Genomic DNA, 57,671 nt, shown 5'->3' with positions numbered 1-57,671 from the left:
AATGGACATTCACATCGCGGTCGAAGGTCATCACGATCTGTCCGGACAGATTTATCGGCAGTTGCGCGCGGGCATTCTCGAAGGGCGTCTCGCCGGCGGCACGCGTCTACCGTCCACGCGCGATCTCGCGACGCAGCTCGGTGTATCGCGCAAGACTACGCTCGATGTTTTCGAGCGGCTGCTGTCCGAAGGCTATCTGAGCGCCCGCGCCGGTTCGGGCACCTTCGTCGCCGACGGGCTCGAGCGGCTGCCCGCCGAGCGCTCCGCGCAGGCGCGCGCGGCGGCTCGTTCGCGCGAGCGCGACGCCGCGCAAGCGAAGGCCGCCGCACGCGCGCAGCCGCTGTGGCAGCAGTTGCCCGACAGTCTGCCGTTGCCGCGGCCGTCGGTGGCGTCGCCGCTCGACTTCATCGGTGGAGCGACCGACAAGACGCTGTTTCCCTTCGACGTCTGGCGCCGCTGCGTGAATCACGCGCTACGCAGCCAGGCGCGCAGCCCCGGCACCTATCGCGAGGCCGCCGGTGAGCAGCAGCTGCGGCTCGCAGTTTCGCGCTACCTCGCCTTCAACCGCGCGGTGTCGAGCAACTGGGACGACGTGATCGTCACGCAGGGCGCGCAGCACGCGCTCGATCTGATCGCGCGCATTACGCTGCGGCCCGGCGAAATCGCGGCCATCGAAGACCCCGGCTACCCACCCGCGCATGCCTGCTTCACGGTGACGGGCGCGCGCGTGGTGCCGATTCCGGTCGATAGCGAAGGCCTGATCGTCGGCAAGCTGCCGGACAAGGCACGGCTTGTCTACGTGACGCCTTCGCATCAGTTTCCGCTCGGCATGCCGATGAGCCTCGAGCGTCGCGTCGAACTGCTCGAATGGGCGCAAAAACGCGGCGCGGTCATCATCGAGGACGACTACGACTGCGAGTACCGTTTCGAAGGCCGGCCGATGGAGCCGCTGAAGAGCCTCGATCGCGCCGGCCTCGTCGCCTATGTCGGCACGTTTTCGAAGACGATCTTTCCCGAGCTGCGCATCGGCTACCTGGTGCCGCCGGCGTCGTTGCACGGCCCGCTGCTGAAGGCGCGGCAGATCGCTGATTGTCACGGCTGCACGCTGACGCAAACGGCGCTCGCGGCGTTCATGCTCAATGGCGACTTCGCGCGCCATCTGCGGCGCATGCACAAGGCTTATGCGGCGCGCCGCGCGATGCTGCTCGAGCATCTGCAAGGCGAGCTCGCGCGCTGGTTCGAACCGATCGTGCCGACTGCCGGCATCCATCTGGCGGCGCGGCTGAAGGGGCCGTTGGCGTCGCTCGGCGAAGAGGCGCTCGTCACCGCCGCGCGTGAAGCGTCGATCGGCCTCTATGGACTCGCGCCATTTCACCATCGCGTGACACCGCAGCCTGGGCTGATGTTCGGCTATGGCAGCATCGCGGCCGAGCATATCGACACGGCGCTGACGAAGCTCGCCGGCATCCTGCCGCGCATCGCTCGCTGAACCGGAACTCGGCGCAAGCGCGGCGTAGGCATCGTCGAAGCGTCGGGGTTGCGTTGCTTGACGTGTCAAACGAAGAAAATCCCCTGATTCAAGGGGCGAAAACACCAGCTCGCCTCGCCGCGACCACCGCGAAACCGCCGCCGAAACGAACTGTAACGAGCGTTACTCCTGCCTGTTAAAGACCTTGCCGCGCACGTTTTAGCCGCTAAAACAGGTACTAAAACGTGTTGGACCGTTGGCGCCACGCAAAAAACTTCATCGCAATACATAAAAGAGTCGCGCAAATCGCTTTAGCGCTTGTAGAATCCGGCGTTGAAGCGTGCACATACGGTGTGCGCTTCGAGCAATTCACTGACCACAACAGGTAGGAGAAACATGCCGACTTCCGCAAAAAAGGTGGCCAAGAAGGCTGCTGCCCCGGTACCGACCAAGAAGGTTGCTGCAAAGAAAGTCCCTGCGAAGAAAGCCGTCGCAGCCAAGAAGGTCGCCGTGAAGGCGTCTGGCGCACCGACGCCGATCAAGGACACCTTCACGAAGGCCTCGTTGGCAGCTCACATCGCTGAGCGTGCTGCAGTGGAACCCAAGACCGCCAAGGCTGTGCTGGCCGCGCTCGAAGACACGATCCTCGGCACGGTGCATAAGAAAGGCGCTGGCGAATTCACGCTGTCGGGTCTGCTGAAGATCGTCGTGCAGGCTGTGCCGGCGAAGAAGAAGCGCTTCGGCAAGGACCCGTTCACGGGTGAAGAGCGCTGGTTCCCGGCCAAGCCGGCAAGCGTGCGCATCAAGGCACGCGCGCTGAAGAAGCTGAAGGACGCAGCGGCTGCCTAAGCGCGTTGTTCTCACGCTCGGGCGTCGGCATGGCGCGGTTGGGTTTAATCATGCCTGACGTTTGAGTGCGTGAAAAAGCGCCTGCATGCAGGTGATCGAAGTCCCCGTGGATGAGAATCCGTGGGGACTTTTTTTATGCGCTCGCTTCGTAGCGCTCATCGCATCCATTGCCGAAACGGCAGGCGCGACTCTCATAGTGTGCTCCCTGATGGCGCGCGCGCACCTGACTGGCGCATCATGATCCACGACAGTACGATCAAGGCAATCCGACGCCCTGCGGATGCGCCGCTACCGTGCACGTCAACGCGTATCGTCACGACATATTCAATGGCATAACGCTTGCTTGATCGAAGGTCGAATACCGAATGCGCAGCGCATTCGCCTTCTATTTGACAACAAGACTGGGGCTGACATGCGATGCTATGACGAGATGCGCTATCACGACGATGGCGTACGGCCGCATTACGCGCGCTTCGAGCGATGGTTGGACAGCCAGGGCAACGAAGCGATCGCACGCAAGCGCGCGGAAGCGGACCTGCTGTTCAGGCGCGTCGGCATCACGTTCGCGGTGAACGGCGACCTGTCCGGCACCGAGCGGCTGATCCCCTTCGATCTGATTCCGCGCATCATCCCGCGCGGCGAATGGCAGACGCTCGAAGCGGGTTTGCGACAGCGCGTGCAGGCTCTCAATCTGTTTATCCACGACGTCTATCACGATCGCAACATCGTGCGCGCGGGCATCGTGCCGGCCGAGCAGGTCTATACCAACGCGCAGTATCGTCCGGAGATGCAGGGCGTCGACGTGCCGCTCGGTGTTTACGCGCATATCGCGGGCGTCGACGTGGTGCGCGCCGGCGACGAAGGCGAGTTCTACGTGCTCGAAGACAATCTGCGTGTGCCGTCGGGCGTGTCGTACATGCTCGAAAACCGCAAGATGATGATGCGGCTCTTCCCCGAGCTGTTCGTGCAGAACCGCATCGCCCCAGTCGCGCATTACCCCGATCTGCTGCTCGATACGCTGCGCTCGGTCGCGCCGGAAGGCGTCGACGATCCGGTCGTCGTCGTGCTGACGCCGGGCATGTACAACTCCGCGTACTTCGAGCATACGTTCCTCGCGCAGCAGATGGGCGTCGAGTTGGTCGAAGGCAAGGATCTGTTCGTCGACGACAACTACGTGTTCATGCGCACCACCCAGGGACCGAAGCGCGTCGATGTGATCTACCGGCGCGTCGACGACGACTTTCTCGATCCGCTCGCGTTTCGCCCCGACTCCGCGCTTGGCGTGCCGGGTCTGCTGACCGCGTATCGCGCCGGCCGCGTCGCGCTCGCGAATGCGATGGGGACCGGCATCGCCGACGACAAATCGATCTATCCGTACGTGCCCGACATGATCCAGTTCTACCTCGGCGAAAAGCCGATTCTGAACAACGTGCCGACCTATCAGTGCCGCAAGCCCGAGGACCTCGCCTATACGCTCGCGCATCTGCCGGAGCTGGTGGTCAAGGAAGTGCACGGCGCGGGCGGCTACGGGATGCTGGTCGGCCCAGCCTCGACGAAGGCCGAGGTCGAGGCCTTCCGCGAGCGGCTGATCGCGCGTCCGGCCGGCTATATCGCACAGCCCACTCTTGCGCTGTCCGCGTGTCCGACCTTCGTCGAAGCAGGCATCGCGCCGCGCCATATCGATCTGCGGCCGTTCGTGCTGTCGGGCAAGACCACCACGATGGTGGCCGGCGGCCTCACCCGCGTCGCGCTGCAGCAGGGCTCGCTCGTCGTCAATTCATCGCAGGGAGGCGGGACCAAGGATACCTGGATGGTCGACTGATGCGCCGCAAGCGGCACGCAACGCGCGATGCGCCGCCGTCGCTCAACGGATAACCAGCGCGGACTTTCGTCGCTGACGAAGGCCTCGCGCGTTCAGATCACAGACATGGAACGCCGTCATGCTTAGCCGAACCGCCGATCACCTCTTCTGGATGGCCCGCTATATGGAGCGCGCGGAGAATACCGCTCGCATGCTCGACATCAACCTGAAGGCGCAACTGCTGCCACAGACGCCCGAACAGGAGGCTCGCGCGCAGCGCTCGGTGCTGCGCATTTCCGAGCTCGAAAGCGCCTTCGCGCAGCGTTACGACGAACCGACGCGCGACCACGTGCTCGACTTCATGGTCGCCGACGCGAGCAATCCGTCGAGCATTCATTCGTGCCTGCAAGCCGCGCGCGAAAACGCCCGCGCGGTACGCGGCACGCTGACGACCGAGTGGTGGGAAACCATCAACGACACGTGGCTCGAATTCAACGAGCGGCTCGCGAGCGGGCAGGCCGCGGGCAATCCCGGCTCGTTGTTCGAATGGGTCAAGTTCCGCTCGCATCTGTCGCGCGGCGTGACGATCGGCACTGCGTTGCAGGACGACGCGTTCTTTTTCACGCAGCTCGGCACGTATCTGGAGCGCGCCGACAACACCGCACGGATTCTCGATGTGCGTTTCGCGAACGTCGAGCCGAACTCGCGCGACGCCGCGCGCCAGCTCGAGGACTTCTATTACTGGACCTCGATCCTGAGTTCGGTGTCGGCGCTCGAGATCTATCGGAAGGTGTATCGCGACGTCGTGACGCCCGCGCGCGTCGTCGAGCTGATGATCCTCAATCAGCAGATGCCGCGCTCGCTGCTCGCCTCGCTGGACGGCGTGTGCAGCAATCTCGCGATGCTGCGCACGTCGGGCTCGAACCAGTGCGAGCGCTTCGCCGGCAAGCTGCGCGCCGAGCTGCTGTATGCCGACATCCGGCAGATTTTCGAAAGCGGTTTGCATGGCTATCTGACGCAGTTCCTCGCTCGCGTGTTCGAGCTGGGCAATCTGGTGGCGCGTACTTATCTGATGCTGCCAGTGGCCTGACGGAGTTTTCTCATGTACCTGACGATCCGCCACGACACCTCTTACCGCTACGAAGCGACGGTTCATTATTCGATCCAGCAGTTGCGCCTGACGCCCTCGAGCGGCGCCGGGCAGACCGTGCGGCGCTGGAGCATCGACGCGCCGGGCAAGCTCGACGCCACACTCGACGCCTACGGCAACGTGCTGCATACGCTCGTCATCAACAAGCCGCACGATGAGATTCATCTGCGCGTGTCGGGCGAGGTGGATACGATGCCGCTCGTCGACGGCGTGCTGCGCGATCCGCCCGGTCCGATTCCGCTCGAGCATTTCACCTGCGCGACGCGTCTGACCGAAGCCGATGGCGCGATCCGCGAACTGGCGGAATCGGTGGCGAATCTGGCGAGTCCGGCAAGCCTGATTACGCTTGCCGAGCAGATCGTGCAGCGCGTGCAGTACCGGCCCGGCGTGACCGAGGTCACGAGCACGGCCGCCGAGGCGCTCGCGCTCGGCAACGGCGTGTGCCAAGACCATGCGCATCTGATGCTCGCGTGCTGCCGCGCGCGCGGCGTGCCGGCGCGCTACGTCAGCGGCTATATCGAACCCGGCGACGTGCCGCATGGCGCGAGTCATGCATGGGTCGACGTTTGGCTCGAAGGCAAGGGCTGGATTTCGCTCGACGTCACGCATGCCGGGTTTGCCAGCGAGATCTATTGCCGGCTCGCGGTCGCGCGCGACTATGAGGCGGCGGCACCGGTGCGCGGCCGACGCATCGGCGGGCTCGAAGAGGAGCTTCACGTGGCGGTGGCGGTCAGCGCGCAGATGTCGCAATAGCCGCGTCGCAACGCTAAAGGCTGCGAAAAAGGCCATAAAAAAGGCCGTAAACACCGATAAAAGGCGCCAGTGCGCCGCATTACAATAGCCCGGTTCCCTCGCGTTCTGCGGATTCGTTATGACTTACTGCGTAGCGATGGCCGTCAACGACGGCCTCGTATTCCTGTCCGATACGCGTACCAATGCGGGCGTGGATCACATCAGTACCGCGCGCAAGATGTCGGTGTTCGAGCAGCCCGGCGAACGCGTGCTGGTGCTGCTCGGCGCCGGTAATCTGTCGATCACGCAGGCGGTGCTGCACGAGCTGTCCGAGCCCGCCGATGCCAGCGAGCCGACGCTGTGGAGCGTGCCGACGATGGCCGACGCCGCGCGCGTGGTCGGCAGCGCGGTGCGCCGCGTGCACGAGCGCGAAGCCGCGGCGCTGCAGAAGTTCGGCGTCGACTTCAATTGCAGCTTCATTCTGGGCGGCCAGATCGCGGGCAACCGCATGCGGCTTTTCATGATCTACGCGGCGGGCAATTTCATCGAGGCGTCGGCGGTGAATCCGTACTTTCAGATCGGCGAGGCGAAGTATGGCAAGCCGATCATCGACCGCGTGCTGACGCCGTCCACACCGCTCGACGAGGCCGCGAAGTGCGCGCTGATCTCGATGGACTCGACGCTGCGCTCGAACCTGTCGGTGGGCTTGCCGCTCGATCTGCTGGTGTACGAGAAGGATGCGCTGCGCGTCACGCGATTCGTGTCGATCGATCGCGACAACGCGTACTTCGACATGATTCACCGCACGTGGGGCGAGCGTTTGCGCCAGGTGTTCGCCGAGATTCCCGATCCGGACTGGCAGCAGTCGCCGGATGCGCCGTCGCCGCATCCGGAGCGGGCACTGGTGCTATATCGCGCGCCGGTCGGCGCCGACGGGGTCGAGCATGAGCAGGACGTGTCGCCCGCGCAGATTCTCGCGCAAGCCGACAAGGGCAAGGCGCAGCGGCGCTAGCTGCGTCGGATTCGCAGCGCGTGTCGCGCTCGTCGAATCACACCAAAACCTCGGGACGAAAAAAAACCAGCCATCGGCATCGCCTGTGGCTGGTTTTTTGGCTACGCAGCTCGTCAGCTGCGTAGCAGGTCCGACTTGAAGTTCGATTAGAACTTGTGGCGGATACCCAGGCTGACCATGACCTGGTTGTTGGTGCTCGACTGGTTGCCGTACGAACCGATCGAAGCCGTCGACGGCACGAGGGTACCGGCACCCGTAGTAGCCGTAGACGGAACGCGCTGGTTGCCGCTTGCGTGCTGCCATGCGCCGACCAGGTAGAAGTCCGTGCGCTTCGAGAGGTTGTAATCGCCACCCAGCGAAACCTGGTTGTAGGTCGCGGTTGCGTCGCCCGAGCCGTGCGTGTACGCATAGCCGATACCGAGCAGCGCTGCCGGCGTGAGCTGGTAGCCCACGTATGCGCGGCCGACGTTGTACTTCTGCGTCGTCGCGAAGCCCGAGTTTGCGTCCGGGCGGTACTGTGCGTTGCTGTACGACAGGTTGCCCGTCCACGGACCCGTCACGTACTGAACCGCTACCGAAGCGATGCCGATCGACTTCGAGAACGCATATGCCTGGTTGATGCCGGCGTTGTTCGGGAAGTTGGTGTCAAACGTGGCGCCCGGCGCTGCCGTACCTGCCCAGCCGCCTGCAGTCGCACGCGTAGCCGGCGAATTCGCATTGCTTGCATGCAGGTAGCCTGCAGCGACGCTGAACGGACCCGTTGCATACGTTGCCGCGCCCGACCACGTCTGGCCCGAACCCGTCGCGCCTGCGACGCCGCCCAGAGCATACAGACCTTCGATCTGGAAGCCCGACCAGACCGGCGACACGTACTTCAACGAGTTGATGACGCGGAAGCTGTTGTCGTTGTTGTCGACGTCGCCCGGCGTAGCGAACGTGCTACCGAAGTAGTTGTCGCCCGTCAGCGGCTGGATCATGTCGACCAGCGGGTCGTACTGACGACCGGCCGTGAACGTGCCCCATGCGTCGCCCGTCAAACCGACGTAAGCCTGACGACCGAACATCGAGCCGCCTTGCTGCAGCTTGCCGGTGTTGATGTCAAAACCGTTTTCCAACTGGAAAATTGCCTTCAGGCCGCCGCCGAGGTCTTCCGTGCCCTTCAGGCCGAAACGGTTACCTTGAAGGTTGCCGCCAAACAATTGAACGAGGCTGCCGCCGTGCGGCGTAGCGTTGTTCACGTACTGGATCGACTCATCCAGCACGCCGTACAGGGTCACGCTGCTTTGCGCGTGTGCGATACCGGCGACGCCCAGGAGCGCCAGCGAGAGGGTAGACAGTGCGATTCGTTTCATCCATTTCTCCACGCAGATGATTGTTCGTTGTTGCGGAAAGCAGAATAGCTCAGCGCATCCGCCGGGTAGAAACGGAAAAAAAAGAGTGTCGCCAAAAACTGACAATCGATGCAAACCCTTGTATTTAAAGCCCTCAACGATTATTTCCAATTGCGCAACATTTATTGGTCTGATGCGCATTATTGTTGATTTGTTGATAGTGATGGGGCGATTTAACGCACTTTTGGCGTCGATTTGCATGCTAAACGTAAACTAGTCGTCTACACGTCTGCTCGACCTTGTAGTGAAAAGATAAAGGAAATAGCTGGAGAAATGACTAGACAGGCTGGACAGAAAAGGTGCGTTGTGTCCAAGCGCGATCGAGCGGTTTCCGGCGCAACACGTTTCAGCGCCTATCGGCGCCACGGCGCGCCACGGCCGCGGCCGTGAGCCCCGCGGCGGCCGCGAGCAGCACCGAGGTCCAGGGGTTGCGTCGCACGTAGCGGTCGGCGGCCGTCGCCTTGCGGCGCGCTTCGACGATGGCCGACGCCGCGAGACGGGTGGCTTGCGCTTCGACGTCGAGCACCTTGCGCGTCACGTCGACCGCCGTTTCATGCGCGGAGCGCTTTTGCACCGCCGCGTCGATCCCCGACGGCGGCAGCGGCGCGGTCCTGTGGCCGGCGACGGGCACAGCCGAGCGAGCCGAAGAAACCGCATTTGCCGCGACGGTCGATGCCGCCAGCACCGACGCGAGCTTCGCGCGGCTGCCCGGCGGCGCTTCCGCCTGCATGCCCCAGCCGCCGCGCGGATCGTGCAGCCTGCCGCGCGCCGCCGAGAACTCCGCGCCGAGCAGCAGCACCAGCGCCGAGAAGTACAGCCACATCAGCAGGACCGCGAGCGAGCCGGCCGCGCCGAACGCGCTGGCCATTCCCGCATGCGCGAGATAGAGCGCGAACAGCTTTCTCCCGGCCGTAAACAACACGGCCGCGACGATGCCGCCCACCAGCGCATCGCGCCATAGCACCCGGGCGTCGGGCAGGAACTTCAGCAGTCCGGCGAACGCGAAGACCAACACGAGCAGACCGACGCCGAGCTGTAGCAGATTGCCGATCACGACATACGGCGAGTCGCCCCACAGCCATTCGCCGATAAAGGCGATGACCGTATCGAGCACCAGCGACACGATCAGCAGGAACGCGACGCCGAGCACGAGCCCGAACGAAATCAGCCGCACCCGCACCAGCGCGAGCCAGCTGGCCGTGCGCGGCCCGCTGTACGGCCACACTATATTGAGCGCGCTGTTCAGCGACGAGAACGTCGCCGACGCGCCGATCGCCAGCAGTGAAAAGGAAATGATCGTCGCGATGCCGCCTTTGGCGCCCGCGTGGTGCGCGTTTTCGACGATCGTCTGCACGCCGGCCGCGGCCTGGTCGCCGATCAGGCCGTTGATGTGGCCAAACAGCTCGCCGCGCGCGGCCGCCGGTCCGAAGAACCAGCCGGCCACCGCGATCACCATCACGAGCGTCGGCGCGAGCGAGAACGCCGCATAGAACGCGATGCTCGCCGCCATCTCCAGACAGCGGTTCTCCGTGAACTGCCGAAGTGCGCCCATCGCCCAATTGGCCTGGTGACGCGCGGCCTGCTGGAGGTTCTCGCGAGAAAGGGTGTCGATGTCCATGATCGTGTCTGAATCGTGACGGCGCTTTCACGGTGTTTGCTTCGTCGCAAACCTCGTGCCCATCACTATACAAGTTAAGCGGTGGGCTTCATGGCCTGCTTGCATGGCCCGTTCAGCGGCCGCCCGCGCGTGCCGCTAGAATGCAGCGGGTTAATGTCACCTTTCCGCTCATCATGCATTCGCACGAACTCGTACGGCAACTGGACGTCATCGAGCGCGACCAGTGGAGCGCGCATCTGCCCGCGCATGTCATCGAACAATTGCCGGCGCACGGAATCACGGTGTTCGCGGTTACCGACGACGCCTCCGACACCGCCGCATTCAGCGCGCGCTATGGCTTCGGCCTCGAAGACTGCGCGAACACGATCGTGATCCGCTACAAGAAAGACGGTGGCGAGCACTATGCGGCGCTGGTTTCGCTGGGCTCCCAGCGGCTCGACATCAACGGCGCGGTGAAGGCCGCGCTCGGCGCGCAGCGGCTGTCATTCGCGAAGCGCGAGGCGGCGGTCGAGCATAGCCAGATGGAGTTCGGCGGCATCACCGCCTTTGGTCTGCCGGCCGAATGGCGCGTGCTGGTCGACGCCGCGGTGATGGACCGTGCGCAGATCGTGATGGGCGCCGGCGTGCGCGCGGCCAAGCTGCTGATGTCGCCCGACGTGCTGCGGCAATGGCCGCGCTGCGAAGTGGCGGCGCTGACGCTGCCGGCGGACTGAAACACCCAACCTTGAAGTAGCACTGAAGTTTTCCGCCGTCGCGCCGTTAATCCCGACAACGACATGAAACGTTTGCGGCGTCCGCTTGCGCGGACAGCCGCAAACCACGACAAGGGATACGGAAGATGGAACGGTTTCGCCTGAAAGTGCGGCTGTGGCTCGCGCTCGCGATGATGTGCATGGGCATTCTGGCGATCGGCCTGTGGGGAGCGTACAAAACGCGCGACACGATGATCGCCGATCGCGAGGACGAGCTTAAAAACGTCGTCAGCATCGCGTACAGCGTGCTCGATCGCTACAACGCGCTCGCCGCGGCCGGCACGATGCCGCTCGCCGACGCGCAGCGCGCCGCGATGGACGACCTGCGCGCGATGCGCTATGACGGCGCCGGCGGCTACCTGGTGCTCGAAGACAGCCACGCGCACGTGCTGATGCATGCCACGCGCGCCGACCTCGTCGGCAAGGACATGACCACCGTCAGCGATCCGGACGGCCGTCATGTGTTCAAGGAGGGTTCCGAGCAAACCCAGCGCGAAGGCGAGGCATTCGTCCATCTGATGTTCCCGAAGCCCGGCACCGACCAGCTCGCGCCGAAGAGCAACTACATGCGGCTTTACAAGCCGTGGGACTGGACCATCGTCACCGGCGTGTTCACGGACGACATCGAGGCGATGTTCTACCGCACCCTCGTGCAATACGTGATCGCGGCGCTAGTGCTTTGCGCGCTCGTGTCGCTGGTGATCGGCGTGATTCTGCGCAGCATTCTGCGTCAGCTTGGCGGCGAACCGGCGTACGCGGTGCAGATCGCGTCGCGAATCGCGGACGGCGACCTCGACGTGATCGTCGATACGAAGACCGGCGACAGTACCAGCCTGCTCGCCGCGATGAAACGGATGCAGCAGCGTCTCGCGCAGGCGATCGAGCAGATTCGCGGCGGCGCGACGCTGATTTCGTCGGTATCGAACGAGATCGCCGCGGGCAATTCGGATCTATCGCGCCGCACCGAGCAGCAGGCGGCCGCGCTCGGCGAGACCGCATCGAGCATGGAGCAGATCACCGCGACCGTGCGTCAGAACGCCGACAACGCGAAGCAGGCGAGCCAGCTCGCGCACAACGCTTCGGAGACCGCGGCGCGCGGCGGCGCGGTGGTCGGCCAGGTGATCGACACGATGCGCGGGATTTCACAGTCGTCGCACCGGATCGGCGACATCATCGGCGTGATCGAAGGGATTGCGTTTCAGACCAACATCCTCGCGTTGAACGCGGCCGTCGAGGCGGCACGCGCGGGCGAGGAGGGCCGCGGTTTCGCGGTGGTCGCGGGCGAAGTGCGTACGCTCGCGCAACGCAGCGCGGCGGCCGCGAAGGAGATCAAGGCGCTGATCGAGGAATCGGCCGCGCAGATCGCGGGCGGTTCGGAGCACGTCGGACGCGCGGGCGACACGATGCAGGAAGTCGTGCAGGCGGTACGTCGCGTCAACGACATCATGGGCGAGATCAGCGCGGCGTCGGTCGAGCAGACCTCGGGCATCGAGCAGGTCAACATCGCGGTCGCGAGCATGGATCAGACGACGCAGCAGAATGCGGCGCTCGTCGAGGAAGCGAGCGCGGCGGCCGATGTGCTGAAGACGCAGACCGGGCAATTGTCGGCGGCGATCTCGGTGTTCAAGTTGCCGGAGCAGCGCTAAACCGCCAGGCCGCGTTGCCGGTGCTCATGTCGACGGTCACGCTCGCCGGGTCGCGCGTGGGATCGAACAGCTCGTGAAAGCGCGTCGCGCGAGTCCGTTGACGAAGACGAGCATCACCGGAAGCGGGACCAGCGGTGATCATGTTTTACGAGGTCGCGCGCGAGCGCAATGCTGAGGCCTGCATGGGCGGCGCTGAACGGGCTTGGCAACGCGCGCGGCTGCGCGAGGGATGCGTCCGCTGGGCGCTCCGCTCAGATACTCAAATAATCAGCCGGGACACCTTCGTGCCTTCGAGCGACACGCCGGCCATCAAACCGCCGTTAGTCAACACGAAAGCTTGCACCGGACTGGTTGCGGTCGAGGAATCGACCGCGCCGTTCGCGCCGACCTTCAGCACGGCGACGGTCGCATTCGCGCCGACCGCCCAGCCCTGGCTGTGCATGAATTCGTCGAGCGCTTCCTGCGTCATGAACAGAAACACGAGCGCCTTCGACTGCGCGCCGATCTGCAACCCGAACGAGCCCGCGACCGTGCTGAAGTAGCCGACCGTGCGGCCGCCGATGCGCATCGCCCCTTCACCATACTGTGCGCCGACCCAGAAGCCGGCCGAGATCACCGACGGAAACACCAGCACGCCGCGCGCTTTCGCAACGAGCTCGCGCGAACCGTCGACGTTTTCGTAGAGACGCGCGAGCGTCGAGTCGACGCCGGCGTTGATCGTGTCGCGCTTGCCGGCATTGGCCGACGGCGATGCGTTCGAGGACGGCGAAGTCGTCGTGCAACCGGTGAGGCTCAGGCCTGCGACGGCCAATGCAGCGCTGCCGGTCATGATGAATTGTCGTCTGCGCATGACTGTTTTCCTTTGCGTTTCTCACGCATGTTGTACGTTATGGAAGAGTGCGGCGAATTGCCCGCCTTGCTTTGCTTTGTTCTCATTTGCGCACGAGAGGTTCCGTGCGCGCGATGATTGTCGTTGAGCGGGCGTGCCGCGACGCGCGAAGCACGCATCGCGGGCATCCACAGCCGACATTAGCAGGGAGCGTGCCCAAGCGCCGCGCCGCCTTGCGCAAAGGCGGCGCGGCCATTTGCAGTTCGCGGTTTCGCGCTGCTTGCCGTTGCGCGTCGCCGCTACAGCGTTGGGCGAATGTTCTGGTTATGGCGGAACAGGTTGTGCGGATCGTAGCGGTTCTTCACGGCGACGAGCCGCTCATAGTTGGGCCCATAGGCATCCGCGATACGGCCGCCTTCTTCCTCGGTCATGAAGTTGACGTACACGCTGCCTAGCGCAAACGGGCGCGCCGCGTCGAAAAAGTCGCGCGCCCATGCGACGCAGCGCTCGTCGTCGCGCGCATCGTCCCAGCGGCCGTGCACGTTCATCGCGTATAGCGTCTCGCGAGCCGGGTAAGCGGTTGCGTCGACCGCCACGCGCTGCGTTTGCGCACCGATCAGCCCGAAGAAGATTTCGCATTGCGTGGACGGCAGCGTGTCGATCGCGCGGATCAGTGCGTCGATCAGACCATCGTCGATGGTGGCGAGGTTGTGCGACTTCCAGTAGTTGCGCGCGCCCGGTGTGAGCAGCGGATCGAAGGCCTGTTGCCAGACTTCGAGGGGCATCGGACCAAGATGTTCGCCGAGCGGCTTGCCGAAGCTGCGCGCGGCTTCCACCGCGTCCGGGCCTTTGTCGACCGGGCCGTTGTAGCACATCGCGAACACCAGCACGGGTTTGCCGTGCACGTCGGGCGGCAGGAACGGCAGCGGCGGCGCGAGCCGCGCGACCGCCCAGACGGCCAGCTCGTCGGGCATTGCCGGCGCGGCATCGCGGTATTTGATCAGTGCTTCCTTCGCGTCGGCGAGCGGCAACACGACGAGGCCGCCATACACGAGCGGGCCGACCTCATGAAGCGCGAACTCGAATAGCGTAACGACGCCGAAATTGCCGCCGCCGCCGCGAATCGCCCAGAACAGATCGTCGTGCGAAGTGGCGCTCACGTGGCGGTACTCACCGTCGGCGGTGACGATGTCGGCCGCGACGAGGTTGTCGATCGTCATGCCGTAGCGGCGGCTCAGCCAGCCGAAGCCGCCGCCGAGCGTCAGACCTGCGACGCCGGTCGTCGAGTTGATGCCGAGTGGTGTCGCGAGTCCGAATGCCTGCGCTTCGTGATCGAAATCATGCAGCGTCGCGCCGGGTTCGACATACGCGCGCCGCGCTTGCGGGTCGATACGCACCGATTTCATCGTGGACAGATCGAGCACGAGGCCATCGTCGCACACAGCGCTGCCGCCGATATTATGGCCGCCGCCGCGAATGGCGAGCGGCAGGCCGTTGTCGCGCGCGAAGGCGACGCCGCTGCGCACGTCGGCCACACCCGCGCAGCGCAGGATCATCGCGGGAGTACGGTCGATCATCGCGTTCCAGATGCTGCGCGCCGTGTCGAAGCCCGGCGTGTCGGGCAGCAGAAGCTGGCCGCGCAGTGTGGATTTGAATTCGTCGACGGCGCTGCTGGAGATAGTAACCATGTTGTACCTCGTCGGAGAGGGGAGGGCGCTCGCAGAACACTGCTCAGCAGACCAAACAAAATGCGGGCGGTGAATGAAAGCGGATTGAGAGGTTCGGCTGCGTGCAGTAAACGGGGCGGCGCGACGAAGTCAAACAAAGGTTTACCCGCGTATGGGGACGATCCCGCGCAGTAGCTCGCGGGGACGGGCGTTTGCGGGCAGCGCAACGACGATACGCGACGGTAGCGCGGAAGATGGTGGGAATGCTCCGGAAAAAGCGTGCGTGCCGATGTGTTGGTTATCTGACGCGCTGGTGGTTGTGCCACGACACTTTGCAGATGGAGTGGGTCGCGATCGCGTACGGCTGAGCCGCACGTTCGGCGACTGTGCGCGGCAGCGCACATCGCGACATCGCTCTTTGCGACGCACAGGCGTTATGCAACGACGCGTAATGTTTCGCGCGCGCATTTCGGTGATTTTCATGGTGTTGTCTATTGGATTTCTCTCATTCGTCTTTTCCAATTTTCATGTTTATGTGCGAATGGCCACATGAATAAAACGGATGATGTGTAAATGATCTGAATTCATCCGATAAAACCAAATGTTAATTTTCTTTATGTCGCTCAAATTGCATCGAGCGTGATAGTTTTAACTTCCCGTATGAAGAATCTGGATTAGCGGATTTGGTGGACGCATCGTCGTTTTCCCCTGCCTGGCACGCCGCATCGGCAATATCGCATTGCGTGGTCTAGCGCACGGTCGCGCGATTGCACTGCGAATAACTTCAACGTCCATCAAGCCTCGCTGTGCGGCTCTCACGATAATGTGCGCGCACGGCCAGCCCATTCTCTCGAAGCACGCCAAATCGGACCGGGGATTTTCCGTGAGAGAAGTATTTAGTGCGAGCGCATTTTAATTCGCATAAAGCGAAGCTGCGCAAAGGCTTTGACTTTCGTTTTTTTCACGAGCGGACATTCACTCGTTAATTGGACCGGTCGCTCAGGGGAAATAATTAGGAGGATGAAATGAAAAAGCAAAACGGGGACGCGTGGCTACTTGGCACGCGGCGGGCGGCTTTGGCGGTCGCGGTCAGTCTTTATGCGGCGATGGCGGGTGCGCAGACGAATTCGGGGAGCACCGCCGCGCCAGCAACCAATCTTGGAGTGATGGTGCTCGCCGAGGCGAGCGTGTACGGCGGATGTCCGTCGGGCGGCGGGCCGGGCTGCACCTCGGGGGGATTCGGGCAACTCGGGGCGGGTGCCCTCGGCATCGCGGCGGCGGGGCTCGGTCCGACGTCGTCCACCGGCTCGTCGCCGGGCAGCGGGACGTCGTCGCCGGGCGCGGGCAGCAGTGGCGGAAATAGTTCGGCTAATTCCGGCACCGGCGGGGTGGGCTCGGGAAATACCGGCGGCAACAATGGTAATGGCGGTTCCGGCGACAACGGTAATGGCGGCGCTGGAAGCGGTGGCGATGGCTCGGGGAATGGCGGCACGGGCGGCGATGGCGGCAACAACGGTGGCGGTGATAACGGCGGGGATGGTGGGGACGGTGGTGGGGGGCATGGGCATGGCCATGGCCACGGTGGTGATGGTGATGGCGACGGCGGTCATGGACATGGCCACGGTGGCGATGGCGGTCATGGCCACGGCCACGGCGGCGATGGTGACGGCGATGGCGGTCATGGCCACGGTGACGGTGATGGCGGTCATGGCCATGGCCACGGTGGCGATGGAGATGCCGGTCATGGTCACGGTGACAGCGGCCACGGCGATGGCGGCCATGGCGAAAGCGGCCACGGCGATGGCGGCCATGGCGAAAGCGGTCACGGTGACGGCGGCCATGGCGAGGGCGGTCACGGCGAGGGCGGCCATGGCGACGGCGGTCACGGCGACGGCGGCCACGGCGGCAGCGGTCATGGTGACAGCGGGCACGGTAGCAGCGGTGGCGAAGGCAAGGGCGGTTCTGCCGACGGTGGCCGTGGCGGTGAAGGTGGCGGCCAAGGCAACGGCGGTTCCGGACACGGTGGCCATGGCGGTGAAGGTAGTGGCGGCCAGGGCAACGGCGGTTCTGGACACGGTGGCCATGGTGGTGAAGGCGGTGGCAGTCAGGGCGGCGGCGGTTCCGGACACGGTGGCCATGGTGGTGAAGGCAGTGGCGGCCAAGGCAACGGCGGCTCGGGCAACGGTGGTCATGGCGGTGAAGGCGGTGGCCAGGGCAACGGCGGTTCTGGACACGGCGGCCATGGTGGTGAAGGCGGCGGCCAAGGCAACGGCGGCTCGGGCAACGGTGGTCATGGCGGTGAAGGCGGTGGCGGCCAGGGGAACGGAGGCTCCGGACACGGGGGCCATGGCGGCGAAGGCGGCGGCGAGGGCGGAAACGGCGGCAACGGTGGTGGCCAAGGCAGCGGTGGTTCCGGCAACGGAGGACACGGTGGCCATGGCGGCAACGGCGGCAACGGCGGCGGCCAAGGCAACGGCGGCAACGGTGGCGGCTTCGGCAACGGCGGCTTCGGCAACGGTGGCCACGGAGGCCATGGCGGCTACGGCGGCTACGGCGGCGGTGGCTCCGGCAGTGGCGGCCACGGCGGCAGCAACCATTAAGCAGTGGCAAGGGCCCCGCGAACCTTGCGGGGCTCCCTCCAGGAAGGGAGGCCGGCGCCACCCGGTCTCCAAACCGACCGCGCTCGAGCACCGCGGGGAATTTGCAGCGAAAAAGCCAGCAAAAAACCACGCTAGCGAATCAGCAAACCAACCCGCAAACAAAAACGCAATCAGGCAACAAAGTGGACGGCCCCCGCCGTCCGCTCAACCCCTCAACTCGATCACCCTCTCCTGCACGACCAGAAAAACCCTCTCCCCCAAAACGCGCGCCGTCCCACGCGCGCCTCCAGTAAAACTCCCGAACGCCGGCAGCACCCCCCGATCGATCCCGAAGCGAAAGCACGGCACGCGCACTGAATCGGTCCGCGTCGCGATTCGATAGACCGGATGCACATGCCCCGCGAGCACATACGCGTGATCGACCGCATGCGGGTGATGACACAGCGCCCACGCCCCGAAATGCCACGGCTCGCGCACCGACTCGACATCCAACGAAGGCGGCAACGCACCGGCACGCCGATCGTGATTGCCTTCGACTAGCACCACGCGCATCGACGCATGCCGCGCGCGCCACACATGCAACGCATCGAGCGTGGGTGTCGACAGCGACTCGCGCGCATGCAGCAGATCGCCGAGAAACACCAGCGTCGCCGGCTCGAACTCGGTGATCAGCCGATCGATTCGCAGCAGATTCTCCGCGGTCGAACCAGTCGGCACCGGAATGCCACGCGCGCGAAACACCGCATCCTTGCCGAAATGCGCATCGGCGATAAAAAGCGCGCGCAGCACCGGATCGAAACACGCGCGCAAACTCGATAGCACGAGAGGCCGTCCGCCGACGTCGATCGCAAGCGAGGTCGCCGTCATCGTTGCGCCGCCCTTTCGAGTTCGGCCAGCATTCGCTCGACGCGATCGGCGAGCTTCTCGGTGCTGACTTTTTCGCGCAGGCGTCCGACGATCAACGGAAACGCGAACGGCGTCGCCTTCCTGGGCCGCGTGAGCACGACGCGGCTCGCGTTCATTCGTTCGAGCGCAATACGAATGCGCCGCACGTCGAGTTCCTGTAGCAGTACTTCGGTATCGGCCTGGCCCAGCAGCAGATTGCCGCGATCGTGCTGACGAAAGATCTCGTAGAAAAGCCCGCTCGAGGCCTGTAATTGCCGCGCGCTTTTCTGCTGTCCAGGATGCGCCTGAAACACGAGGCCCGACACCCGCGCAATCTCGCGAAAACGTCGCAAAGAGAGTTCGGACGAATTGAGGCTTGCAAGAATGTCGTGATCGAGTTCGTCAGGTGAAAGCAGGCCATTGCGCAAGTGCGCGTCCCAATCGAATGCCTGCGCGCACAGCAATTCGAAACCGTAATCGTTCATCGAAATGGAAAACGTGCCGGGCTCGTCGCGCGCGACCCGCCACGCGAGCAGAGCGCCAAGCCCGATATGCGCGGTGCGCCCGGCGAACGGATAGCAGAAAAAGTGGTAACCCTCGCGCGATTTCAGCAGCTCGACGACCAGCACGCCCGGCTCGGGCAATGCCGACCACTTCTGCTGCAATTCGAGCAGCGGCCGTACCGCGCGCATTTCCGGCTCGTCGTAGATGCCGTCGGCGGCGCGCGCGAGCATCGTCAGTGTCGCGTCGGCGAGCTCGGACGATAGCGGCATGCGGCTGCCGGCCCATTGCGGCATTGCCCCACGTGATGAGCTCGCACGCCGCACCCACGCCGTCATATCCTGCACGCGGATCAATTCCAGCGCGCGGCCGCCGAACGTGAATACATCGCCGGGTCTGAGCCGTGAGATGAACGATTCCTCGATTGCGCCAATGCGACCGCCCGATAGATACGCCACGTTCAACGTCCCATTCGCGACGATCGTGCCGATGTTGTTGCGATGCCGGCGCGCGAGATCGTCGCGCGGCACGCGGTACAGACCGTCGCTATCGCGCGCGACGCGATGGTAGTCGGGATACGCGCGCAGCGTCGCGCCGCCGCCTTCGACGAAACCCAGCGCCCAGTCGAACTCCTGCTGCGTCAGATCGCGATATGCATAGGTATGCAGAAGTTCATCGTACAACTCGCGCGCGTCGAAACCACCGCCGATCGCGACGGTGACGAGATGTTGCACCAGCACGTCGAACGGCTTTTGCGGCGTATCGCGACTTTCGATCTGCCGTTTGTCGACGGCTTCACGCGCGGCCGCCGCTTCTATCAATTCGAGCGCATGCGTCGGCACGATCGTCACCCGCGACGGCAAACCGGGCGCGTGTCCCGAGCGGCCCGCGCGCTGCATCAAACGCGCGACGCCTTTTGGCGAGCCGATCTGGAACACGCGCTCCACCGGCAGAAAATCGACGCCGAGATCGAGACTCGACGTACACACCACGGCCTTTAGCAAGCCGTCCTTCAATCCGTGTTCGACCCACTCGCGTACGTGTTGATCGAGCGAGCCGTGATGCAGCGCGATCACGCCGGCCCATTCGGGGCGCGCGTCGAGCAGCGCCTGATACCACACCTCGCATTGCGAGCGCGTGTTCGTGAATACGAGCGACGTGCGCGCTTCGTCGATCGCCCGCGCGACCGCATCGACCTGACGCATAGCCATGTGACCGCCCCACGGAAAGCGCTCGATCGTGTCGGGAATGATCGTGTCGACGATCAGTGCCTTCGGCAGCGCGCCGTGCACACTGACGCGCGGCGTCGCGACCGGCGCGAGCAGGACCTCGGTCGCGAACGACAGATTGCCGAGCGTCGCCGACAGCCCCCATACCTGCAAGCCGGGCCGCCAATGCGTGAGACGCGCGAGCGCGAGTTGCGTCTGTGTGCCGCGTTTGTTGCCGAGCAGTTCGTGCCATTCATCGACGATCACGAGCCGCACCTGAGACAGTACTTCGCGCGCATCGGCGCGCGTCAGGATCAGCGTCAGACTCTCGGGCGTCGTGACGAGCGCGGACGGCATGCGCCGGTTCTGGCGCTCGCGTTCGGCGGCCGACGTATCGCCGGTGCGCAGACCGACGCTCCAGGGTGCCGCGAGTTCGGCCGCGGAGCTTTGCAACGCGCGCGCGGTATTGGCCGCGAGCGCGCGCATTGGTGTAATCCAGAGCACCGTCAGCGGTTCGGGATGCTTGCGCGGCGTCGACGCCGCACTCGCGAACGTGGCGAGCGCGCCGAACCGCACGGCCCAGGTTTTGCCCGCCCCGGTGCTTGCGTGCAGTACGCCGCTCGCGCCACCGGCGATGTTGCGCCAAACCTCGCGCTGAAAATCGAACGGCTGCCAACGGCGCGCGGCGAACCATGCGTCGAGTTTGTCCGCGAACGGGCGACGCGCGTCGTCGGGTGAATACGAGGGGAACGGCAGCGGCTCGAAAGCGGCTTCGCGCGCATCGAGCCGCGCCTGTTGGGCACGGCTGCGCGGAATCCGGCGCGCCCTTGGCGCGCGAACGCGCTCGTCGGCGGGCGCTGGCGCAGCGGTCGGGTCGTCAGCGGGGTTGTCGGAAGGGGCCGGCTCGGTCATCGGAAGCGCTCTCAACGGGTGCGGCGGATTCGCGTGCCGGCGACTCGCGCCGGATGTTCATGTGGACCGCGGGCTCGCGCGGCGGTTCACCGAAGTTCGTGACAGGCGCGCAACGACCCGCGGCATCCGGCAGTATTTGGGAGCCTCGGCCGACACCCGATCCGTTACAATCAAACGGACTACCCCACTGGAGATTTGCTTTGAAATCACTCGTTGCTTTGCTGGCCGCAGCCGTGCTGTCCTCGACCGCGATGGCTGCCGCGCCGACCACGGAGAAGCTGCCGTCCGGCGTCATCGTCGAACATCTGACGCAAGGCACGGGCCCGCAGCCGTCCGCGACCGACGTGGTAAAAGTCAACTACCGCGGCACGCTGCCCAACGGCACCGAATTCGATAGCTCGGCCAAGCATGGCGGCCCGGCCACGTTCCCGCTCAATCGCGTGATTCCGTGCTGGACGCAAGGCGTGCAGAAGATGAAAGTCGGCGGCAAGGCGCGACTCACTTGCCCGGCGGCGACCGCATATGGCGATCGCGGCGTCGGCCCGATTCCGCCGAATACCGATCTGACCTTCGAAGTCGAACTGGTCGACATCGTCAAGTAAAGCGCGCAAGCGGCGCTAAAGATGCACTGCCACCGAGCCTCGCTGCGCCAATCGCAGCGAGGCTTTTTTATGGGCGCCGAATGGCCCGCCAAAGGGATTCACGATGAAACGTGACAAAGGTACCGTACAGGTGGCGAGCATTGGTTTTACCGGCAAGAGCGCCCAGAAGTTCTTCGATTTGTTGAAAGAGGCCCAAGTGCGCACGGTGCTCGACATTCGCCTCAACAACACGTCGCAGCTGGCGGCCTTTGCGAAAAAGCAGGATCTGCCTTTCTTTCTCGAGCAGTTGTGCAATGCGGCGTACGTGGAAATTCCAGAGTTGGCTCCCGAGCCGGAACTGCTCAAACGCTACCAGGGCAAGCAGCTGAGCTGGGAGAACTTTCGCGAGCAATATCTCGACCTCATCGCGCGCCGCCGTGTGGAAAGCAATCTGGATATCGCGCTATTTGAATCGGGCTGCCTGCTTTGCAGTGAACATTTACCACATCATTGTCACCGGATGTTCGCGCTCGAGTATCTGAACCAGCACTGGAACAATCGTCTTTCCGTTACACATTTGACCTGACCGGCGCCGGTCGGGCCGGGTTACGCTTTCCGTCTCGTTGCCCGGTGGCTTGCTGTGCCGGCGGGTTGCATCTCGCTGGCGCCGCCGGCGTTTTCCTTCAGTAGCCCGAATAGTAGCGTGGCGCGAAACGTGGAACACGCCCAATCTTATTTCAAGGCGAGTGCCGCTCGCTCGTCTACTATCTACTCGCGCGCAGCTCCCTGTATTCGTCTCGCCCTATCGCCGGCCACAGACCGGCCGTGACTATGCGCGCCAGGAGCGCCTGCCATGAACATCGACTTCCATTACGGCGTGGTCTACATTGCCGCGCGCGTCGGCGGCATGACGGCCGGCGATGCGCAAACCGTCGCGCATGCCTGCCAATACGTCGACGACGCAACGACGAACGGAATACTGCGGTTCAAAGGCGGCGAGACATTCGAGCGATTCGCGACCGCGCACAAGTTATTCGATTACGCCAATACCGAGAACGACCAGAATCGGCTCGTGTGGGCGCCGTTCCATTTTCTGCCGGCTGGGGAGGGTGACAGTCTCGAGGAAAAGGCGGTTTGCCGGCCCGACAGTGAAGTCGCGCGCGAAGTCGTGCGGCGCGCGATCCGGCAGCGCGATTCGGAGACCGCATTGCACCGGCTCGGCGTGACGCTCCATACGTATGTCGATACCTGGGCGCACCAGGGATTCGCGGGCATCGAAAGTCCGTGGAATCGCGTGCATCTTCTCGAAGCGCAGGATTGCACGCGCAAAGGCTGGCTCGCGAGCCTGGAACTGGCGGTTGCGCATCTGATCGAGCGCGCCGAGACGGACGTTCTGACGATCGCGTTGCCGGTCGGCCACGGCGCCGCGTTGCATTATCCCGACCAGCCGTGGGCACGCTGGCATTACATCGACGGCTGCAATCACTTCATCTCACGACACAATTTGCCGGATTTCGTGCAGGCGGCGGACATGAGTTGTCGTGTCGTGCGAGCTTATCTGGCCGGACGCGAAGATTTCGAAAACCAGCCCGGCATCCCGGACGACGTCAAAGACGCACTGACCCGACTGCTCGATACGAACCGCGAACCCGACGACAACCTGCGTCTGAGAACCGTTTGCGAATGGGTGAATGCCGGCCGTATTCCGGGTTTGAAAGAACCCGTGCCCGGCTATATCGCGAAAGGACACGGTTCGTGGAAGTACCAGGCCACCGGTTTGTTGTGCGATGACGACACCGGGGACAGACCGGAGTGGACGACCGCCTTCGAGAAGAGCGACTACCGCCTCTTTCACGACGCGGTCAAACAGCATCGTTTCGTGACTACCCAGGAAATCTTGCCCGCGCGCGGATTACGCATTGCCTGAGTGAATGGAGCAGGGCGCCAGTTACTGCATTTTGGCTTGCTGATGTGGCGCGGCCTGAGTCGCCGCCTGCTGTTCTTCGGCGTGCTTTTTGGCCACATGCCGTCCGACGATACAGCCGCCGACCGCGCCGACCACCGCATGATGTCCCGCATAATGTCCGGCGACGCCGCCCACTACCGCTCCTTTCAGGCAACCGGCCGCGTTCGCGGTGCTTGCCATTACCAACGAGACTGTCAGTGCCCCGAGGGCGGTCCGAATAAAGTCAGCTTTCATTGTAAGTACCATCGTGTTTGAGTGGATCGAAGTTAGGGTGGCCCGGCGTCTTTTTCAATAGCCGCCGCGAGCATGGCGGCTGACAAAGGACTCTCTATTGGCTCGGCATCCGCCGCTGGGCACCGATACGAAGTGTAAATGGATCTGCGCAGAGCAGGAGCAACAAGTGCTGCAAGATCGGTAACGGCAAGTTACCGGAGCCGGGGGCTTTGCAGGCATCGTCACTGATGTTTCGCACACGCTTGAATCGGTTCGCTATAGCGGTTCACCAAAAAAAGACCGTTTTCAAATAAAAAGTGGGCTACTCTCCTTTGAATATCCAAATGCCGGGCTATAGTAGAAGCGACTAAAGCCAGAAAGCATGACGGCGCGCTTTTGCCGTCGATGCCGATGACGGGGAAACACAAATGACGCCCTCGAATGCAGCGATCTATCAGACCAGGACTTGCACACCGGAGTCGTTGCGTACGCTCGCGAGCTTTCTCGAATTAGCGCTCGACGAGGGAAAAAGCGTGGTCGTCATGCGGATCGGCAAGCAGGCGCGCAGCGTTTATGTCGGAAATCCATCCGGTGCATTGGAGGATTTAACGGATTCCGGTGTCGTCGATGCTTTCCAGGCAGATGAAATGCTGCTACTGACCCGCGTGGGCCTGAACCGGATAACGGCGGACGGTCAACACTACCGCTTTATACGGAGTGTGAGGTACATTGCCGATCGCCAGGTCGTCGTATTTACACCTACCTGAGCGGTGGAACCGAAACGAAAAAGAAGAATCCCGAGGGAAGGAAAAGGAAGAAAGCTTCGATGACCCGCTAGAAAACCTGAAAGCTTTGTTATTTGAAAGCTGCATCGGCGCTGGTATCGATGTATTGAAGCTCAGGATAGGTCAATAGACTGCCTTTCTTCCGTCATTCATGGCATAGTTCGACGATTACCACATAAGGAGCAATCAAATGCCTTCGTTAGAGCAAATCCAAGCAAAGCTTAAGAAGCTCCAGGCGCAAGCTGACGTTCTCATTGCCAGAAAAGCACAGGCCGCGGTCGATCAGATTCGCGAGTTGATGCTCAAGCACGGTCTGACGACTGCCGATATCGAAGCACAGGCAAAGGCACGACGCTCCGCGCGAGGTCTGAATGGCAATACGGGTATGGGCCGGGGAAGACCTGCTGGCGTGAGCAAAGCCGCCAGGTCGGCAACGCCGGCGAAGTACCGCGACCCTAAAACCGGCGCGACTTGGACGGGGCACGGCCGCGCGCCTGGCTGGATCGCCGGCGCGAAGGACCGCACGGTGTTCCTGATCGACGCTGCGAGCGCAAGCAAAGCCGCGGCTACTCCCGCCGCTAAGCGCGGCAAAGGTCAGCCGAAAGGCGCCCAGCCGCCGAAGTACCTGGATCCGAAAACCGGCGCGACGTGGAGCGGACGCGGCCCGGCGCCGGCATGGCTTGCTTCCGTTAAGGATCGCAGCAAATTCCTGATCGATGGCGCGAGCGCGGCTGCCGCTCCGAAAGCGGTGAAAACGGCGGCAAAGAGCGGCCAGGAGAAAGCGACCGCAAGCGCGGTAGGCAAGAAGACCACGGCGAAAAAAGCAGTGGCGAAAAAAGCAACGCGCACGACGGCCGTGAAAAAGACCGCAGCCAGAAAGGCAACGCCGGCAAGCCGGAAAGCCGCGGTGAAGAAAACCGCTGGCCGCAAAAGCGCTGTGAAGATGGCAAGAAAAGCACCGGCCCGCAAGGCTGCCGCAAAGAGCACGGCCGCGCCCGTCGCGGCGGCTCCGCAAACGCCCGAGACGCAAGCAGGCGCGTAATAGCCGCGGAGTCGTGAAGTAGATGGTTAGCACGTTCGATGCATCCGGGCAGGAAGATCAGGTCTTCCTGCTGGACTCCGTTCCTCATCCGGCAGCCGATGCCGCCGAACCATTCATCGTCGCCAGCGATCGCCGTGTAATCCTCACTTATCCGATCGCGGAGTCGGACTTTGAACGGTTCGGGCCATTCGATCCCGACGACGATCCTTTTTGCGCGGTATTGTTCGCCGACGCCGTGTTTCATCGTCTCGGGCCGCCGGGCGATGACGCTCTCGCCATTCATCCGCTCGCGGCGCATGGTCTCACTGGCTACGCGGTGCATGAAATCTTCAATTCGTCGTTGTGCGCGGAGATTGCCGCCGTGACGACTGACCCGATCGCCATTGCTGCCGAGTCACCGGCGCGGCGGCATTTCGTCATTACGTTTCAGGCATCGACGTTCGAATGCGTGGCTTCGGACTATACGGTCATCGGCGTATTCGGCGCGGGCGAAATAGCCAGTCGCGAGGCATTTGCTTTGGTCAGATAACGCGTTGGAACCGGAAAGCAAGGCGCGGTCCCGATGCGGGCACGCGCCGTGCATGACCCGAGGATCGTGAGAGCCGGGCACGAGTCCGGCTCTTTCCCGGCGGAGGAGGGATGCGCATGCCGTATCCCGCCGCCTGCCATCGAGGCCATGCATGCTGACCATTGCTATTACCGCGTTCGTCACGCTGGTGATCGTTCTCGTGATCGCCAATCTGTCGAGCGGCGAGAAGAAAATAGAACATAAGATCGAGCGGCTCTATAAGAGCGAAGATCCGCAATTCCTCCGCTCGATGGGTCTATTGCTCGGTCCGCCCGTGGTGCCGGGTAATCGCTTCGAGATGCTGCTCAACGGCGACCAGATCTTTCCGTCGATGCTCGAAGGCATTCGGTCGGCGCGCGAAACCATCACGTTTGAAACGTTCATTTACTGGTCTGGCGAGATCGGCGAGCAGATTGCGCGTGCGCTTGCCGATAAGGCGCGTGAAGGCATCGCCGTGCATGTCCTGCTCGACTGGGTCGGTTGTTCGAAAATGGATCGGCGCTATCTGCAACTGCTGCGCGAGGCCGGCGCCGAAGTGGTCAAGTTTCACAAACCGCATTGGACCGGACTCGGTCGCATGAACGATCGTACGCACCGGAAACTATTGGTGATCGACGGCCGGATCGGTTTTACGGGTGGGGTCGGCATTGCACCGGAGTGGACCGGCCACGCGCAGGACGAAAAGCATTGGCGCGATACGCATTTCCGCTTGACCGGTCCGGCGGTCGCCCATATGCAGGCCGTCTTCATGGATAACTGGATCAAGGCGACCGGCAACGTCTTGCACGGTCCCAGGTATTTCCCGCACATCGACGCCGAGCCGAAAGGAGAGGGCGAGGGTTTTGCGCATATGTTCAGCAGTTCGCCGTCGGGCGGCAGCGACGACATGCAGCTGATGTATCTGATGGCCATCACTGCCGCGACGCGCAGTTTGCAGCTTGCGAGCGCGTACTTCGTGCCCGACAAGCTCACTATCAACGCGATCATCGAAGCCGCGAAACGCGGCGTCAAAGTCCAGATCGTCACGCCGGGCAAACGCATCGATACGCACACGGTGCGCGAAGCGTCGCGGGCATGCTGGGGCGATCTATTGAAAGCGGGCGTCGAGATCTACGAGTACCAGCCGACCATGTTCCATTGCAAGTTGCTGGTGGTCGACGAGTACCTGGTGTCGGTCGGCTCGACGAACTTCGATAACCGCTCGTTCAAGCTGAACGACGAAGCAAACCTGAACATCTACGACCGCGCTTTCGCCAGACAGCAGACCGCCGCGTTCAACGACGACATCGCGAAGTCGAAGCGCATCACACTCGAAGCATGGACGCGACGTTCGTTTACCGAGAAGGTCGTCGAAAAGTTCGTACGGCTGCTGGATACACAGCTTTGAATAACTGAATAGAAAGTGTCGACGCGCCGACGGATCAGTGAACGGCGCCGCTCAGATACGCTTCGATGTCGGGGCGCAAAGCCTGCGTGCCATCGTGTTGCTCGATGGCGGCCGCGTCGACGAGGCGCGCTTTCGCATGTCGATACGCATTGGCAAAGCCGCGCAGTTGCTGCGTGACCGGACGATCGTCGAGCCGGCGTCGTGTGAGCGCTTGCACGATGCTGCGTTCGATCAACGCCAACTGGCTGTCGATGTAGTCGATGCACAGTTCGCGGCAGCGCGACGATGCCGCCGCGACGCTTAGCAGTGCCGGCACGAGCGAGATCGTCAGAAAACCGCCCGCGGGAATGCGTGCGAGCGCGGCGGGTGAATCGAACAGGTCGGCGCGCAATGCTTCGAATACGGCTTGCGTCCAGATTGCGCGCTCCTGTTCTAACGCGCGACGCCGCCGCGCGAGCGCATCTTTAGCGTGCGGATCGGCAATGCGGCCTTCGTCGACCAGCAACGCCGCATTGTCGCGTTTGCCTTCCTGTATGCATGCGCTGCCGACATAGATGGCGCTGGAGCCGCGTTCGGCCAGCACCAGATGTTGCAGGCTGTCCGGCATGAGCGGGTCGAGCGGCACCACTTCGCAGGTCAGCGGCTTGCCTTGCAGATGAATCGCGCAGCGTCCGTCGTCCGCGAGAGCAGGGCAGCGCGCGAGCGACGGATAGTCGAGGCCCTGCGCGACGATGCTGAAGGTATCGCCCGCGCGGTACAGCAGCGTATCGGCGAGCACTTCGAACGCCGCGCAGTCGGCTTCGTCGAGCACGGCTTCATGGCGGCCGGCCTGCAGCCGTTGGCCGGGCCACCTGCGCGCCACGCGTCCAATCGCGATGCAGCCGATAAACCGGTCGGGATGGCGAAACAACTCCGCCAGCGTCATCGACGGTGGACTGTTGCAGCATCGACCGCACGCGGAGCAGGAAAACGAAAACGTGTTCACCACGGCCGACGCACCGAGTCCTGATAACGCGTGAGGATGAAATGCGCGACGTCGTTCGAATGATAGGCGGCGACCAGTTGCGCGACCCATGGGTGCTGGCGATCGCTGTCGCGCACGGTCAGCACGTTTGCATACGGCGAGCGCGCGTCTTCGAGACTCAGGCCGTCGCGAGCGGGGCGAAGACCCGAGCGCGCCGCTGTGTCGCTGTCGATCACGGCGAACGCGACGCTGTCCAACGAGTCGTACAGACGCGCGCGCGGCACCTGGCGAATCTTCAGATGGAGGCGGTTGCTCGTGATGTCGGCGAGCGTCGCGTGCAGGCCCGCGCTGTCGCGGAACGTCAGCAGCGTTTCGTTTTGCAGAAGGATCAGCGCGCGTGCGGTGCCGGCGGGATCGTCGGGTATCGCAATCGTCGCGCCGCGCTGCAATTGCACGAGATTCGTCAGCTTGCGCGAGTAGAGCGCGACCGGGAACGTGACGGTCGTGGCCACGCTCGTCAGTGCGTAGCCATGCTGTTTGCGCCGTGCGTCAAGCGCGGGTTCGTCTTCGAAGCTCGCGACGTCGATCTGTTTCGCGACGAGCGCCGCGTCGATCCGCGACGGCTTATCGAACACCACGATGTCGAGCGCCAGGCCCTCGGTCGCGGCGACGCGGCGCACTTCGTTCATGATCTCCGCTTGCGCTCCCGAACTCACCCCGACCCTAATGGTCTGCGCGGCGGCGTGCGCGGGTTCGGGCAGCCAGGCAGTCAACACCGCGAACGCAAGCGCGGCAATCGCATATCGCTTCATGACCGATCCCTCGACACCGTGCGAAAGCCGATATGCGAAGCCGGCAAATCGGCTTCCTGCTGCTCGCGCGACGCCGCGCGATACCTGACGCAATAGTCGCGCGAGCACAGGAACGAGCCGCCCTTGATGACCATCGGCGTATCGTGTCGGCGACTGAGCGGCGCCACGGCCGCGGTATCGCCGTTCGTATGCGGTTGGTGCGGACCGCTGTACACGTCCTTGGTCCACTCCCACGCATTGCCGATCATGTCGTAAAGCCTGAAGTCGTTCGCCGCATAGCAGCCGACCGGTGACAGGCCGGCATGACCATCCTCACTGGTGTTGAGCACCGGAAACACGCCTTGCCAGTAGTTTGCGCTCGGCTTGCCGTGCGCGTCGCGCGGCGCGGTGTCGAGATCCGCGCCTTCATGGCCGGCTTTGCCCGCGTATTCCCATTCGGCTTCGGTCGGCAGATCGCGGCCGAGCCAGTGTGCGTAGGCGAGCGCATCGGCCTGCGTGACCATCGTCACCGGTTGATTCATGAGGCCGTCGAGATTGCTGCCGGGGCCACTCGGATGATTCCACGCGGCCCCTTTGACCCAGCTCCACCACGCGAGATCGCGCGCGTTCATTTCCTCGCGTGTCGGCGTGTGAAAAACGACCGCACCGCCCTGGCGCTCCGCATCGCTGACGTAGCCGGTCGCGCGCACGAACGCGGCGAACTGCGCATTCGTGACGTCAGTCTGGTCGATCCAGAAGCCGCCAACGTGGGTCTTGCCGTTGCCGGCCGGGCGCTCGTCTTCGTAACCGAGCTTGCTGCCGAACACGAAGTCGCCACCAGGCAGATGCACCATGCCGGCTTGCGGGTCGTCGCGCCAGCGCGCAGGCAGGCCAGAGTATCGCTCGCATTGCTGCTCGGAGCCGAGCGCGGCGAGCGGGCGCGAGCGGTTGAGGCTGTCGAATGCGCTGGACGGGCCGCCGCCGAATACCGCCGCGCTCGCCACACCGATGGACGGCGCGGCAAACGCGGCGGCGAATGCGGCCGCCGCGATCGCGGCGTATGCGCCATACAGCGCCACGCCGCCTTTGAGCTTGAATGAAAACGCCATCGTGTGCTCAGTAGTAGCCGCGCGGACGCAACGGCTCGACGCCGCCGACGCTAGTCATATAGTCGTTCCACTGCTGCACGAGACCATCGATGATCGACGGGTTCTGCGCGGACACGTCCTGCGTTTCGCCGCGATCGGCGCTCATGTCGTACAGCTGCCAGTGACCGTCGACGGGGCCGAGCGGCGGTTCGGTCCACAGAGCTTTCCAGCGGCCGTCGGCGCTGCGCAGATAACCGCGGCCGTAGGCCTCGTCGCCGAACGACGCGCTATGCACGGGCGCCGTGCTCTGATCTTCGAGCTGCGGCAGCAGAGATCTTCCGGTGATCGGATACACATAGCGGTTGTTGTAGACCACCTTGCCCTTGTTCTGATCGACGCCGGTCAGCGTGTTGATCAGCGCGGGCGCGGGCGTGGTCGGCGGCGCGATCTGCGCGACCGCGAGGAACGTCGCGGTGTTGTCCGTCACGTGCGTGAATTCGCGCAGCGTCGGCTTTTGCGAAGTCTGGCCTGGCAGATGCACGATCAACGGTGTCGACACGCCGCCTTCACCCGAATAACCCTTGGTCAGGCGGAACGGCGTCGCGCTGACTTCGGCCCAACGCAAGCCGTATTGCAGACGTTGCGCGTTCTGCTTGCCGTTGTCGGTGCCGAGTTGCGAGTAGGTCGGATCGGCCGCGTTCGCGGTGTCGGTGGCGGTCGGGTCCGCGCCGGAATCGATCGGCCAACCCTCCGCGCCGTTATCCGACTGGAACGCGATGAACGTGTTGTCGTATTCGCCGATGTCCTTCAGATGCTGGATCAAGAGGCCGATGTTGTGATCGAGGTTCTCGACCATGCCCGCGTAGATTTCCATGTACCGTGCCTGCGCTTTCTTCTCGGCCGGCGACAGGCTGTCCCACTTCTTGTTCACATAGCCGGGGCCGTAGTCGGTGTAGCCCTGCACGGCGCTGTGCACGGCGCTCACGTATTTCGCGTTCGTGGTGCCGTTGTTCGCGGTGGCCGGGCTCGCGGCCAGCGTCTCCGATGCGCCGCCGTACGGCACGAAGTCCTGCGGAATGATGCCGAGCGCTTTCTGCCGGGCGATCCGTGCATCGCGGATCGCGTCATAACCGGCATCATATTTGCCGACGTAGTTGTGCAGATAAGGATCGGGCACTTGCAGCGGCCAGTGTGGTGACGTATAGGCCGCGTACGCGAAGAACGGCTTGCCGTCGCCCTTGTTCGAATCGATATAGGAGATCAGCCGCTGCGTGTAGAAGTCGGTCGAGTAGAACACGGCTGGGCTGCCGCCCGCGCCGCCCGGTTGCCCAGGCTGGCCCGGCTGCACGTACTTGCCGTCTTCGGTGTAGTTCTGCGAGCCGGCCAGTTCGTGCGCGAAGTGATTGGACGCGGCGCCGCCGAGCAGCGCGTAGCTGTGCTCGAAGCCCCATTGGTCCGGCGTCTGCCCGCTGCCCGTCACGCTGCCGACGATGCCCGAGCCGATGTGCCACTTGCCGGCCATGTACGTGTGATAGCCGCCGTCCTTCAGCAACTGCGCAACCGATAGCGCGCGATCATTCAGATAGCCTTCGTATCCCGGCAGTCCTTTGCGCTCGTCGGTCGGCACGCCCATCGTGCCCTCGCCGACCAGATGGTGATCGGTGCCCGAGATCAGCATCGAACGCGTGATCGCGCAGACGGTGCCCGTGTGGTGATTCGTCAGGATGCGGCCGCTTTGCACCAGCGCATCGAGATTGGGTGTGTTGATTTCGCCGCCGAACGCGTGGATGTCGGAGTAGCCGAGGTCATCGGCCATGATGTACAGGATGTTCGGCCGCTTCTGCGCGACGACCGGCGTGGCATTCGACGCGGCGGACGCGGCCGGCAGGTTGTCTTCGCCGCACGAGGCGAGCGTGACGAGGCTCGCGACAGCGGCGCCGATCACGCCGAGACGCAATGAAGGGCGATAGCTGGTACGGCGAAATCGAGGTGTTGTCATTGTTATTGCGGACCGTAGGGTAGGGCCGCTGATGTTAGCAATGACGTTATAAAGGCCAAACGAACGATTTCTGCGTTGCTATCGACGTTTGCCGATATAGCAGACGACAGATGCCAGAGGCGAAAACATCGCCAGTTGCCGAGTTAATTGCCCGGATTGAGCACGGGCTTATCCGGGTCCGCCTGCGTGCGGTACGGCAACTGAGTGGCGCGAGGATCGGTGATCGTATTGTCGATTACGCGCTCGACGTCCGCCGTTTTGGCCAGTTCGTTCAGGAAGGTCTTTTTGTCGAAGCCCGGCGCGACGCAACCTTCGACGTAGATGAAGCGGCGTTGCAGCGTCAGCCATAGCGTCGATTGCTCGCGCCAGTGCGTCGCGACGTTCAGATTCGCGAGACGCCGTTGCACGCTGTCCGCGATTTCCGCGTCGTACAGATACGCGTTCGGCAAACGGCAACGGCCTTCGATCCAGCAGCTATTGCCGCGTTCGATCCGGTAATGGCTATCGTCGAGCCATTCCTTTTCGGTTTCGAACGGGCCGAGCGGCGTCGGGCAATCGGCGACAGCTTTGGAGATCTGTATGAATGGATCGTGGCCGCGATTGACGCGCGCCGGTTCGCCATAAACGCGAGCCGCGGCCACGCAAAGCATCAGGCTGGCGAGACTCAGTTCGAACGCGCGTTTCATGCTGTGGCTGCTCCAGATGTGGGCCGGCTCATTATCGCGCGCCAGCGAACCTCAACGCTTGTTGCGCCGATTCTCGACCGCGAACTTGATCAACTCCGCCTGCCCTTCGATATCGAGCTTGCGCTTCAGATTCAGCCGGTGCGTCTCCACGGTTCGCACCGACAGATCGTTGCGCTGCGCGATCTGCTTGCTCGACAGTCCCTCGGCAAGCGCATCGAGGATATCGCGCTCGCGCGGCGTCAAACGTTCGACTGGCGATTGCGTCGCCGACGCCTGGATCAGTCGGGCGCTAATCTCCGCGCTGAAGAACGTCTTGCCGTCGAGTACCGCGCCAATTGCCTGAATGATTTCGAGCGCCGGCGAATCCTTCAGCACATAGCCGCTCGCGCCCGCGCGCACCGCCTGGGTCACGTATTCGAGGTTGTCGTGCATCGACAGCATCAGCACGCGAATCGCCGGAAAGCGCTCGTGAAACAGGCCTGCCAACGCAATGCCGTTCATGCCGCTTTTCATGCCGACATCCATCAGCGCCAGATGCGGCGCCTGTCGTTCGGCCAGCGCGAGCGCTTCCTGCGCGTCGCCCGCTTCGCCGACCACTTCGAAGTGGCGCACTGCTTCGAGCCGTGCGCGCAGACCGTCGCGCACGAGAGGATGATCGTCGACGAGCAGCAGACGCGCGATGGAAGGAGAGGTCGTGTCGTTCATGACGAGAATTCCTGCAGGGGCGGCATCGTGGCGTGCGTCGTTGGCAGCGGCACGCGCGCGGTAACGACGGTGTGTCCCGGCTGCGAGTTCAGCGACAGCGTGCCGCCGAGCGCTTCGAGCCGTTCGCGCATGTTGCGCAGACCGACGCCTTCGAGTCCGCCGACGAATGCGTCGGCCACGTCGAAGCCGCGGCCGTTGTCGGAGATCGTCAGCGTGACCGTATCGCGCGACACTTCGAGCGCAAGCGCGGCGCTCGACGCCTGCGCGTGCCGCACGATGTTCGTCAGCGCTTCCTGAGCGATACGAAACAGCACGGTGTTGACCGTATCGGGCAGCGTGGCCGCATGCGTGTGCGCGATCTGCGTGAAGCCGATCGCGATGCCGGACTCGTCGCCGAGTTCGCGCGTCAGTTGTTCGAGCGCGGCGGCGACGCCGAGATCGTCGAGCATCGACGGACGCAGCGCATGAGAAATGCGCCGGACTTCGCGCAGCGTATCGCCGAGCCGCGTGAGTCCGGTGGACAGCGCGGCCTCGGCGGCGGGCACGCGCGCGTCGCCGCGTTCGAGCCGCGCGAGCGCCGATTCGAGCAGCAGCTTCACGGACACCATCATCTGGCTGATGCCGTCGTGCAGTTCGCGCGACAGGCGTGCACGCTCGTTTTCCTGCGACTCGACGACCTGCTGCGCGAGCCGCTTCAGCTTCGCGTCGGCGCTGCGATATTCGGTCACGTTCAGCACGAGGGCGCACAACGCAATGACCGCGAGGCCGGCCACGGCGATCGCGTCGATCCACTTCATCGTGCGATCGATATTGGCCGCGGCCTCCTCGTCGATATGCGCGAGCGCCGTGTCGACGTCGTCGAGATAGATGCCGGTGCCGAGCATCCAGCCCCAGCGTTCGAGCGGCACCACGTAGCCGAGTTTCGACTCCTCCTTGCCGGTCGACGGCCGGTGCCACAGATAGCGCACGTAGCCGCCGCCGCGCGCGGCCGCGGCAAGTAGCTGCTGGATCGTCGGCGCGCCGTGGCTGTCACGCAACGACCACAGATCCCGGCCCACCAGATCCGGCTCGCGCGGATGCATCAGCGTGCGGCCGTGCAGGTCGTACACGAAGAAGTAGCCGTCCTCGCCGAAATTCATCTTCTCGAGCACCGCGAGCGCGCGCGTGCGCAGCAGCGCGTCGTCGCGCGCGTTGGCGCCGCCGGCTTCGTAGAGCGGCGCGATCGCGGTGGTCGCGAGCTCGACATAGTGCTTGAGCTCGACCTCCTTGCTGGCCATGTAGGCGGACTGGGTGGTCGCGTGCTGCCGCTCGGCGAGCGCCGTCGCTTCGCGGCGCACGCCGGTCTCGATGCTCGCGATCGCCGCCAGAAAGGGCACGATCGCAAGCAGCACAATCTTTGCTTTGAGTTTCATCGTTGAAAAAAGCCGGTCAACGGGCTACGTATTATTACGTAGACGGCTTACGTAGTTGCGCGCTTGTAAGGAAAGGCGCGAAGGCGAATACTACATGCCCGTCGCATCCTGCGCTGCGCCAGGCCTGGCGGGCGAGTGTGCGGCGTTCCCGATTTCCCCGCACGAGCCATCGCGCGTGCTGTCGATAATACTCAAGGAGACGTTCGTGGAGACCTCCCCGCCGGCCGGCCGTTCATGGCTCTGGCTCATTTTGCTGATCCCTTATATCGCGCTGCTGTGGCTGCCGTTCTATAACGACACGCATCCGTCGCTCGCGGGCTTTCCGTTCTTCTACTGGTATCAGTTTCTGTGGGTGCCGTTGACCTCGCTGCTGATTTACATCGTGTATCGAGGTCTCAAATGAGCGATCTGAATCCTGTGAACCCGGTTGCGATGACGGTATTCATCGCATTCTTCGTGCTCGTCACGGTGATCGGCTTTTTCGCGGCGCGCTGGAAGCGTGGCGATCTGACGCAGTTGCACGAGTGGGGCCTCGGCGGCCGGCAGTTCGGCACGATCATTTCGTGGTTCCTCGTCGGCGGCGATTTCTACACCGCTTATACGGTGATCGCAGTGCCCGCGCTCGTTTTTTCGGTGGGCGCGTACGGCTTCTTCGCATTGCCGTACACGATCATCGTTTATCCGTTCGTGTTCGCGGTGATGCCGAAGCTGTGGAGGGTTGCGCACGCGAAGAACCACATCACCGCGGCCGACTACGTGCACGGCGAATACGGCGGCAAGTGGTTCCCGGCAGCCATCGCGCTGACCGGCATCGTCGCGACGATGCCGTATATCGCGCTGCAACTGGTCGGCATGCAGGTCGTGATCAAGGGTCTCGGCGTCAGCGGCGAATTGCCGTTGATCGTCGCGTTCGTGATCCTCGCGCTCTATACGTATGCGAGCGGCCTGCGCGCGCCGGCGATGATCGCGTTCGTCAAGGACATCATGATCTATATCGTCGTGATCGCGGCGATATGGCTGATCCCGGTGAAGCTCGGCGGCTATGGGCACGTGTTCGAACTGGCCGATGCGCACTTCCAGGCGAAGGGCGGCGCGACCGGCATCCTGCTGAAGCCGAACCAGTACACGGCGTTCGCATCGCTCGCACTCGGCTCGGCGCTCGCTGCGTTCATGTATCCGCATACGATGACGGCGGTGCTGTCGTCGTCGTCGGCAAAGACGGTTCGCAAGAACGCGATCTTCCTGCCGGCCTACACGGTGCTGCTCGGCCTGATCGCGCTGCTCGGCTATATGGCGATCGCCGCGGGCGTGAACGTGAAGTCGGCGAGCGACGTGGTGCCGGCGCTGTTCGGTACGCTGTTCCCGTCGTGGTTCGTCGGCTTCGCGGCCGCCGCGATTGCGATCAGCGCGCTGGTGCCGGCCGCGATCATGTCGATCGGCGCGGCGAATCTGTTCACGCGTAATCTGTGGCGTCCGCTGGTGTCGCCGAACCTCTCGCCTCAAGCGGAAGCGGCCAACGCGAAGATCGTCTCGCTGGTCGTCAAGTTCGGCGCGCTGCTGTTCATCGTGTTCCTGCCGACGCAGTACGCGATCGATCTGCAACTGCTCGGCGGTGTGTGGATTCTGCAGATTTTCCCGGCCATCGTGTTCACGCTGTACACGCGCCGTCTGAACACGCCGGGTCTGTTCCTCGGCTGGCTGGTAGGTATCCTGCTCGGCACCGGCCTCGCGATTTCGCAAGGGCTCAAGCCGGTGTACGGCCTGCATTTCGGCCACGAGAACTATCCGCTGTATATCGGCCTGATCGCGCTGGTGGTGAACATCGTCGTGAGCTTCGTGGTGTCGGCAGTGTCGCCGCGTCGGGCTGCCGTGACGGCCTGATCGACGTTTGTCCGGCTCGATGAAAAACGCCGCGGGGCAGTTGGCCCGCGGCGTTTTTTATTGCATCGACGGCCGGTGACCTGACGCCGATCAGGCGTCGGCCCAGCGACGTAGCAGATTGTGATAGATGCCCGTGAGGCTCACGACGGTCGCGTCGTTCGAGCCTCGTTCCGCCGCGAGCGTCTGCACGTCGTTGTCGAGCTGGAACAGTGTCGCGCGCTGGCCGTCGTCGCGCACCATGCTCTGAATCCAGAAGAATGACGCGACGCGCACTCCGCGCGTGACCGGGCTCACGTGATGCAGGCTCGAGGCGGGGTAGAGCACCATGTCGCCGGCCGGCAGTTTCGCGCGATGCACGCCGTAGGTGTCCTCGATGCAAAGCTCGCCGCCGTCGTAGGTGTCCGGTTCGGCGAGGAACAGCGTAGCCGACAGGTCGCTGCGGAGGCGGAAGTCAGTGCCGCGCAACTGGCGGATCGCATTGTCGATGTGCGTGCCAAAGCCGTCGCCGCCGGTATAACGATTGAAGAGCGGCGGGAAGACTTTCAGCGGCAACGCGGCGGAAAAGAAGCGCGCGTTGCGGCCGAGCGCGTCCTGAATCGCATCGCCGATCGCACGCGCGGCGGGTGAGCCTTCGGGCAGCTGCTGGTTGCGCTTGGCTTGCGCCGATTGCTGGCCTGAAGTCGCATTACCGTCGATCCATTGCGCCGCGTCGAGCATTTCGCGGCATTGCGCGACCTGCTGTTTGCCGAGTACGGCGGGTAAATGCAGCATCATGTGCGCGGCTCCTGCGTCAGGTTTGGCGTGGCGCTGATTTGCGTGTTCATGTTGAGGCTCGCATTCGCATTGGCATTCGCCTTGGCGTTTGCGCCAAGGCTGCGTTCGAGTGCGCGAAACGCGCTAACGGGAGAAGCGGCCAGCCATGCACACATCTTCGCGACGAAAGCGCCGGTCGCGGTGTGCGGCACACGTTGCAACCATTGCAATGCTTCCGCGATTTCGCCACGCTCGGCGAGCAGCCGCGCGTAATTGAACTGCCCGCGAAAATCGCCGCCTTGCGCGGCGCGTCGATAGTAGTCCAGCGCGATATCCGCATCGGCATCGACGCTCCAGCCGTCCTCGTAAAAACTGCCGACGAAGTTCAACGACTTCGCATGCCCGAGTTCGGCAGCACGCAAGAACCACTGCAATGCCTGCGCGCGATCGCATTCGATGCCATGACCGAGCGCCAACGCCGACGCATAGTTGTACATGCCCCAGTCGAGCCCGGCTTCTGCCGCGAGCCGATACCAGTACACGGCGACCGGCGCGCAGGCGGCCGTGCCCCAGCCATGTTCGTAGCAGCGGCCCAACATGTTCATCGCCATCGGATGATCGCGCCGGGCCGCGTGCCGGAACCAGACGAACGCTTCGTCGACGTCGCGCTCGACGCCGTGACCGTCGAGCAGGTACTGCCCGTACACGGTCTGCGCGTCGACGATGCCGTTGCGCGCGGCCGCCGCGACCCACGCGGCGGCACGCTCGGGCGGCCCCGCGAGGATGGAGGCGAGTTCATCGCGCGACACGCTCGCGAGCGCCCGCACCGAGACCTCGTTCGTCGCGCGCGGCATCAGTAGTGGGCGTTGAGCGTCAGGAACGCGGAGCGTCCCGGTGCGATCGACGCGTAGTGCGCCGCGTACGCCTGGTCGTAATACGTGCGGTTGAAGATGTTCTGCACGTTCAGTTGCAGATCGACGTGCTTGTTCACGCGATACGTCGCCATGCCGTCGAAGCGCCAGTACGACGGCACCGCCCGCAGATTCGCGGTATCGCCATACACCTGCGACATATAGAACGCGCCGCCGCCGATCGTGAACTTCGGCAGCACGTCGTAGTTGGTCCACAGGCTGATGCTGTTCTTCGGCGTGTTTGGGAACTGATGACCGTTATCCGACTTGGTCTTGCCGTTGTTGCGCAACTCGCTCTTCAGATACGTGTAGCCGCCGAACACCTGCCACTTGTTGGTCAGTTGACCCGCCACGCCGAACTCGAACCCCTGCACGCGCTTGTTGCCGACCATCGCGTAAGTGTTGTCCGGCAGCGTGACGCGCGCATTGGTCGTGTCGATCTGGAACAGCGCGCCGGTCAGCGATAGCTTGTTGTCGAGCACGTTCCACTTGCTGCCCACTTCGACGCTGCGGTTCTTTTCCGGCGACAACAACGCCGCGTTCGGACCGACGCCGCGGGACGGAATCAGCGACTGCGTTTCGCTGCCCTGGCCGAGCAGTGCGCCAGCCGGCGTCGACGACGTCGAGATCGACGCATAGATGCTGCCGTTCGAGGCCGGCTTGAACACGAGGCCGAACTGGTAGTTGAACAGCGTGTCGTCGCGCGACACACGCGTCGCGCCGTTGGCGACGGTATTGCGCAGTTCGGTCGAGTAATCGTCGACGCGCAGGCCGACGTTGGCCTGCCAGCGCTTGGTCAACCCGATCGTATCGAACGCGTAGATCGATTTGGTGGAGGTGCGTTGCTGGCTCGGGTCGTTGGTTTGCCTGATCGATCCGGCCCACGGATCGTTCGGATTCGGCGTCCAAAGACTCGTGCAGTTATAGCCCGACGCCGCGCCAATGCCTTGGGTTGCGCAGATCGCGCCGGTCGCGGCCGCCACCGTGTACGAATCGTTGACGCTGGTTTCGCGCGACAACTCGATACCGGTCGTGAAGCTGTGCTTCAGGAAGCCCGTCTTGAACTCGCCGAACAGTTCGGTCTGGTTCGCGAGGCTGTACACGTTGCTCGCGCGTGTATTCGCGCGGCGCCACACCTTGCCGTTGACGACGTTGCCCTGGCTGTCGTCGGGCTGGGTCCAGATGTAGTCCTGGGTCGACTTCGTGTAGCGCGTCGTGTTGCGGATCGTCAGGTCGCCGTTGATGTCGTGTTCGATGCGCACGGTGCCGATATCCGAACTCGTCTTGCGGAAGTCGCGGTCGATCAGGCCGTAAAAGTTGTGGCGGTCCACCGGCGCCGGGAAGATCGTGCTGACGTTCGCCGGCTTGTTGGTCGTCGTGTAGAAGTACGGGATGCCGCTGTCGGGCAGATCGTCGGTGGTGAGGTGGTAGTAGCTTGCAGTCACGCGGGTCGGCGTGCCGAGACCGTACGTGAACGACGGCGCGATGCCCCAGCGCTCGTTGTTGACCGCGTCGCGGCCAGCCACGTCGTTGTTGTGGCTCATCACGTTCAGGCGGAACGCCGCGTGGTCGGCCATCTGCCAGTTGCCGTCGGCGGTGAAGCGGCGATAGCGGTCGGTGCCGAGGCCGACGCTGCCGTCCGCGGTCGTGCCCAGATGCGGCGTCTTCGTGATCAGGTTGATGCTGCCACCCGCGCCGCCGCGGCCGCCGAACGCGCCGTCCGAACCCTTCGTCACTTCGATGCTTTCGATGTTGAACACTTCGCGCGTGGTCGCGCCGATATCGCGCATGCCGTCGACGAACGTGCTGCCCTGCGCGTCGTAGCCGCGAATGAACGGCCGGTCGCCGAGCGGGTTGCCGCCTTCGCCGGCGCCGAACGTGATGCCGGGCACGGTGCGCAGCGCTTCGGTCAGCGTCGATGCGCCGGTGCTGCGAATCAGCTCCTCGGGAATCACGGTGACCGACTTCGGGGTATCGACGAGCGGTGCAGTGAATTTGACCGACGCGGAGTGATCGGTCTTGAAGCCATCGTCCGACTGGCCTTGCACGGAAATGGGCGCGAGCTGGCCCTCACGCTCGGGAGGCGCGGCGGCCGTGGTGCCCTGCGCGAGGGCGGGGCCGGCGGCCAGTATGCCGCATAGTGTCGTGCTGATTTTGCCGAGCTTCGGATCGTCGGACCGCAACTTCATGTTTATCCCCGTCGAGTTCGGGAAGCCGGGGCCGGTGCTAGTTTCCTTACCCGAGCATTCCATGTTTATTACAAAGTTATTTCGTGGCGGATTGTATTCAATTGCCGCGTAATTGAGAAGCGTTCTCAATAGAAATTTTGGCGGGAGCTGCCCGGGAAGATGTGCGGCGAATGTGGGTTGAGAGTGAGATCGGTGTGAATTGCAGTATGAAGCCGGGTGTTTGGCGGCTATACCGCGCATAGCCTATTTGGGAAGAGGCGGCGGCGCCAAGGGCGTGGCGAGGAGCGGTTTTGAGAATCGCTGTCCTCGCCCTAGTTGCGGAAGAGGGCAAAAACCGGTCGTTCAAGAGGCCCATTGCGGGCACTCTTGTCCGTCGTTTCTTTCACGGAAGTAACAAAATCAGGCGCTCGATCGAGCCGCCTCGGACCACCCGGCTAAAACCGCTCGACGCGAAACGGCCGCGGATCGACCAGCGTCTGCTCGCCGGTCATCATCTCGGCGATCAGCCGCCCCGTCACCGGTCCGAGCGTCAGACCATGATGCGCATGGCCAAACGCGAACCACAGCCCCTGATGTTTCGTCGCGGGCCCGATGATCGGCATCATGTCCGGCGTGCACGGGCGCCGTCCCATCCACGGTTCCGGGTCCAGACGTTCGCCGAGCGGAAACAGCGTGCGCGCGATGGGTTCGGCCGCATCGAGCTGCACCGGCGTCTTGACCGCTTCGGGGCGCGCGATTTCGACGCCCGTGGTCAATCGGATGCCGCGCGCCATCGGTGCGAGCACATAGCCGTGGTCGACGTCGAGAATCGGATGGTTGAGGTGTGCGGTCCGACGCGCTGCGTAGTGCATGTGATAGCCACGCTTGACCGCGAGCGGCAGCCGATACCCGAGCCGCGTGCTCGCGCGATCCGACCACGGCCCGAGCGCGATCACCGCCGCTGCGGCCGAGATCGGCCCGTCCCGCGTATCGACCTGCCAGCCTTCGCGCAGCGTATCGGCATCGCCGATGAAGAACCGTCCGCCGAGCGCTTCGAAGTACCGCTCGTACGCGGTGACGAGCGCGTTCGGATCGCTGACCGAATCGGATTGCGGATAGCGCAGCCCGCCTTGCAGGCGCTTGTCGAGATCGGGCTCGAGCTGTTGCAGGCGCGGGGCGTCGAGCGTTTCGAACTCGACGCCGTATTCGCGATGCCACCGTTCGGCAAGCGTGATTTCGGCATCGCGCGCGGCGGTGTGGCGAAACACCTTGATCCAGCCGATGGGCCGCAGCAGCGCGCTCGCACCGGCGTCCGCGGCGAGCGCGCGATGTTCGCTGACGCAATGCTCGATCAACGTCGCGTACGACTTCGCGATTTCCGCGTGCTTCGCCGGATGTGAGTTGCGCCAGTAGCGCCATAGAAACGGTGCAACCTGGAGCATTGCGTCGGCGTGATAGCGCACGTCAGGCGACTGGTTGCGGGCGTAGCGCAGCAGCGTGCCGAGCCCGCGCGGAAACGCGTACGGATAGACGCCTTCGCGCTGGATCAACCCGGCGTTGCCGAACGACGTCTCGTTGCCCGGCTGCTTGCGGTCGATCAGTGCAACCGCGCGCCCGCGTTTCTGCAGATGCACGGCGACGCATACCCCGACAATGCCGGCGCCGAGCACCACGGTATCGAATTTCATGCTGCCTGTCCGCCTTGCGTGTGTTCTGTGTGTTGTCGACGCTCCGCAGTGTTCAGTGCGAGGCGATGCGCCAGCTTTCATCTTATACAGGGATAGGCTCGCTTCGCTATTGGCAAAAAACCGCGCTCGAGAAAACGCGCGAATGCCAGGTTCGATCGGGCAAAACCGGGTCTTTCGACGCACGATCGAGTAAGCGACTTCGGACTCGTTGGCCCCAGCGTGTAAACTGCTGACTTTTTTGCGTCCGGTGGTATGTTGCAAGCCCCTCAGCGCAGCGCCCTCAGCGGGCCCGCGCTCGTTCGCTTACTGGCCCGTCTCGCCGAGGCCGACGTCGCCGAATCGCGCCAATCGCTGGCGGATCGGCTGAGCCAGTGGCTCGGCTGGACCGACGCTATCGCGTTGTCATCGGCGCTCGACGGCAAGCCGCCGGCCGTCGCTGGTGGCGCGCGCGCGTTCGGTCGCGCGGAAGAGGAAGAGTGCACGCGTGTGCGCCGCTCGCTGGTGAGCGCAATCGCCAGCGATAGCGTGCTCGCGGACTCACGGCGGCGTGGCTCGTCGTCTTTGTCTGCCCGGATGTCGGCACTGCGCGTGGCCGTCGACACGCAGACCGACTACGCGGTCTTCAGGCAGCGCTATCTCGCGCTTCAGCAGTCGATGGAAACTGCGATCGGCACATTACGCGGGCGGCTGCGCGCGCTGCTGGCGACGCAAGCGCCGGCGCTTGCGCGGCTCGCGGTCGTCGATGCGGTGATGGAGCGTGCGCTCGGCGAGCGCGAGCGGACTTTGCTCGGCGCGGTGCCCGGCCTGCTCGGCGGGCACTTCGAGCGCTTGAAAGAGGGGGAGGCCCGGAGGGTCGCGGAGGCGGAAGCGACCGACGCCAGCAACGCTGCGGCGCCGCTCGCGTCCGACGCATGGCTCGACGCCTTCCGCAAGGACATGCAAAGCGTTTTGCTGGCCGAGCTGGACGTTCGTTTTCAACCGGTCGAAGGGCTGCTCGCGGCTCTTCGCGCCTGCTAACTGGGACCCCATGTCCAGATATCGTATCGATCTCGTTGTATTTCTCGCGGGGCTCGCCGCGGCGTGCTGGATCGCCGTCGGTTACGCCGTCTCCAATGCGCTCGCGTTCGCCGTCACGCTGCTGATCGGCGTCTTTTATGTGCTGGGCGCGCTCGAATTGCGCCGCTATAGCCAGGCGACCACTACGCTGACGGGCGCGCTTGCTGCGCTGTCCGGACCACCGCCGAGCCTTGCCGCGTTTCTCGAACCCGTCCATCCGAGTCTGCGCAATAGCGTGCGGCTGCGCGTCGAAGGCGAGCGCGTCGCGTTGCCGGGACCCGCGTTGACGCCGTATCTGGTCGGCCTGCTGGTGTTGCTCGGCATGCTCGGCACGCTGCTCGGCATGGTGATGACGCTGCGCGGCACCGGCCTCGCGCTGGAGAGCGCAAGCGACCTGCAGGCGATCCGCGCATCGCTGGCGGCGCCGGTCAAGGGGCTGAGCTTCGCGTTCGGCACCTCGATCGCGGGTGTCGCGACCTCGGCGATGCTCGGGCTGCTGTCGGCGCTATGCCGCCGCGAGCGGCTCGAAGCGGCGCAACAGCTCGACGTGCAGATCGCGGCGACTTTGCGCGTGTACTCGCAGAGCCATCAGCGCGACGAGAGCTTCCGGCTGCTGCAACGCCAGGCCGAAGCGACGCCGCTGCTGGTCGAACGTCTGCAGACGATGATGAGCGCGCTCGAACAACAGAGCGCCGCGTCGAACGAGCGGCAGATCGCGAGCCTCGACGCGTTTTACGGCCGGACCGAAGCCGCTTATCTGCGTCTTGCCGGTGTGATAGAGCAGTCGCTGAAAGACAGCGTGGCCGGCAGCGCGCAGGCCGCGGGCAAGGCCTTGCAGCCGGTCGTCGAAGCGACGATGGCCGGCCTTTCGCGCGAAACCGCCGCGTTGCACGACGCGGTGACCCAGGCCGTGCAGCGCCAGCTCGACGGCATGTCGAGCGGTTTCGCGGTGACCAGCGCGAACCTCGTCGAGATTTGCAGCAGCGCGCTCGCCGGACATCGGCAGGCGAGCGACGAGTTGGCCGCGCAACAGCGCGCTTCGGTCGAACGCGTTGCCGAAGCGTTCGAACAGCGCTCGGCCGCGTTGCTCGACGGCGTGTCCCTGCGGCTCGAAGCGACGGCCAGCGGCATCTCGCAGGCGTGGGGCGACGCGTTGGCAAAGCAGCAAAGCGCGGGCGACAAGCTCGCCGCCAACAACGAGCAGGCGTTGGCGCGCGCCGCCGCGACGTTCGAACAGCATGCCGCGGCGTTGCTGAGTGCTGTGGTTAGCTCGCATACGAACTTGCAGACGGAACTGACTGCGCGCGACGAGCAGCGTTTGAGCGCATGGGCGGAGGCGCTCGACGCAATGGGCGCGAAGCTCGGCGAGCAATGGCGGCAGACGGGTGCGCAGGCCGCCAGCCATCAACAGCAAATCTGCGACGCGCTTGCACAGACGGCACGCGATATCTCCGCGCAGACGCAAACGCATGCCCGCGCGACGATCGCCGAAATCGATCGACTGGTGCAGGCCGCGGCCGAAGCACCGAAGGCCGCAGCAAACCTGCAAGCCGAACTCGCCGCGCGCGACGAACAGCGCTTCGCCGCATGGACCGAAGCGCTCGGTGCAATGACGGCGAAACTCAACGAGCAATGGCAGCAAACGGGTTCGCAAGCTGCAAGCCATCAGCAGCAAATCTGCGACGCACTCGCGCAAACCGCACGCGATATCTCCGCGCAGACGCAAACGCATGCGAGCGCGACGATCGCCGAAATCGATCGACTGGTGCAGGCCGCGGCCGAAGCACCGAAGGCCGCAGCAAACCTGCAAGCCGAACTCGCCGCGCGCGACGAACAGCGCTTCGCCGCATGGACCGAAGCGCTCGGTGCGATGACCGCAAAGCTCAGCGAACAATGGCAGCAAACGGGTTCGCAAACGGCGACCCGTCAGCAGCAGATCTGCGACGCACTCGCGCAAACCGCGCGCGATATCTCCGCGCAGACGCAAACCCACGCCAGCGCGACGATCGCCGAGATCGAACGCCTCGTGCAGGCGGCATCGGAAGCGCCGAAGGCCGCCGCCGAAGTCGTCGCGGAGCTGCGCCAGAAGCTCTCCGCCAGCATGGTCCGCGACACCGCGATGCTGGAAGAGCGCAGCCGTCTGCTCGCCACGCTGGAAACGCTGCTGGACGCGGTCAACCACGCGTCGACCGAACAGCGCAGCGCCGTCGATGCCTTGGTCTCGACGTCGGCGGATCTGCTCGAACGCGTCGGCAATCGCTTCTCCGAGAACCTCGAGCACGAGACCGGCAAGCTCGGCACGGTCGCCGCGCAGGTCACCGGCAGCGCGGTCGAAGTCGCGAGTCTCGGCGAAGCGTTCGGCGCGGCCGTCGGAATGTTCGGCGAAGCGAACGACAAGCTCGTCGCGCATCTCGAACGCATCGAAGCGGCGCTCGACAAATCGCTTGCCCGTAGCGACGAACAGCTCGCCTACTACGTCGCACAGGCGCGCGATGTGGTCGATCTCAGCGTGATGTCGCAGAAGCAGATCGTCGAAGACCTGCAGTTGCTGGCCGCGCAGCGCGCGACCGCCGGAGCCGACGCGGTATGAGCGAGGACATCGATGGCGGCGTGGAAACGGCCGCGCCGGTGTGGGCCTCGTTCGGCGATCTGATGTCGGTGCTGGTCGGCGCGTTCGTGCTGATTCTGGTGAGCGTGATCGGCATGCAGCTCGTGCTATCGAACAAGCTCGAGCAGGAGGTCAAGCAGCGCCAGGCCGAAACGCAGCGGCGCAAGACGCTCGAGCAGGCGCTCGCGGGACCGCTCGCGGCGGGGCGCGTGACGCTCGTCAATGGCCGCATCGGCATTAGCGGCAACGTGCTGTTCGCGCTGAACTCCGCGCAGCTGCAGCCCGAGGGCCGCGCGCTGCTAAAGAGCCTCGCCGGTCCGCTGTCCGCGTATCTGCGCGCGAGTGATCAGATCCTGATGGTCAGCGGCTTCACCGACGATCAACGCCTGCGCGAAGGCAATCGACGCTTCGCCGATAACTGGGAGCTGTCAGCGCAGCGCGCGTTGACGGTCACGCGCACGCTGATCGACGAGGGCGTGCCGGCGTCGTCGGTGTTTGCGGCGGCATTCGGCGCCGAGCAGCCGGTCAGTTCGAATGCCGACGAATCCGGCCGCGCGAAGAACCGCCGCGTCGAAATCGCGCCGGTGCCGCGGCCGTCGAGCGCGGCGACGGCGGAGAAGTCCGGTGCTTGACGACGCAATCGACGCGGCTCGCGCGACGCTCGATGCATGGCGCGCGAGCGGTGCGGATCGGCTCGATCCGCTGCGCTTTCATCTGCTCGACGCGCTTGCGCGGCGCGCGGCGCGGCACAGCGGCGAGACGCGACGGGTGATCGGGCAACGATTGGCGGCATTACTGGCCGAATATACGGCCGAGGTCGAGCGTGCGGCCGCGGCCGGGAGCGCGTTGCAAGCCACTCCGGTTGAAGCCGACGCGGCCAGCGACGCCACGCTCGCGGCGCTGATCGAACGGCTTGCCCGCCACCAAGCGCGGGCCGACGCTCCGCACGCCGCCGCCTATCCCGAACTCCCCGCGCTCGACTACTTCCGCGAAGTCTGGTCGAAAGTCCGCACCGAAAGGCAGTTGCGCCAGTCGCTCGCGCAGGTGCCCGGCAACGCGGGGCCGCTCAATTCGAGCAGCCTCGTGCATCGTGCGCTGTCGTTGATGCGCGAGCTGTCGCCGGGGTATCTGAAGCAGTTTCTGTCGTATGTCGATACGCTGTCGTGGCTCGAGCAGATGAACGGCGGCGCACCGGTCGAGAAGGAAGCGCCGCGCGCCGCGACGACCGCCAAGGGCGCTCGCAGGAAGGCGCGCTAACGCGCCAACGGCGGCTGGAAGCTGCTTGCGCCAAGCCGCCGGGCATTTCATCACGGCATTACCCCTCGTTGCTTGCCAGACGTTTCGTCTTCGCGCGCCGCGCGAGCATGTTCATCCCCTCGACGAACGCGGAGAACGCCATCGCCGCGTAGATATAGGCCTTCGGCACGTGCGAGCCGAAACCATCGGCGATCAGCGTCATGCCGATCACGAGCAGGAAGCTCAGCGCCAGCATCACGATGGTCGGATTGCGATCGATGAAACGCGCGAGCGGCTGCGCCGCGAACAGCATCACCATGATCGATACGATCACCGCGACGAACATGATCGGCAGGTGCTCGGTCATGCCGACCGCGGTGATGATGCTGTCGACCGAAAACACGATGTCGAGCAGGATGATCTGAGCGATCGCGGCGGCCACGGTCAGCTGTACGGTCGAGTTCGATTTCGCGGTGACTTCGTCATCGGGGATCATGTGCTGACGGATTTCGGTGGTCGCTTTCCACACGAGAAACAGGCCGCCAGCGACGAGGATCAGATCGCGCCACGAAAAACCATGATCGAACAGCGTGAACGCGACCGCGGTCAGCTTCGCGATCCAAGCGACGGTGCTGAGCAGAATCAGCCGCATCACCAGCGCGAGCAGCAGCCCGGTGCGCTGTGTGCGTGCGCGTTGCGCTTCCGGCAAGCGGTTGCTGAGGATCGAAATGAAGATCAGGTTATCGATGCCGAGCACGATTTCCATCACGATCAGCGTAACCAGTGCGGCCCAGGCGGCGGGATCGGCAACGAGTGCAAACAGGGAGTCCATGAGGTGGGGCAAGCGAGTGCGCCGCGAGCGGCGGAACCGCCATCATCGGCCTGTTCACGGTTCGAATGAACCAGTGCTAATCTGAACGACATTTCGGTTTTTTCGAAGTATCGGATCCGCATGCTCAACTATCGTCACCTGTACTACTTCTGGATCGTCGTGAAGGAGGGCGGCTTCGCGCGCGCGGCCGCGAGACTCGACATGGCCGTGCAGACGATCAGCGCGCAGGTTCGCGAACTCGAGAAAGCGCTCGGGCGCCAGCTATTGAAGCCCGCCGGGCGCGGCGTCGCGATGACCGAAGCCGGTGAGCAGGCGTTCAATCGCGCGGAGCAGATATTTCAGCTGGGCGAGGCGTTGCTCGACGAGATGCGCGAGACGAGCGGCGCGGAGTCGGTGCGGCTCGCGGTCGGTTTGTCGGATGGGATTTCGAAGCTCGCCGCGCATGCGTTGCTCGCGCCGGTGCTAGCCACGCCGTCGCTAAGGCTGCTGTGTCACGAGGGGGAGCCCGCGCAACTGTTGTCGGAGCTCGCGCTGCATCGGCTCGATCTGGTGCTCGCCTGTCAGCCGGCGCCGCACGGCGCGGACCTACGCGTGCTGAGCCAGCGCGTCGCGGGCTCGCCGGTCGACTGGTACGGGCCCGCGCAGATCGTGCGCAAGCCGGCGCGCGACGGCTTTCCGCACTGTCTCGCGGACCTGCCCGTGCTGCTGCCGACCCGCCACGGCGCACTGCGCGCGCGGCTCGACCGCTGGTTCGAGGCGCAGGGAATCAGGCCGCGCGTCGTCGGCGAATTCGAGGACAGCGCGTTGATGGCGGTGTTCGCGGCGCGCGGGCTCGGCGTGTTTCCACTGGCGGAGCTCGGCGCCGACGATCTCACGTTATTGCGGGGCTTGCGCTGGCTCGGCCGCGCGGACGGCGTCATCGAGGAGATTCACGCGATCCGCTCGCGGCGCGGCCAGCATCATGCGCTCGCGTCGCAGGTGATCGCGGCGGCGCAGTCGTGAGGGCATCTCACCGTCGCGGCGCGCGACGCGCCACGCGCGCGGCGCGCGCGCATCAGAACGCGTGGCGCATGCCCACCGTGACCGCGACCTGTGAATTCGTTGACCTCGTAGTTGTCGAGGCGCAGCGAGCCGCTGAGCGAGCCGGTGGCGTCGCCGGCCGCGCCGAGATAGCCGCCGGTGCCGAACGCGTCCAGCGGAGAAATAAAGCGGGGATTTTTCGAAAAACGGTGGCGGCGCAAACAACGAGGCGGCGAAGCTTACGGTGTTCCGGTGTGCGCCGGGTGAGGGCACGGCGAAATCGGGGGAAATACGCGCGAATCCGTGGTAATTCGCGCAAATCGGTTAGATACCGGAACGTGCTGAAAGGCGGCGGCCCGCCCTGGCCGCTTCATCGACACATGGCATAGTGACTGAACCCATCATCACCGGAGGCTGGCATGCGTATCCAGACATCCTTTCTTTTCGACCTCGACGGCACGCTCGTCGACAGCGTCTATCAGCACGTGCTGGCGTGGAAAGAGGCGCTCGACAGCGAGGGTATCCCGCTGTCCGTCTGGCGTATCCATCGCAAGATCGGCATGAGCGGTGGGCTGTTCACCGACCAGTTGCTGCGTGAGACCCACGGCGAGATCAGCGTCGAACGCGCCGAACGGCTGCGGCATGCGCATGCCGCAGCCTATTAGCGGATGCGCGCGCAGGTCTGCCCGCTGCCGGGCGCGCGCGAATTGCTCGCCGCGCTGACGCAAGCCGGCACGCCGTGGGCCGTCGCGACGAGCGGGCGGATGGAAACCGCGTCGCTGAATCTGGCGGCTCTCGGCGTCGATCCGGCCAAGGCGGTCGTCGTCACGCGCGACGACGTCAAATACGCGAAGCCCGATCCCGACCTGTTCCTCGCCGCGGCCGAGCGGCTCGGCGTGCCGATCGAGCACACGGTCGTGGTGGGCGACAGCATCTGGGACATGCTCGCCGCGCGCCGCTGCCGCTCGCTCGGCGTCGGCGTACTGTCGGGTGGCTACGGCACCGAGGAACTGGAGCGCGCGGGAGCGTTGCGCGTCTACGACGATCCGGCCGATCTGCTCGCGCATCTCGACGAGGTGGCGTCGCGGCCGTGAGCCTGGCGTCGCTCAGGGTTTGTTGAGGATCGGCGGCTCAGCCGGGGGCTGAGTGGGCCCCTGAGTGGGTCCCACTTTCGACGATTCGCGCACAAGCTTATCGGTCATCGCCGACGCGACCGGATTCGTGCTGCCGCGGCCGACACCCGGGCCAGGTCCGGGGCCATTGTCAGACGGCATCGGCACGGTGACGCCAGACGGCATCGGCAGCGACGGGTCGGGTTTCGCCGATTCCTTGACCAGTTGATCCGTTAGCATCGCGGCGACGGGGTTCGCGCCGTTCGGGTGCGTGTCGTCGCGCCGGCGGTCTTGGGTCGTCTGGTCGATGCGCGGCCCGTACTGTGGCCTCGATTGGGCTTTTTGCTGTGCGTACGACTGCGATTTCGAGCGCTCGCGCGCGACCGCGGCCGGATTGCCCACAGCCGGCGCTGCGTTGTCGATGCGGCCGCTGGCGATCTGGCCGGCATCGGGCGTGACGCTCGGCGCGGGGGCGGCCGCTGTTGCCGGGAGGGACTGTGCGGGAGCGGGTGCCGGAGCTTGCGCCTGAACTGGAGGCGGTGCCGGGGCGAGTGCCTGAGCCTGGGCCGGAGCGGGTGGTGCCGGAGCAGCCGACTCCGTCCGCGGGGCCGCCGATTGCGGCGCGATCGGGGCGTTGTTCGCGAGGTCCGCGGGCGGGCTCACCGGTTGCGCCGGCCTCATGCTGCCGCCAATGGCACGCGTCGTGTCCGTCTGCGGTTGCGATTCCACCGTGCCGGTGACGCTGCGAGTCACCGAGCCGGTCACGGCCGGCACCTGATCGTCCCTGGGGTACAGCAGATAACCGGCGACGCCCGCATCGATCACGAGCAGCCCAACTATCATCATCTTCCCGGTATTCGTCATATCTAAGCAACAACCATTAAGCAACTGCGATTGGCTGATGATAAACGACCATTTCGCCAGCGACGCTTCTCGTCGGCATATTGCGACGCGTCATGATGGTAGATGTCTGATCGGACCTGGCACCGGAACGGTGCGCGCCTGCCGCGATAGGCCTTGGCCGGCACTAGGGAAGAGGGCATTTTTGCCGTGTGCCGCGGTTTTTTTTTCGATCAATCAGTCGCGCCGCATTTGCGCGGTAGGCGCCTGCAGGAAAGCGATTTAAGTTGTGCCGCCAATGCCCGGAGCCTGTACTATACGAACCATTGCAGACGACCGGCTGCCACAGTTCGATTGTCCGGCGTGTAAATGTGACTTGCAGCGACTGGCTCGCAGTGCACATGCCGGCAGGCCCGCCAGACCGGGCCATCCGAGATGCACGAACAGCGTCGATAGCGGCGACGGCAGGCGGTGACCGGAAGTAGCGACAAGAACCCATTGATCATGCGGACCCGCGGGCGAGACATGCCCGGCATACCTTGGGCAGTCGCTTTGCGAAACGCCAGATCAACCAACCGACCGGTCGGTCTGGCGCGTTCGCGGCGGCGTGGGAAACACGTGAAGATATGAACAACTTTATTCGACCTCCCGTTTTTTATCCGTCCACGGTGGTTTTCGTCGACGACAACGACAGCTACCTCGACGCGCTTCGCCGGTTTTTTCCGGGCACCTACACGAACCTGTTTTTCACGCGGCCGCAAGCGGCCCTCAACTATATCCGCCAGCACGCGCGCGAGAATTCGCTCGAATTCGCGGCGGCGTCGGCGTGTCTGAGCGAGCCAGGTGTCGAGCGCTTCGTCGAGACCTCGGCTGAACGCGACATCGTCGCGCGGCCGTCGCGCTTCGAGGAAGTGGCGGCGGTCGTCGTCGACTACGACATGCCGGGCATCGGCGGCGTCGAATTCCTGTCGTCGATCTCGCATCTGCGTTGCGCGAAGGTGTTGCTCACTGGCGTCGCCGATGAAACCGTCGCGGTGAAAGCGTTCAACGCCGGCATCGTCGATCTGTACTTGCGCAAGACCGATGCGGATTCGGCCAATCGCCTCACCCATTTCCTGAAGGACGCAAAGAGCCGCCATTGCGGGGAGTCGGGCTGGCTCGCGCTCGGTGAAAACGGCATGACCTACTGCGATCCGCGCACCCGCAAGGTGATCGACGAAGTGGTGGCCGCGCAGGGCATCGTCGAGTATTACTGGCGACCCGAGCAGAACGTGATCCTGATGTTCGACGCCGCGGGCAACCCGAGCGTATTCGTCGCGTGGGCCGAGAACGACTGGATCTCGCAGGGCGAAATCGTCGCCGACGAGGGTGGCCCGTCCGACCTGCTGCGCCAGCTCGCCACGCGCGAGGTGATGCCGCTGTTCTGGCCGGACCTCGCGTATCGTTCCGGCATGAAGTTCCGGTCGCTGACGCCGCAAAGCATTCCCGGCTGGGACGACGCGTTCTTCGGCTGGACCCGCATCGAGCCGGGCGAGGTCGGCCTCGATCTCGTCACGTTCGCGCAGTGGCGCGCTGAGCGCAATCGCTGAGCCGTGGTAGCGCACCGGGCGCGGTGCTTCGTGTCGCCGCGCTAATGGCCTGCGTGTTCGCGGAGAAAATCGCATACAGCCTTGTGCATGGCCTGCACGCCTGGGCTCGTTTCGAGCGCGCGCCAGCATCCATGCACGAGCCCCGTGCTGATCAGCAGCCGGGCATCTCCACCAGCCTCGCGAATCCGCTCGACGAACACGCGCGCGTCGTCGCGTAGCGGGTCGTGCTCGGCGCCGATGGCCAGCGTCGGCGGCAGTCCGTCGAAGCGGCTTGCGGCGAGCGGGATCGTCCATGCGGGGCCGGGCGTGCGGTCGCCTTTCTCTTCGTCTCTTGCTCCGCTGTTTCTCCCGCTTGTCCCCCAGTACGCGTTGCGAAACTTATGCACGTCCGCGAGCGTCAGCATCGGCGCATTGGCCTCGGTGTCGCGCGCGGGTAGTTGCGGCTCGGTGCCGAGCATCGGATAAACCAGCGCGATGCCGCGCCCCCGCTCACGCCGTCGTCGCGCAAGCGCAGCGCGACGCTTGCCGCGAGCGTGCCGCCGGCGATAGCGCCGGCGAGTTGCAATCCGGCGTGGTCAGGCAGATCGAATGGCAGGCGGTCGTTCAACGCGGCACGCGTGATCTCTAGGCAGTCGTCGTGCGCGGCCGGCGCGCGATGCTCAGGCGCGAGCCGGTAGTCGACCGCGATCACGTCGAGGCCGGTGTCCGCGGCGAGGCGCGCGGTCACCATCTGATGACTGTTCAGCGAGCCGAGCACGAATCCGCCGCCATGAAAATACAGCACCGTGCCGCGGTTCGTGCCGTGTTCGCTTGCCTTCGCTCGATGCCGGTAGAGCCGAAGCGGGATCGCATGGCCCGCGTCGGTGCGAAAGCCTGCGTCCTGTGTGGTGAGTTCGCTGGGCAGCGGCGGCGTCAGCGTGGCAGCGTAACGGTCGTACAGTTCGCGCTGCTCGCGCGGCGTCATCGCCGCGTGATGCGACGGATAGAGCGCACTGGCCCGTTCGATAAACGCGGCGATTTCCGGCTCAAGCATGGTCACTCCGTTCGGGTAGTGCTTCCCGCTGCGTTGCGCAGGGCAATGCGATCGCACGTCCCGCGAAACGCGCCGGCCGCAATGCCGCATGAGATTGCGCGAGTTCGTGAACGCGCGCTTTGACGTCCGGATCGAAAGCGACGCCGCGCGGTCCGCTGGTATCGACGTGCAGCAGCATCTGCTCGCCAGCGGCGACGGGGCCGGTGCGCTGGCTTTGCGTCGCGTCCAGCGCAAACATTTCGAAGTACACATGCATACGTTTCGCGTCGTATCCGAGCACGCGCATGTCGACACGCACCGGCGTGCCTTGTTTGATTTCATGCAGATAGTGGACATGCGCTTCGAGCGTGTAGATCGATCGATGCCGCTCTTTGCGCACCGCATCGGGCAGGCCGATCAGATCGATCAGCTCGTCGGTCGCGAGACTGAAGATCAGCAGGTAGAACGCGTCGCGCATGTGGCCGTTGTAGTCGACCCATTCGGCGCGCACGCTGTCGCGGTAAGACGGCAGGGCAACGGGATGCGACATGAGCGTCTATCTCCTCGATCGAATGCGATGGCTGTGGCGCGTCGTTTGGCGTTATCAGTGTAGTTCATCGCGTTGACGCCGCGCCGGAACGTGGTGACTTCGAATTGTGGTCGCTATGGCAACAGTGAATTCATGGTTCAGGGCTTACTACGCGGCCTGACCGGCTCCTAAACTGGTTTTGCTGCCGCGCGAGGCTCCGCGGCAATCGGATGAAGCCATCTCTGGAGGTTGGAAATCATGAAGTCCATCAGGTCGCTGATCGAAGCTGGAGTTATCGTCGCGCTCATTTCCGTGCCGTTCGCGGCGTTTGCGCAGTCGAATCAGGCCAATCAGCCGCCCTCGCGCGCGCAGGTGCACGATCCGTCCAACGCGAGTCCGATGGACTATCCGGCCAATATCCAGGCGGCCGAAGCAAAGGTCGCGGGGCAAAACCAGGCTGCGCAGAACAGTGGCTACGGTGCGCCGTCGAATGGTTCGTCGCAGCGCGGCGGTCGGACCGATTTCGCGCCGACTTCTTATTCCGTGCCGGTGGTGAATTACACGCGTTGACTACACATCGTGAAATGCCCGAATTCGCGACCGTCGCTCAGCGTGACTTCGGCGATCGCACCGACCCGCGATATGCGTGAAGCAGTGCGGAGAACCGCACCGGCAGGACGACAAAGGGTTCTATCGACAGCGGGATCGACGAAGAGGGAAGGAAAGACCGCAGGGCGGTCGGAAGCCCGTGATTATTCCAGCAGATGCACGGCGGCAGGAAGGGGACGACGCAGCAGCGCTGCGTCAGTTGACAGGCGCGTCCAGCGGCGAGTCCGGGCCCGCACCGGCCGGAGCATCGATCGAACCCGTCGCGAGCGCAAGCGCCGCCGCCGCCGACAGCGCGCCGCTATAGCTGTCCGCGTAGGCATTCTTCGCGGCCAGCAACTGGTTCTGCGCGAGCAGCGCATCGGTGATCGAACCTACGCCGTGGCGATAGGCGTCGAACGCGGCGTCGTAGCTCGTTTGCGCGGCGGTGAGCAGTTCCTTCGCGGCGGTGTGCGCGCTCAGGCTCGTTTGCAGCGCGTTCTGCGCGCCGACGATCTGCCGCACTGCCTCTTCGCGACTGTGCGCGAGACGGGTCGATGCGCTGTCGGCGTCGTTGCGTGCCTGTGCGAGCACGGCCGAGCGGAAGCCACCGTCATACAGCGGAATCGACACGCCGAGCACCACGGTGCCGCCATAACGGTTGCCGCTCAGATTGACGGTCGGCAATTGCTGGCCGATCCCTGGCACCGCCGAAATCGACGAACTGTTCGTGTTGTACGCCGCCGACGCCGACAGGAACACTTTCGGCTTGAAGTCGGACTCGGCCGCCTTGATCTTCGCAAGGTTCGCGCGTTCCGCCGCGTAGGCGCTCAGCACGTCCGGACGCCGCGCGATCGCCGTGGCCACGATCCGGTCGATCGGCTCGCTCATCGCCGGCGATAGTGTGTGGGTAGGCATGTCGGCGATCGCGGGTTTGGCGAGTGGAGAGATGCCCATCGCGGAGATTAATGCGAGGTAACCGTTGCTTTCGGCCCCCTCGGCTTGCACGAGGCCGAGTTTTGCCTGCGCGAAGTTCTGACGAGCCTGGGCCACTTCGATCACGGTGCCCACCCCACGCTGATAGCGCGATTGCGCGGCGGACAGAATCGCGTCGGCGTTCGCGACACTTTGCTTTGCGGTGCCGAGGCGAGCGCGGGCGCTCTGGTACGCGTAGAACGCGACGCTGACGTCGTAGATCACCTGCTGATGGATTGCGGTGAAGCCGATGTTGGCGACCACCGAGGCCTGCGATGCGGCCTCGACACGTGCGGCCCGCCCGCCGAAATCGAACAGCAGCCACTCCAGCGACAGCACCGAGGTCACGCCGTGCGTCTCGCCGCTGATCGACGCTTGACCGAGCTGTGACGTGTCCGAAATTTTGCCGCCCGTGTAGTGAGCCATCGCCGCGACCGACAATTGCGGCAGATAAGCACTCTTCGCGATGCCGGCCGCGAGCGCCACGTTGCGCGCATCGTTCCACGCGATGCGGGTCAACGGATTGGCCGACTCCGCGATGTCGATCAACTCGGGCAGTTCGTACGCGTGCGTGGGATCGAGCGCGGGTGGCGGCGGCACGGCGGCGAGCGCCGGATTGGCGGGCAGCCGATAGCGGGGCGTGGTCGACTCCGACGGCGCGCCCGGCGCGTGTGCGCCCGGCACGATGGCGCCGGCTGCATCGGTCTGTGGCTGCCACGGCGTCGCGGAGCTGTCGGGCGCCATGTCGAGCGATGAAGTCGCGCACCCGCTCAAGCCTGCCGCGACGAATATCGCCAGCGCGATGGGCGGGTTGAGTCGACGCATGATTCGACTACTCCTTTGCCGCGTCGGCGGACGCCGCGCGTTCGAATTCGTCAAGGCGTGCGTCGCCGAGACTTTGCAGCGCGGCGCTTGGCGGGTCGGTGACGTCAGGCGCCGGCCGTTGCGTCGTGGTCGTTGCATCGACGCGGGGCGGTTGCCCATGCGCGACGGCCGCGAGCCGTTGCAGCCAGCCTTCGATCGTCGCGGCGGCGGGCTGTCGTTCGACGAGCAGCAGCATCGGCGCTTCGAGCGCGGCGAGGCCGGCCAATTCGCGGTGGTGCGCGGTGAGCCACTGTGGTCCGGGCCGTACCCACGACGGCTCGTAATGCATCAGCGCAACATCCTCGCGCAGCGCGCGGCCGCGGGCCAGCGCGGCCGCCACGTCAGCGCGTCGCTTGCCGGCGTACCCGGGCGAGGCAAGGCGTGCCCATTGCTCGCGCAGTGCGGCCAGCGCCTGTTCGACGCGCGCGGCGATGCTGACCGGCCACACCCGTGTGAACACCAGATAGACGACCAGGTTGCCGATCAGGATGCCGATCGTGCGATCCCGCGCGATCGTCAGATCGAAGGCGGGCTCCGCGCCCTGGATCACGCAGAGGAAGAACGCGAACGCGATCTGAAAACCCGCATACGCAATGCGCGGCGAGCCGAACGCAACCCACGCCGACAAGCCCGCGCCGATCGCCACGACCGCCATCAACTCGCCGATCGAGGTCAGCGCGGGCATCAGGAACACGATCGCTGCGGTGCCCGCGAGCGCGCCGGCGATACAGCCGGCGATGCGCAGCGCCAGTTTCTCGACGGTCTCGGCGGTGCTGCCGAGTGACACGACGTAGACAGTGATGA

Annotated in this window: 48 protein-coding genes and 2 pseudogenes; 25 read left to right on the top strand and 25 right to left on the bottom strand. The window is 64.4% G+C overall.

The window, feature by feature from the left end; genetic code table 11:
• Position 1: 1 nt before the first annotated feature.
• The 6 genes from AB4Y34_RS21105 (at position 2) to AB4Y34_RS21080 (ending at position 7,012) form a co-directional block, all read left to right on the top strand.
• Positions 2–1,489 (top strand): PLP-dependent aminotransferase family protein, encoded by a 1,488-nt coding sequence (locus AB4Y34_RS21105; RefSeq protein ID WP_368717111.1) that lies wholly within the window; start codon positions 2–4, stop codon positions 1,487–1,489.
• A 375-nt stretch (positions 1,490–1,864) separates the two neighbouring features.
• Positions 1,865–2,317 carry an HU family DNA-binding protein gene (locus AB4Y34_RS21100; RefSeq protein WP_013092256.1) on the top strand — a complete coding sequence of 151 codons (453 nt, stop codon included), beginning with the start codon at positions 1,865–1,867 and terminating at the stop codon, positions 2,315–2,317.
• Between the two features lie 412 nt (positions 2,318–2,729).
• A complete protein-coding gene (locus AB4Y34_RS21095; protein ID WP_176385636.1) occupies positions 2,730–4,139 on the top strand; it encodes a circularly permuted type 2 ATP-grasp protein in 1,410 nt (469 codons plus the stop codon).
• Positions 4,140–4,257: 118 nt separating this feature from the next.
• Positions 4,258–5,208 carry an alpha-E domain-containing protein gene (locus AB4Y34_RS21090; protein ID WP_176106622.1) on the top strand — a complete coding sequence of 317 codons (951 nt, stop codon included), beginning with the start codon at positions 4,258–4,260 and terminating at the stop codon, positions 5,206–5,208.
• 12 nt (positions 5,209–5,220) lie between these two features.
• A complete protein-coding gene (locus AB4Y34_RS21085) occupies positions 5,221–6,021 on the top strand; it encodes a transglutaminase family protein (RefSeq protein WP_176385638.1) in 801 nt (266 codons plus the stop codon).
• Positions 6,022–6,139: 118 nt separating this feature from the next.
• Positions 6,140–7,012: a proteasome-type protease gene (locus AB4Y34_RS21080; RefSeq protein WP_176385640.1), complete on the top strand. Its 873-nt coding sequence runs from the start codon at positions 6,140–6,142 to the stop codon at positions 7,010–7,012.
• 146 nt (positions 7,013–7,158) lie between these two features.
• Here the strand turns inward: AB4Y34_RS21080 and AB4Y34_RS21075 are convergent, their stop codons facing one another.
• Together AB4Y34_RS21075 and AB4Y34_RS21070 are read right to left on the bottom strand one after the other, a co-directional pair.
• A complete protein-coding gene (locus AB4Y34_RS21075; RefSeq protein WP_176385642.1) occupies positions 7,159–8,364 on the bottom strand; it encodes a porin in 1,206 nt (401 codons plus the stop codon).
• A 385-nt stretch (positions 8,365–8,749) separates the two neighbouring features.
• Positions 8,750–10,021: a YihY/virulence factor BrkB family protein gene (locus AB4Y34_RS21070; protein ID WP_176385644.1), complete on the bottom strand. Its 1,272-nt coding sequence runs from the start codon at positions 10,019–10,021 to the stop codon at positions 8,750–8,752.
• Positions 10,022–10,194: 173 nt separating this feature from the next.
• Here AB4Y34_RS21070 and AB4Y34_RS21065 point away from each other — a divergent pair, with 173 nt between their 5' ends.
• Both AB4Y34_RS21065 and AB4Y34_RS21060 read left to right on the top strand, forming a co-directional pair.
• Positions 10,195–10,734, top strand: a complete 540-nt coding sequence (locus AB4Y34_RS21065; RefSeq protein ID WP_368717182.1) for a YbaK/EbsC family protein — start codon at positions 10,195–10,197, stop codon at positions 10,732–10,734.
• Positions 10,735–10,859: 125 nt separating this feature from the next.
• Complete coding sequence (locus tag AB4Y34_RS21060) at positions 10,860–12,419, top strand: methyl-accepting chemotaxis protein (protein ID WP_368717110.1); 1,560 nt, start codon at positions 10,860–10,862, stop codon at positions 12,417–12,419.
• 259 nt (positions 12,420–12,678) lie between these two features.
• Here AB4Y34_RS21060 and AB4Y34_RS21055 read toward each other — a convergent pair whose 3' ends face one another.
• The 5 genes from AB4Y34_RS21055 to AB4Y34_RS21035 all read right to left on the bottom strand — a co-directional run bounded on the left by AB4Y34_RS21055 (position 12,679) and on the right by AB4Y34_RS21035 (position 21,021).
• Positions 12,679–13,269 carry a YSC84-related protein gene (locus AB4Y34_RS21055; protein WP_176106616.1) on the bottom strand — a complete coding sequence of 197 codons (591 nt, stop codon included), beginning with the start codon at positions 13,267–13,269 and terminating at the stop codon, positions 12,679–12,681.
• 278 nt (positions 13,270–13,547) lie between these two features.
• A complete protein-coding gene (locus AB4Y34_RS21050) occupies positions 13,548–14,936 on the bottom strand; it encodes an FAD-binding oxidoreductase (protein WP_368717109.1) in 1,389 nt (462 codons plus the stop codon).
• Between the two features lie 1,031 nt (positions 14,937–15,967).
• Entirely contained in the window at positions 15,968–17,449 is a 1,482-nt protein-coding gene (locus AB4Y34_RS21045) for a hypothetical protein (protein WP_368717108.1), read from the bottom strand.
• Between the two features lie 270 nt (positions 17,450–17,719).
• Positions 17,720–18,382: a ligase-associated DNA damage response endonuclease PdeM gene (pdeM, locus tag AB4Y34_RS21040; protein WP_368717107.1), complete on the bottom strand. Its 663-nt coding sequence runs from the start codon at positions 18,380–18,382 to the stop codon at positions 17,720–17,722.
• Positions 18,379–21,021, bottom strand: coding sequence for a ligase-associated DNA damage response DEXH box helicase (locus tag AB4Y34_RS21035; RefSeq protein WP_368717106.1), 2,643 nt, complete (start codon positions 21,019–21,021; stop codon positions 18,379–18,381). Before AB4Y34_RS21035 ends, pdeM begins: the two co-directional genes overlap by 4 nt.
• 200 nt (positions 21,022–21,221) lie before the next feature.
• Between AB4Y34_RS21035 and AB4Y34_RS21030 the strand changes: the two genes are divergently transcribed.
• From AB4Y34_RS21030 to AB4Y34_RS21020, 3 genes are all read left to right on the top strand, one after another.
• On the top strand, positions 21,222–21,623 hold the full coding sequence (locus tag AB4Y34_RS21030) for an FKBP-type peptidyl-prolyl cis-trans isomerase (protein ID WP_013092241.1): 402 nt from the start codon (positions 21,222–21,224) through the stop codon (positions 21,621–21,623).
• Positions 21,624–21,726: 103 nt separating this feature from the next.
• Positions 21,727–22,188 (top strand): DUF488 family protein, encoded by a 462-nt coding sequence (locus AB4Y34_RS21025; protein WP_176379285.1) that lies wholly within the window; start codon positions 21,727–21,729, stop codon positions 22,186–22,188.
• A gap of 267 nt (positions 22,189–22,455) precedes the next feature.
• Positions 22,456–23,529, top strand: a complete 1,074-nt coding sequence (locus tag AB4Y34_RS21020; RefSeq protein WP_368717105.1) for a DUF6765 family protein — start codon at positions 22,456–22,458, stop codon at positions 23,527–23,529.
• Between the two features lie 21 nt (positions 23,530–23,550).
• Here AB4Y34_RS21020 and AB4Y34_RS21015 read toward each other — a convergent pair whose 3' ends face one another.
• Positions 23,551–23,802 (bottom strand): hypothetical protein, encoded by a 252-nt coding sequence (locus tag AB4Y34_RS21015; protein WP_368717104.1) that lies wholly within the window; start codon positions 23,800–23,802, stop codon positions 23,551–23,553.
• Positions 23,803–24,209: 407 nt separating this feature from the next.
• Between AB4Y34_RS21015 and AB4Y34_RS21010 the strand changes: the two genes are divergently transcribed.
• From AB4Y34_RS21010 to cls, 4 genes are all read left to right on the top strand, one after another.
• A complete protein-coding gene (locus tag AB4Y34_RS21010; protein ID WP_368717103.1) occupies positions 24,210–24,548 on the top strand; it encodes a hypothetical protein in 339 nt (112 codons plus the stop codon).
• Between the two features lie 208 nt (positions 24,549–24,756).
• A complete protein-coding gene (locus AB4Y34_RS21005; RefSeq protein ID WP_368717102.1) occupies positions 24,757–25,608 on the top strand; it encodes an H-NS histone family protein in 852 nt (283 codons plus the stop codon).
• Between the two features lie 22 nt (positions 25,609–25,630).
• Complete coding sequence (locus tag AB4Y34_RS21000; RefSeq protein ID WP_368717101.1) at positions 25,631–26,137, top strand: hypothetical protein; 507 nt, start codon at positions 25,631–25,633, stop codon at positions 26,135–26,137.
• Positions 26,138–26,288: 151 nt separating this feature from the next.
• The gene (cls, locus tag AB4Y34_RS20995) at positions 26,289–27,563 is read left to right on the top strand and encodes a cardiolipin synthase (protein ID WP_368717100.1); all 1,275 of its coding nucleotides are present in this window, start codon (positions 26,289–26,291) and stop codon (positions 27,561–27,563) included.
• A 34-nt stretch (positions 27,564–27,597) separates the two neighbouring features.
• On the opposite strand, the gene AB4Y34_RS20990 is transcribed toward cls, so the two are convergent.
• The 7 genes from AB4Y34_RS20990 to AB4Y34_RS20960 form a co-directional block, all read right to left on the bottom strand.
• Positions 27,598–28,488, bottom strand: coding sequence for a hypothetical protein (locus AB4Y34_RS20990; RefSeq protein ID WP_368717099.1), 891 nt, complete (start codon positions 28,486–28,488; stop codon positions 27,598–27,600).
• 56 nt (positions 28,489–28,544) lie between these two features.
• A complete protein-coding gene (locus AB4Y34_RS20985; protein WP_368717098.1) occupies positions 28,545–29,339 on the bottom strand; it encodes a MetQ/NlpA family lipoprotein in 795 nt (264 codons plus the stop codon).
• A complete protein-coding gene (locus AB4Y34_RS20980) occupies positions 29,336–30,427 on the bottom strand; it encodes a formylglycine-generating enzyme family protein (protein WP_368717097.1) in 1,092 nt (363 codons plus the stop codon). The genes AB4Y34_RS20985 and AB4Y34_RS20980 overlap by 4 nt, the downstream gene beginning before the upstream one ends.
• Before the next feature lie 7 nt (positions 30,428–30,434).
• Positions 30,435–32,405 carry an arylsulfatase gene (locus AB4Y34_RS20975; protein WP_368717096.1) on the bottom strand — a complete coding sequence of 657 codons (1,971 nt, stop codon included), beginning with the start codon at positions 32,403–32,405 and terminating at the stop codon, positions 30,435–30,437.
• A 143-nt stretch (positions 32,406–32,548) separates the two neighbouring features.
• Entirely contained in the window at positions 32,549–33,091 is a 543-nt protein-coding gene (locus AB4Y34_RS20970) for a hypothetical protein (protein WP_368717095.1), read from the bottom strand.
• A gap of 51 nt (positions 33,092–33,142) precedes the next feature.
• Positions 33,143–33,796, bottom strand: a complete 654-nt coding sequence (locus tag AB4Y34_RS20965; protein WP_176120158.1) for a response regulator transcription factor — start codon at positions 33,794–33,796, stop codon at positions 33,143–33,145.
• Entirely contained in the window at positions 33,793–35,208 is a 1,416-nt protein-coding gene (locus AB4Y34_RS20960) for a cache domain-containing protein (protein ID WP_176379295.1), read from the bottom strand. Before AB4Y34_RS20960 ends, AB4Y34_RS20965 begins: the two co-directional genes overlap by 4 nt.
• Positions 35,209–35,413: 205 nt before the next feature.
• On the opposite strand from AB4Y34_RS20960, the gene AB4Y34_RS20955 reads away from it, so the two are divergent.
• Both AB4Y34_RS20955 and mctP read left to right on the top strand, forming a co-directional pair.
• Complete coding sequence (locus tag AB4Y34_RS20955) at positions 35,414–35,611, top strand: DUF3311 domain-containing protein (protein WP_018434172.1); 198 nt, start codon at positions 35,414–35,416, stop codon at positions 35,609–35,611.
• Complete coding sequence (mctP, locus tag AB4Y34_RS20950) at positions 35,608–37,089, top strand: monocarboxylate uptake permease MctP (RefSeq protein ID WP_176379296.1); 1,482 nt, start codon at positions 35,608–35,610, stop codon at positions 37,087–37,089. The genes AB4Y34_RS20955 and mctP overlap by 4 nt, the downstream gene beginning before the upstream one ends.
• Before the next feature lie 90 nt (positions 37,090–37,179).
• On the opposite strand, the gene AB4Y34_RS20945 is transcribed toward mctP, so the two are convergent.
• From AB4Y34_RS20945 to AB4Y34_RS20930, 4 genes are all read right to left on the bottom strand, one after another.
• On the bottom strand, positions 37,180–37,863 hold the full coding sequence (locus AB4Y34_RS20945; protein WP_176379297.1) for a Fe2+-dependent dioxygenase: 684 nt from the start codon (positions 37,861–37,863) through the stop codon (positions 37,180–37,182).
• The gene (locus AB4Y34_RS20940; protein ID WP_368717094.1) at positions 37,860–38,696 is read right to left on the bottom strand and encodes a tetratricopeptide repeat protein; all 837 of its coding nucleotides are present in this window, start codon (positions 38,694–38,696) and stop codon (positions 37,860–37,862) included. The genes AB4Y34_RS20945 and AB4Y34_RS20940 overlap by 4 nt, the downstream gene beginning before the upstream one ends.
• Positions 38,696–40,942: a TonB-dependent receptor gene (locus AB4Y34_RS20935; protein ID WP_368717093.1), complete on the bottom strand. Its 2,247-nt coding sequence runs from the start codon at positions 40,940–40,942 to the stop codon at positions 38,696–38,698. The genes AB4Y34_RS20940 and AB4Y34_RS20935 overlap by 1 nt, the downstream gene beginning before the upstream one ends.
• Before the next feature lie 434 nt (positions 40,943–41,376).
• Positions 41,377–42,609 carry an NAD(P)/FAD-dependent oxidoreductase gene (locus tag AB4Y34_RS20930; RefSeq protein WP_368717092.1) on the bottom strand — a complete coding sequence of 411 codons (1,233 nt, stop codon included), beginning with the start codon at positions 42,607–42,609 and terminating at the stop codon, positions 41,377–41,379.
• Positions 42,610–42,861: 252 nt separating this feature from the next.
• Between AB4Y34_RS20930 and AB4Y34_RS20925 the strand changes: the two genes are divergently transcribed.
• The 4 genes from AB4Y34_RS20925 to AB4Y34_RS20910 are packed head-to-tail and all read left to right on the top strand — an operon-like array spanning position 42,862 to position 47,530.
• Positions 42,862–43,626, top strand: coding sequence for a DUF3348 domain-containing protein (locus tag AB4Y34_RS20925; RefSeq protein WP_368717091.1), 765 nt, complete (start codon positions 42,862–42,864; stop codon positions 43,624–43,626).
• A 10-nt stretch (positions 43,627–43,636) separates the two neighbouring features.
• Positions 43,637–46,255, top strand: coding sequence for a DUF802 domain-containing protein (locus AB4Y34_RS20920; protein WP_368717090.1), 2,619 nt, complete (start codon positions 43,637–43,639; stop codon positions 46,253–46,255).
• On the top strand, positions 46,252–46,905 hold the full coding sequence (locus AB4Y34_RS20915; protein ID WP_176106590.1) for an OmpA family protein: 654 nt from the start codon (positions 46,252–46,254) through the stop codon (positions 46,903–46,905). Before AB4Y34_RS20920 ends, AB4Y34_RS20915 begins: the two co-directional genes overlap by 4 nt.
• Positions 46,898–47,530, top strand: a complete 633-nt coding sequence (locus AB4Y34_RS20910) for a DUF2894 domain-containing protein (RefSeq protein ID WP_368717089.1) — start codon at positions 46,898–46,900, stop codon at positions 47,528–47,530. The genes AB4Y34_RS20915 and AB4Y34_RS20910 overlap by 8 nt, the downstream gene beginning before the upstream one ends.
• 58 nt (positions 47,531–47,588) lie before the next feature.
• Here the strand turns inward: AB4Y34_RS20910 and AB4Y34_RS20905 are convergent, their stop codons facing one another.
• The gene (locus AB4Y34_RS20905; protein ID WP_368717088.1) at positions 47,589–48,341 is read right to left on the bottom strand and encodes a TerC family protein; all 753 of its coding nucleotides are present in this window, start codon (positions 48,339–48,341) and stop codon (positions 47,589–47,591) included.
• A gap of 120 nt (positions 48,342–48,461) precedes the next feature.
• Between AB4Y34_RS20905 and AB4Y34_RS20900 the strand changes: the two genes are divergently transcribed.
• The gene (locus AB4Y34_RS20900; protein WP_176379305.1) at positions 48,462–49,343 is read left to right on the top strand and encodes a LysR family transcriptional regulator; all 882 of its coding nucleotides are present in this window, start codon (positions 48,462–48,464) and stop codon (positions 49,341–49,343) included.
• Positions 49,344–49,780: 437 nt separating this feature from the next.
• Positions 49,781–50,455, top strand: a pseudogene (locus tag AB4Y34_RS20895) (HAD family hydrolase).
• Between the two features lie 12 nt (positions 50,456–50,467).
• Here the strand turns inward: AB4Y34_RS20895 and AB4Y34_RS20890 are convergent.
• Positions 50,468–51,319 (bottom strand): hypothetical protein, encoded by an 852-nt coding sequence (locus AB4Y34_RS20890; RefSeq protein WP_368717087.1) that lies wholly within the window; start codon positions 51,317–51,319, stop codon positions 50,468–50,470.
• A gap of 620 nt (positions 51,320–51,939) precedes the next feature.
• On the opposite strand from AB4Y34_RS20890, the gene AB4Y34_RS20885 reads away from it, so the two are divergent.
• The gene (locus AB4Y34_RS20885) at positions 51,940–52,902 is read left to right on the top strand and encodes a response regulator (RefSeq protein WP_176365993.1); all 963 of its coding nucleotides are present in this window, start codon (positions 51,940–51,942) and stop codon (positions 52,900–52,902) included.
• Positions 52,903–52,943: 41 nt separating this feature from the next.
• On the opposite strand, the pseudogene AB4Y34_RS20880 reads toward AB4Y34_RS20885, so the two are convergent.
• A pseudogene (locus AB4Y34_RS20880) lies at positions 52,944–53,935 on the bottom strand (alpha/beta hydrolase).
• Positions 53,928–54,464 carry a thioesterase family protein gene (locus AB4Y34_RS20875; RefSeq protein ID WP_368717086.1) on the bottom strand — a complete coding sequence of 179 codons (537 nt, stop codon included), beginning with the start codon at positions 54,462–54,464 and terminating at the stop codon, positions 53,928–53,930. Before AB4Y34_RS20875 ends, AB4Y34_RS20880 begins: the two are co-directional and overlap by 8 nt.
• 237 nt (positions 54,465–54,701) lie before the next feature.
• Here AB4Y34_RS20875 and AB4Y34_RS20870 point away from each other — a divergent pair, with 237 nt between their 5' ends.
• Positions 54,702–55,013, top strand: a complete 312-nt coding sequence (locus tag AB4Y34_RS20870; protein WP_368717085.1) for a hypothetical protein — start codon at positions 54,702–54,704, stop codon at positions 55,011–55,013.
• Between the two features lie 234 nt (positions 55,014–55,247).
• Here AB4Y34_RS20870 and AB4Y34_RS20865 read toward each other — a convergent pair whose 3' ends face one another.
• Positions 55,248–56,828 (bottom strand): TolC family protein, encoded by a 1,581-nt coding sequence (locus AB4Y34_RS20865; protein ID WP_368717084.1) that lies wholly within the window; start codon positions 56,826–56,828, stop codon positions 55,248–55,250.
• 7 nt (positions 56,829–56,835) lie between these two features.
• A partial coding sequence (locus tag AB4Y34_RS20860; RefSeq protein WP_368717083.1) for an FUSC family protein occupies positions 56,836–57,671 on the bottom strand: 836 nt, incomplete at its 5' end.

Source organism: Paraburkholderia sp. BR10954, from assembly GCF_040965775.1.
GTDB lineage: Bacteria > Pseudomonadota > Gammaproteobacteria > Burkholderiales > Burkholderiaceae > Paraburkholderia > Paraburkholderia youngii.
This window is presented reverse-complemented; position numbering and strand designations above follow the sequence as displayed.

Coding starts and splice junctions, on each gene's coding strand:
- AB4Y34_RS21100 (WP_013092256.1), top strand. CDS start 1,865: ATGCCGACTTCCGCAAAAAAGGTGGCCAAGAAGGCTGCTGCCCCGGTA.
- AB4Y34_RS20890 (WP_368717087.1), bottom strand. CDS start 51,319: ATGATGATAGTTGGGCTGCTCGTGATCGATGCGGGCGTCGCCGGTTAT.
- AB4Y34_RS21050 (WP_368717109.1), bottom strand. CDS start 14,936: ATGGTTACTATCTCCAGCAGCGCCGTCGACGAATTCAAATCCACACTG.
- AB4Y34_RS21090 (WP_176106622.1), top strand. CDS start 4,258: ATGCTTAGCCGAACCGCCGATCACCTCTTCTGGATGGCCCGCTATATG.
- cls (WP_368717100.1), top strand. CDS start 26,289: ATGCTGACCATTGCTATTACCGCGTTCGTCACGCTGGTGATCGTTCTC.
- pdeM (WP_368717107.1), bottom strand. CDS start 18,382: ATGACGGCGACCTCGCTTGCGATCGACGTCGGCGGACGGCCTCTCGTG.
- AB4Y34_RS20875 (WP_368717086.1), bottom strand. CDS start 54,464: ATGTCGCATCCCGTTGCCCTGCCGTCTTACCGCGACAGCGTGCGCGCC.
- AB4Y34_RS20985 (WP_368717098.1), bottom strand. CDS start 29,339: ATGAAGCGATATGCGATTGCCGCGCTTGCGTTCGCGGTGTTGACTGCC.
- AB4Y34_RS21035 (WP_368717106.1), bottom strand. CDS start 21,021: ATGACCGAGCCGGCCCCTTCCGACAACCCCGCTGACGACCCGACCGCT.
- AB4Y34_RS21080 (WP_176385640.1), top strand. CDS start 6,140: ATGACTTACTGCGTAGCGATGGCCGTCAACGACGGCCTCGTATTCCTG.
- AB4Y34_RS20905 (WP_368717088.1), bottom strand. CDS start 48,341: ATGGACTCCCTGTTTGCACTCGTTGCCGATCCCGCCGCCTGGGCCGCA.
- AB4Y34_RS21065 (WP_368717182.1), top strand. CDS start 10,195: ATGCATTCGCACGAACTCGTACGGCAACTGGACGTCATCGAGCGCGAC.
- AB4Y34_RS21025 (WP_176379285.1), top strand. CDS start 21,727: ATGAAACGTGACAAAGGTACCGTACAGGTGGCGAGCATTGGTTTTACC.
- AB4Y34_RS21045 (WP_368717108.1), bottom strand. CDS start 17,449: ATGGCCTCCGTGGCCACCGTTGCCGAAGCCGCCGTTGCCGAAGCCGCC.
- AB4Y34_RS21095 (WP_176385636.1), top strand. CDS start 2,730: ATGCGATGCTATGACGAGATGCGCTATCACGACGATGGCGTACGGCCG.
- AB4Y34_RS21015 (WP_368717104.1), bottom strand. CDS start 23,802: ATGAAAGCTGACTTTATTCGGACCGCCCTCGGGGCACTGACAGTCTCG.
- AB4Y34_RS21055 (WP_176106616.1), bottom strand. CDS start 13,269: ATGCGCAGACGACAATTCATCATGACCGGCAGCGCTGCATTGGCCGTC.
- AB4Y34_RS20940 (WP_368717094.1), bottom strand. CDS start 38,696: ATGCCGCGCGCGACGAACGAGGTCTCGGTGCGGGCGCTCGCGAGCGTG.
- AB4Y34_RS20960 (WP_176379295.1), bottom strand. CDS start 35,208: ATGAAACTCAAAGCAAAGATTGTGCTGCTTGCGATCGTGCCCTTTCTG.
- mctP (WP_176379296.1), top strand. CDS start 35,608: ATGAGCGATCTGAATCCTGTGAACCCGGTTGCGATGACGGTATTCATC.
- AB4Y34_RS21070 (WP_176385644.1), bottom strand. CDS start 10,021: ATGGACATCGACACCCTTTCTCGCGAGAACCTCCAGCAGGCCGCGCGT.
- AB4Y34_RS20990 (WP_368717099.1), bottom strand. CDS start 28,488: ATGACGCTGGCGGAGTTGTTTCGCCATCCCGACCGGTTTATCGGCTGC.
- AB4Y34_RS21075 (WP_176385642.1), bottom strand. CDS start 8,364: ATGAAACGAATCGCACTGTCTACCCTCTCGCTGGCGCTCCTGGGCGTC.
- AB4Y34_RS21005 (WP_368717102.1), top strand. CDS start 24,757: ATGCCTTCGTTAGAGCAAATCCAAGCAAAGCTTAAGAAGCTCCAGGCG.
- AB4Y34_RS21105 (WP_368717111.1), top strand. CDS start 2: ATGGACATTCACATCGCGGTCGAAGGTCATCACGATCTGTCCGGACAG.
- AB4Y34_RS20885 (WP_176365993.1), top strand. CDS start 51,940: ATGAACAACTTTATTCGACCTCCCGTTTTTTATCCGTCCACGGTGGTT.
- AB4Y34_RS20925 (WP_368717091.1), top strand. CDS start 42,862: ATGTTGCAAGCCCCTCAGCGCAGCGCCCTCAGCGGGCCCGCGCTCGTT.
- AB4Y34_RS20935 (WP_368717093.1), bottom strand. CDS start 40,942: ATGAAGTTGCGGTCCGACGATCCGAAGCTCGGCAAAATCAGCACGACA.
- AB4Y34_RS21020 (WP_368717105.1), top strand. CDS start 22,456: ATGAACATCGACTTCCATTACGGCGTGGTCTACATTGCCGCGCGCGTC.
- AB4Y34_RS21060 (WP_368717110.1), top strand. CDS start 10,860: ATGGAACGGTTTCGCCTGAAAGTGCGGCTGTGGCTCGCGCTCGCGATG.
- AB4Y34_RS20900 (WP_176379305.1), top strand. CDS start 48,462: ATGCTCAACTATCGTCACCTGTACTACTTCTGGATCGTCGTGAAGGAG.
- AB4Y34_RS20865 (WP_368717084.1), bottom strand. CDS start 56,828: ATGCGTCGACTCAACCCGCCCATCGCGCTGGCGATATTCGTCGCGGCA.
- AB4Y34_RS21000 (WP_368717101.1), top strand. CDS start 25,631: ATGGTTAGCACGTTCGATGCATCCGGGCAGGAAGATCAGGTCTTCCTG.
- AB4Y34_RS20870 (WP_368717085.1), top strand. CDS start 54,702: ATGAAGTCCATCAGGTCGCTGATCGAAGCTGGAGTTATCGTCGCGCTC.
- AB4Y34_RS20975 (WP_368717096.1), bottom strand. CDS start 32,405: ATGACAACACCTCGATTTCGCCGTACCAGCTATCGCCCTTCATTGCGT.
- AB4Y34_RS21010 (WP_368717103.1), top strand. CDS start 24,210: ATGACGCCCTCGAATGCAGCGATCTATCAGACCAGGACTTGCACACCG.
- AB4Y34_RS20930 (WP_368717092.1), bottom strand. CDS start 42,609: ATGAAATTCGATACCGTGGTGCTCGGCGCCGGCATTGTCGGGGTATGC.
- AB4Y34_RS20945 (WP_176379297.1), bottom strand. CDS start 37,863: ATGATGCTGCATTTACCCGCCGTACTCGGCAAACAGCAGGTCGCGCAA.
- AB4Y34_RS20970 (WP_368717095.1), bottom strand. CDS start 33,091: ATGAAACGCGCGTTCGAACTGAGTCTCGCCAGCCTGATGCTTTGCGTG.
- AB4Y34_RS20920 (WP_368717090.1), top strand. CDS start 43,637: ATGTCCAGATATCGTATCGATCTCGTTGTATTTCTCGCGGGGCTCGCC.
- AB4Y34_RS20980 (WP_368717097.1), bottom strand. CDS start 30,427: ATGGCGTTTTCATTCAAGCTCAAAGGCGGCGTGGCGCTGTATGGCGCA.
- AB4Y34_RS20965 (WP_176120158.1), bottom strand. CDS start 33,796: ATGAACGACACGACCTCTCCTTCCATCGCGCGTCTGCTGCTCGTCGAC.
- AB4Y34_RS20915 (WP_176106590.1), top strand. CDS start 46,252: ATGAGCGAGGACATCGATGGCGGCGTGGAAACGGCCGCGCCGGTGTGG.
- AB4Y34_RS21085 (WP_176385638.1), top strand. CDS start 5,221: ATGTACCTGACGATCCGCCACGACACCTCTTACCGCTACGAAGCGACG.